The following is a 57,369-nucleotide window of genomic DNA, read 5'->3' on the forward strand; positions in this document are numbered from 1 at the left end:
GGCCAGCGTACCGGAGATCAGCACCCTGGCCGCCTTCACCCCGCTGGTGATGGTGATTCTGCTCAATGGCCTGCTGACCTACTGGATTCTGCCGAGTCTCGACTTCTCCGGGCTGCCGGAAGCGCGCTTCGGCACGCTCGACCCCAGCGCCATGCTCGGGCTGTGGGCGATCATCATCGCACTGCTGATCTCCTGCGCCTGGCTGGTCATCAGCCGCTGGCGCCACTGGGCGGATCTCAAGGGCACCATCAACAAGGGCTGCTTCGGCTCGATGCTGCCGGTGTTCAACACCGCTTCCGAGGTCGGCTACGGCGCGGTGATCGCCAGCCTCGCCGGCTTCGTCATCATCCGCGATGCGGTGCTGAGTCTGGCGCCGGGCAATCCGCTGATCTCCGAGGCGGTGTCGATGAACGTACTGGCGGCGGTCACCGGCTCCTCCTCCGGCGGCATGAGCATCGCCCTCAGCGTACTCGGCGACGACTATCTGCGCATGGCCAACGCCGCGGGGCTCAATCCAGAGCTGATGCACCGGGTCGCCACCATCGCCGCCGGCGGCATGGATACGCTGCCCCACTCCGGCGCGGTGATCACGCTGCTGGCGATCTGCGGCCTCACCCACCGCCAGGCCTACCCCAATATCGCCATGGTCACCATCGTGGTGCCGATGATCACGCTGGTCGCGGTGATCACCCTGGGCACCCTGTTCGGAAGTTTCTGAGCCGAGGAACGATGCCCACCCCAGCGCCCCGCTGACAGCGGGGCCCGACTACGACCGCCGCCACGCTACCGAATGGCGCCACGCTACCGAATGGCGGCTTGATGCTATGACAGGTTGACGTCCACCGGGTCTGTCGCCGAAAGGTTTTGCCTTGGGCTAGCGCAGGGCGCCCCCTATAATGGATCCAGCGTTGTCGGGGAACATCCGCTAACCCCTAGTTGAAAGCGACAAGGAAGGTGGAGATTTTCTCGGATCCCGAACGCGTTCTTCACACTCATTTTCGCGCACTCTCCATATATCGAGAGAGATCCATCAGCCGAAGACAACGGCATTAAAACCTATAGCCTCATAGCGCCTTGGAACACTCCATGAAAAGACCTTGGGCTCCTCTCGAGCAAAGCATGCTGTTCTCACTGCCGTTGGCTTTGACTGCCTGCCTTGCTTACGCCATAGGCTCTCATATCACTGGCTGGTTTCATGCGCCCTCGGCTGAGATTGGCGGTCTGTGGTCGGCTATTTCGGGCATCGTCGTGTTTCAGGCCAGCCCGAAAGAGTCCATATCCTCCGCCTCGCTGCGTGTCGTTGGCACTGCCATCGGCGCCATCTTCTGTGCCATATATCTGTACTTTTTCGACTTCACGCTCTATGGCTTTGGCCTGACCATTTTGCTCACGGCATGGGTCTGCCAAATGACAAACATTCCAGATCATGCCCGACTCGCCTGTATTACCGTTGCAGTCATCATGGTCACGGAGGCTGCCAACCCCAATCTTGATAGCACGTTGAACGCCTCGTTGAGATTTGGTGAATCCTGTATAGGCACGGCACTGGCCATTTTCTTCAGCTATCTAAGAGGCTTGGTAAAAGGTCATCCTGGTTAAAACCAGCCTCCTTCCAAAAGCCGGCTGACGCCTGGCGCTGAAAATCGTTATCCCACGTTCCACGAAGCTCAGAAATGCCTGCACCTTCGTGACACGTTGATGTCGCGACAGTAAAGGTAAGACGTCTCGAGAGAGCGGGACCGATGTCGGCACAGTCGCTGCAGGAGGCGTGGAGCGGCATTCGCCCCGTCGAGCTCGGGGGGCAGTCCTGAGAAGGTGCGACAGTCCTAGACCATGGTCGAGGGCCTCTGGCTCTACCCGCTAATTGACGTTAACGTCAACGTATAAAGTCGAGAACACCTGCGAGCCCCAGGCGCCCGCGCCCCCGCGTTCTCGCCCATCGACAGCGGAGGATCATCCGATGCACGCCCCCTACACCGAGCTCGATTTCGGCCTCGACGACGAACTGAACATGCTGCGCGAGCAGGTCAATGCCTTCGCCCGGGACGAGATCGCCCCGCGCGCGGCCCAGATCGACCACGACAACGCCTTCCCCGCGGACCTGTGGCAGAAGTTCGGCGACATGGGCCTGCTCGGTATCACCGTCAGCGAAGACGACGGCGGCAGCGGCATGGGCTACCTGGCCCACTGTATCGCCATGGAGGAGATCTCCCGAGCCAGCGCCTCGGTGGGGCTCTCCTACGGCGCCCATGCCAATCTCTGCGTCAACCAGATCAAGCTCAACGCCACGGCCGAGCAGAAGGCCAAGTACCTGCCCGGGCTGATCAGCGGCGAGCACGTCGGGGCGCTGGCGATGTCCGAGCCCGGCGCCGGCTCGGACGTGGTCTCGATGAGTCTGCGCGCCGACAGACACGGCGATCACTACGTGCTCAACGGCAACAAGATGTGGATCACCAACGGCCCCGACGCCGACGTACTGGTGGTCTACGCCAAGACCGACCCGGAGGCCGGCGCCAAGGGCATCACCGCCTTTCTGATCGAGAAGGGGTTCGCCGGTTTCTCCACCGCGCAGAAGCTCGACAAGCTGGGCATGCGCGGCTCCAACACCTGCGAGCTGGTATTCGAGGATTGCCAGGTACCGGCGGAGAACGTACTGGGTGAGGAGAATCGCGGCGTACGCGTGCTGATGAGCGGGCTCGACTACGAGCGCACGGTGCTCGCCGCCGGCCCGATCGGGATCATGCAGGCGTGTCTGGACGTGGTGGTGCCCTACGTCCATGAGCGCAAGCAGTTCGGTCAGGCAATCGGCGAGTTCCAGCTGATCCAGGGCAAGCTCGCCGACATGTACACCACGCTCAACGCCTGCCGCGCCTATCTCTACGCCGTGGCCGGCGCCTGCGACCGCGGCCGGACCAGCCGCAAGGATGCGGCCGGGGTGATCCTCTACTGCGCCGAGAAGGCGACCCAGATGGCGCTGGATGCCATCCAGCTGCTCGGCGGCAACGGCTATATCAACGAGTATCCCACCGGGCGGCTGCTACGCGACGCCAAGCTCTATGAGATCGGTGCCGGCACCAGCGAGATTCGGCGGATGTTGATTGGCCGGGAATTGTTCTCCGAATCGGCGTAGGAGGGTCGCATGGCCATACTGAGTAGCCAGATCAACCCCCGTGCCGAGGCCTTCCAGGCCAATGCCCAGGCGCTGCGGGCCGAGGTCGACAAACTCCACGCGCTGAGCGCCGAGATCGCCCGGGGCGGCGGCGACAAGGCGCGCGCCCGGCACGAGTCCCGCGGCAAGCTGTTCGTGCGCGAGCGTATCGACCAGTTGCTCGACGAGGGCGCGGCCTTTCTCGAGATCGGCGCGCTGGCGGCCCACGAGGTATACGACACCCCGGTGCCCGCCGCCGGCGTGGTCGCCGGCATCGGCCGGGTCAGCGGCGTGGAGTGCGTGATCGTCGCCAACGACGCTACGGTCAAGGGCGGCACCTACTTCCCGCTGACGGTGAAGAAGCACCTGCGCGCCCAGGAGATCGCCCGCAAGCACCGCCTGCCCTGCCTCTATCTGGTCGACTCCGGCGGCGCCTACCTGCCGGAGCAGGACGAGGTCTTCCCCGACCACGACGACTTCGGCCGCATCTTCTACAACCAGGCCACGCTCTCCGCCGCCGGCATCCCGCAGATCGCGGTGGTGATGGGCTCGTGCACCGCCGGCGGCGCCTACGTGCCGGCGATGGCGGATGAATCGATCATCGTGCGCAACCAGGGCACCATCTTTCTCGGCGGGCCGCCGCTGGTGAAGGCCGCCACCGGTGAGACCATCAGCGCCGAGGATCTCGGTGGCGCGGATGTGCACGCAAAGATCAGCGGCGTGGTCGACCACTATGCCGAGAACGACGCCCATGCGCTGCAGCTCGCCCGCCGCGCGGTCTCCCGGCTCAACTGGCGCAAGCGCGGCGAGCTGGCGCTGCGGGAATCCCGCCCGCCGCGGCTCGACCCTTCGGAGCTCTACGGCATCGTCGGCACCGACCTGCGCAAGCCGTATGACGTGCGCGAGGTGATCGGGCGGCTGGTGGACGACTCCGACTTCGACGAGTTCAAGCGCTACTACGGCGACACCCTGGTCACCGGCTTCGCCCACTGGTGCGGCCACCCGGTGGGTATCGTCGCCAACAACGGGGTGCTGTTCTCGGAGTCCGCGCAGAAGGGCGCGCACTTCATCGAACTCTGTGCCCAGCGCCAGATCCCGCTGATCTTTCTACAGAACATCACCGGCTTCATGGTCGGCTCGAAGTACGAGCAGGAGGGCATCGCCAAGCACGGCGCCAAGCTGGTCACCGCCGTGGCCTGCGCCAAGGTGCCCAAGTTCACCGTGCTGATCGGCGGCAGCTTCGGCGCCGGCAACTACGGCATGTGCGGCCGCGCCTATGACCCCAACCTGCTGTTCATGTGGCCCAACGCGCGCATCTCGGTGATGGGCGGCGAGCAGGCCGCCAACGTGCTGGCGCAGGTGAAACGCGAGCAGATGGAGCGCGACGGCAGCGACTGGCCAGAAGACGAGGAAGCCGCCTTCAAGGCGCCGATCCGCGAGCAGTACGAGCGTCAGGGGCACCCGTACTACGCCAGCGCCCGGCTGTGGGACGACGGCGTGATAGATCCATTGCAGACCCGGGATGTGATCGGCCTGGCGCTCTCCGCCGCATTGAACGCAGAGATCGAAGAGACGCGTTTCGGCGTCTTCAGGATGTAATCCTAAAGGGGCTGCGCTCGCTCATGCTTTGTTAAAAATCGGCTCAAAGTACTCATTTACACGCTCGTAAACTCCGTCTTTTCGCCGATTTTTGCCTCGCCTGAGCATCGCTCGCCACCTTTAGCGGATAGAGGGAAACGGCTAAATGAGCACCCATCACTGCCAACTGGATATCGATGCCCGCGGCGTCGCGCGGCTGACGCTGGACCGCCCGGCGGTGCACAACGCCTTCGACGATGCCTTGATCGCCACACTCAACGCCCATCTCGAACGCCTCCACGCCCTGGCTGCGAGCGGCGAGGTGCGGGTGGTGGTGCTCGGCTCCCAGGGCAAGCACTTCTCCGCCGGGGCGGATCTCGCCTGGATGAAGCGCATGGTCGACTACAGCGTCGACGACAATCTGGCCGACTCGCGCCAGCTCTCGCGCCTGATGCACGGGCTGGACACCCTACCCTGCCCCACGCTCTGCCGGGTGCAGGGTGCGGCCTACGGTGGCGCGGTGGGGCTGGCCGCCTGCTGCGATCTGGTGATCGCCTCAGATGCGGCGCGCTTCTGCCTCTCCGAGGTCAAGATCGGCCTCTCGCCGGCAGTGGTCGGGCCCTATGTCCAGCGCGCCATCGGCGCCCGCCAGATGCGCCGCTACGCGCTGACCGCCGAGGTGATCGACGCCGCCACCGCCCGCGAACTGGGGCTGGTACACCAGGTGGTGACTGGCGACGCGCTGGATGAAGAGATCGAACGCCAGATCGACACCCTGCTCGCCGCCTCTCCCCAGGCCCAGCGCGCCACCAAGGCGCTGCTCGCGCAGATCGCCCGCGAACCGGAGAGCGACGCCACCCGCGAGGCCGCGTGCCGCACCATCAGCGAGCTGCGGGTCAGCGCCGAAGGCCAGGAGGGGCTGGCCGCCTTCTTCGACAAACGCCCGCCCGCCTGGCTCGTGGCCAGCGGCGGCGACAAGGAGCCGCGCTCATGAGTCTCGCCACTGCGCCCCGCCCGCTGCGCGCCGTGCTGATCGCCAATCGCGGCGAGATCGCCTGCCGGGTGATCCGCACCGCGCGGCGCCTCGGCCTGCGTACCATCGCGGTCTATTCGGATGCCGACGCCCGCGCCCGCCACGTGCGCGAGGCCGACGAAGCGATCCGCCTCGGCCCGGCGACGGCCGGCGAGAGCTATCTCGCCATCGACAAGGTCATCCAGGCTGCCCAGCGCAGCGGCGCCGACGCCATTCACCCGGGCTACGGCTTTCTCTCCGAGAACGCCGAGTTCGTCGCCGCCTGCGACGACGCCGGGCTCGTCTTCATCGGCCCACCGGCCAGCGCCATCGCCGCCATGGGCGACAAGGCCGCGGCCAAGGCGCGCATGGCCCAGGCCGGCGTACCGCTGGTGCCCGGCTATCACGGCGAAGCGCAGGACGATGCCTTGCTGCGGGAAGAGGCCGGCAAGATCGGCTACCCGGTGCTGCTCAAGGCCAGCGCCGGGGGCGGCGGCAAGGGCATGCGGGTGGTCGAGTCCGAGCGTGAGTTCCAGGCGGCGCTCGACGGCTGCCGCCGCGAATCCCGCGCCGCCTTCGGCGATGAGCGCATGCTGATCGAGAAGTATCTGACCCAGCCGCGCCATGTCGAAGTGCAGGTGTTCTGCGACAGCCTCGGGGGCGGCGTCTACCTGTTCGAGCGCGACTGCAGCGTGCAGCGGCGCCATCAGAAGGTGCTCGAAGAGGCCCCCGCGCCGAACCTGCCCGAGGCGCTGCGCCGCGAGATGGGCGAGGCCGCCGTGCGCGCCGCCCAGGAGATCGGCTATGTCGGCGCCGGCACGGTGGAGTTCCTGCTGGATGCCGGCGCCGAAACCGCTCAGGAGAGCGGCTCGCCGTTCTTCTTCATGGAGATGAACACCCGGCTGCAGGTCGAGCACCCGGTGACCGAGATGATCAGCGGCGAGGATCTGGTCGAGTGGCAGCTACGGGTCGCCGCCGGCCTGGCGCTGCCCAAGGCGCAGAACGAACTGACGCTCACCGGCCACGCCATCGAATCGCGGCTCTACGCCGAAGACCCGGACAACGATTTCCTCCCCGCCACCGGCAAGCTCCTGCGCTTTGCGCTGCCGTTGGAGAGCGCCGATTCGCACGGACGCATCCGCCTGGATAGCGGCGTCGAGGCCGGCGACACGGTGACCATGCACTACGACCCGATGCTGGCCAAGCTGATCGTCCACGGCGAGGATCGCGGCCAGGCCCTGGCCGAAATGGCCCGCGCCCTGGCCGCGCTGGATATCAGCGGCGTGACCACCAATCGCCGCTTCCTGCAGAGGCTGGTGACCCACCCGGACTTCATCGCCGCCGAGCTGGATACCCGCTTCATCGAGCACCATCACGACGATCTGTTCGCCGCGCCCCACGCCACCGATGCCGATATCGCCCGCGCGGCCCTGGTGGCGATGGAGCATCTTGCTAAAGGAGCACCGCGCGCCGACGACCCCTGGCAGCGTCGCGACGGCTGGCGGCTCAACGCACCGCGCCGGCTACGTCTCGCCTTTCAGGAGACCGACGGCAGCGGCGCATACGAGGTGATCGCCACCCAGGCGCTGACTCAGGATCTGGCACAGGAGCCAGCACAGGCGACCTGGCAGCTTCAGGTGCAGCGCGACGGCGAGGAGACGAGCCGGTTCGCCGGGCAGTGTCAGCGCCTCGACAACGACACCCTGGCGCTCACCCTGGATGGCCATCGTCAGCGCCTCTTCGCCCGGCTCGACCCGGCAAGCGAAGGCGACGCCATCGTGCTCACCGCCGCAGGTCAAGAGTCGCGCCTGATCTGGCACCGCGCCGACCGCGCCGACCATCTGCCGCAAGAGGCCGAAGCCAAGCTGACCGCGCCGATGCACGGCACCGTGGTGGCGCTGCTGGTCGAACCCGGACAGACAGTGGAGAAAGGCACGCCGCTGGTGGTGGTGGAAGCGATGAAGATGGAGCACACCCTGAGCGCCCCCGCCGACGGCGCGGTGGAGGCCTTCCATGTCGCGGTGGGGGACGCCGTGGCGCAGGGGGATGAGCTGCTCGCTTTCGCCAACGCCGAGGCGATGACCAACGCCGGCACCGACACGCGCGGGGACAACTGAGATGGGGATGCCGAAACAGGTCAGCGTGGTGGAGGTCGGCCCGCGGGACGGACTACAGAACGAAGCCGAGCCCATCGCCACCGCCGCCAAGCTGGAACTGATCGAACGGCTCGGCGCGGCAGGGCTCAAGCGGATCGAAGCGGCGAGTTTCGTCTCGCCCAAATGGGTGCCGCAGATGGCGGATCACCGCGAGGTAATGACCGGCATTCGCCGCCGGCCGGAGGTGGTCTACTCCGCACTCACGCCCAATCTCAAAGGGCTGGAAGCCGCGCTGGAGTGCGGCGTCGAGGAGGTCGCCGTTTTCGCGGCGGCGAGCGAAGCGTTCTCCCACAAGAACATCAACTGCTCCATCGCCGATTCGCTGGCGCGCTTCGAACCGGTGATCGAACGCGCCCGGGAAGCCGGCGTGCGCGTGCGCGGCTATGTCTCCTGCGTGCTCGGCTGCCCCTACGAAGGCGAAGTCTCCCCCCAGCGGGTCGCCGAGGTCTCCCGGGCGCTTTATGAGATGGGCTGCTATGAAATCTCGCTGGGCGACACCATCGGCGTCGGCACACCGCTCGCGGCCAAGCGCCTGCTCGACGCCGTAGGCCGAGATATCCCCAGGGACAAGCTCGCCGCCCACTTCCACGACACCTACGGCCAGGCGCTGGCCAACCTCTACGCCGTGCTCGAAGAGGGCATCAGCGTGATCGACAGCGCCGTCGCCGGCCTCGGCGGCTGCCCCTACGCCAAAGGCGCAACAGGCAATGTGGCCACGGAAGACGTGATCTACCTGCTCAACGGCCTCGGCATCGACAGCGGCGTGGATCTGGATAACTTGGCAGAGACAGGGGTGTGGATAACACAGACGATCGGCAAGCCAAATCGGTCGAGGGTGGGGGTAGCGCTGGCGGCGCGCTAGTCATTCTCGGGTCGGCCAATCTAGGCCCCGCGACCTAGCTGGGATTGCAGCGCTAGAGACAACTCGACATAGGTTCGTGCCGCCTCTTTCGTCGGCTCCAGATCGCGGGCCACCTCGCGACGCAGACGCCGCAGCTCGTGATACAGCGTCACCTGTGGCTGATCGATCAGCCCTGCTCGCACCAGCAACTCCGGCAGCCGAGCCGCTGATACCTCGCCCGGGCCACTCCCGCCGCCTTCCCGTGACGACAGCGACGCGCGGGCCGCGCGCTCCAGTCGGGTCCATGCCTCCAGTATCGCCGTACGGGGATGGCGCTCGGCCAGCTCGGTAAGAAATGCCTCCTCCTCACCAGCACGCACACCGACGACGTCATCCCTGCCTGGGGATAGCGAGCGCAACTGTTCGAGGTCGTGCTCGAACTCAGCCTCGATGGGCCCAGCCCGCAGCTTCTTGATGAAGGACCCAAACTGCAGGATCTGGTCGCGGAAGAGAAGCGCGAGAATCAGGGCGAACACCGGCCAGGCCAGCGACCGAACGAGGCTCGAAATGAACGTCAGCCAATCCATCGTCAGTACTCGGTTGATCCCGCGTGCATGGTCGTGACTGCGCGAGCTGGCAGTCAGAGTTTCAGGTTGGTGCAGGGATGGAAAAATTGCGAGTCCTCTCAGAGGGTGTTTACAAATTCGGCGAGCGAAGGCAAGACAAGGCGAAATCGGCCGAAAAAGCGAAGTTTACACGGGGTAAATGAGCATTTTGAGGTCGATTTCAACGCCGTATTGTCGAGCGCAGACATTTTGTAAACACCCTCTCAGATGGGGCGGCTGATAAGAGCGCATACAGCGATGCGTAGAGGTAACCGCATAGCGCTAGCGCTTAGGAAGCATTGATCATGTCTCGGTGAAAGGCGTGATCCATTTGCTCCAACGACAGCATCAGGGCCAGATCAGGCCTTAGATTTCTCCGCTATCTACTGAGGGCCCAACGGCTCATAGGAGACCGTATAGTGCCGTTCAACGTTCACGGTTACCTCACCCCAGCGAGACACTGCGACTCTCTCCTGGTGCTGTTGGAACGCAGACTCGTCGACAAATTCTTCGTAAACGTCGAAGCGACATGGGTTATCCAGATTCTCGACCACCTCGAACGTTATGCATCCCGGTTCCTCCAACGTCAAACGCTTATGCGTTTCCAGCTCATACCGCACCAAGTCAAGCTCAGTTTCTGGAATCAAGATAAAGCCCTGTAGTATGACCTTCGGCATACCTATCCCCTTCACGCCTAATCGCTATACGAGATCAAGATAGAGACGCAACATATCCTTGTGCTGAATGCCATTCTCAACAATCGGCTCAGGATAATTGTTCAAGAAATGATCGACGACAACAGCGCGGACTCTAAACCCGTGCCTCTGATAATAACCGAGCTGATGGCCAAAGGTGCCCGTGCCTAGCTCCACCCGGCGTATGCGCTTATGGGACAGCGCATCCAGAGCGAATATGAGCAAGCGAGATCCGATGCCCCCCTGCTGAAAGCTAGGGGCTACCGAGATATTGAAAATTTCGGCCACACCATCCCCTATCGGCTTCGCAACGCAGGCACCAACAATGGCACCCTCCTCAGCCTTGGCAGCAAAGCACCAGGCGCCATCTAAGTACGAAAGGATGGTCGTCTCGCACGGGTCCGCCTTGAGCAGTAGCGAGACAGGGGCTGCTGTTGGAGAAACCTCCAGATACGAGAGGGTATCGGGTCTGTTCATAGCGCAAAGAGCCTATCGCAAGGCCTCAAGCAATCACCAGCAATGGCCACACATCAAACATTCACCGAATATTGCAGATCACGCGCTTCATCACCGGTCATGCCACGAAATCCCCAGCAGTGAGCGGGCTGCTCCTTGAGCGTGATCTCGACATCGGTGGGCGATATGCCGATCTCCGCTTCTATCTGTCGGAAAAGCGCCTTGATCAGTGCCTTCTGCGTCTCCTTAGAGCGCCCCTGCATCATGTTGATTTCGATGACCGTGTAAGCCGACGTTCTATCGTCAGGAAAGTAGAAATCCTCTGCCTCCAGCGGTACGAACCGATGGGCACGCTTGCCCGCCGGCATCCCGAGAACATCCTGCATGCAGCCATGAATGACATTCGAAAGCTGCGCCTTGATAGGCTTCAAGTACGCCTTGATGCCATAAACGACGATCATGCTAGTCTCCAAGGGTTTTGTGTTTAACAAATCGATTCAAAAAGATCTTAATTAGTAGAACCACTGAAAACTAGCGCCCGGCTCACGCACCAGTCTGGAGCTGCGAAGCGACGGAAAATCGGTCTCCGTGCAGCCGATTGTTATATCTATTGTTCTTCATGCCACCAATCCGGCTCAATATCGCCAAAATCAACATCTGAAGGATAGGAAAGAAGCTCAAAACTAGTTAGCTCTATATCCTCTTGGCACTCTTCAAAATCTCCTTCAAACGTAAGAAGGATCTCAGATACAAATTGTAAACCCGACGAAGCAGAAGCGTTACCGATAGGCACATAGTCTTTGTCTATAGAGTCTCGGACGGTAAGAGAGAATGACGTTGATACCGTGGCTGTGACCATGATCTTTGCTTCGACGATCAGTGTTCCGTTCTGACCCTGCACAGGTTGGAGAAGTGCATTCCCTTCTTCGTCGACCAAGAACTCAAATTCATCTAACACAACCTCGACGTAGTCTGGTTCGTAGAAAAACTGAGAAGAAGCATCTGGATATAGGTTTATCTCACCAACAGCATCAGAAACGTACTGACTTATCATTTCGTACAGAGCTGAAGGTTCTCCATATGGCAACGTTCCAGCAATATGAGTACAGAACTCAATAGCCGATGAATGTGGCTGAAAAGCAGCAATCGCCTCTGCGAGGTCTTCCACTACATCAATAAAATTTGATTCATCAGAAAAACGCTTCCAATCGCCATCTTTCGCAACGGCTAGAATTTTTGTTTTATACTCTTTCGCCCAAGATTCCAGCGACATTAGAGCTATAGCGTCAGGAAACTCATTCTTTTTGCTACCCACGGGAGCAAACGGTGCTTCAGCACCAAAGTATTTTTTAATGATTTTGTCTAGACCAACACGACCTGTGGCAGGGATTATCTCAGCACCAGTTTTCTCAATAAAGGAGGCCAGTCTCTTCTTAGCCACCTCTGCATCATCAATGGGTGGAACCAATGATTCGGTGGCAGTTCTTGCACTCTCTTCGGACACAGATAAGCTCAGAACGCTCTCACGTATTGCCTTAACTACTTGATCCCTTGAGTCTGAGGCTTTTCGTTTCAGATGAATATGAACTTCTCTCAATACAATTTCTGACAATACAAGGTGGGACGGCTTGCCATTAAACTGCTCAAGCGTCTTCAAAATCCCAGACTCCAACCTCAGTCCTTTTTGATCAAAAATTGATGTATCTATTGTGATAGCACCATAATCCATAATCCATTTCTCATCTATTTCGCTCCAATTAACATAACGCCACGCTCCGTGGCAAGTTTGGAGCGAAGCGGAAAATTGTCCGACAGCAGCGCCTTGTTAGGTTATTTTGGGTGGGTTAAATACATCTAAATGCTCTATCATTGTTACCTTCTTGGCTATTGCCTTACAGCCCACGAAAATTTTGTGTTCTTTACAGTCCTTAAACACATTACCACGATTATTTATAATCGACCGTGTTATTGGATCCTTGTATTTAGGCTTAATAGAAAGCAATTTCTCCAACCCATTACTTACAATAAAGTAACTAATCCACGATATGAGATATTTATTTCGCTCTTCTTCTTCGGAAAGAGTGGTCAGGTAACCTTCTAAATATTCTACGACAGCAGCTTGATCAATAACCCCGGAATCGCTTTTTAGCACCCCCTCTAGAATTGCTATTATTTTTGGGAATGCTTTAGTTCGTAGGCTTCCGAGCATGATCAACATGCTAACAACCTTTTGCAAATTAAAGTCGCCGACCTTTATTTTCAGTTTTCCGTCTTTATCGACGATATCAGCGAGAAAGCGCTCAATAACACCAGTTCCTGAGCATTCTTTATCAATTCGGATTGTCGCTAAATATAACTCCCGAAACTCTTTCCATGAGTATGATTTTTTCTTAATTGGGTGAACGGCATGATATTTAGACACCCATTCTCTAAACAACCCATCAGGGAGGGGAGAAATAGTCGTTTTTTCATCACTTAGCTCTAAACTATATTCCTTTAGCGAAGCCTGAAGAAATTTGACAACTCTCTTTGAGTCAGACTCGGACTTGGTTAGTATTCGATAATCATCTTTGAATCTAACAGCTTCGCACTCCACCCCGGAGTCCCGAACTAATTTGGTAAAATTAACATCGACGGCTGCCGCAATAATCTCTGCGATCACATCTGAGACGACCGGTCCAATTGGAACTCCATTAGTACAGCCATCGCTGGCATTTTGAAACAAGCGATCTAAGCGATTCCCGAGAAGCTTGTAGTTGTGCATGTTCTCGGGTTTTCGGATAAATTTCTTTCCGTGTATTGCCCAAGCAATACTGTGAGTGTAGATAGATGGGTAAAAGCTTTTTATGTCGGCCTTAACCATGTATCTATATTTATAAGCTTCAGAAGCAATATCATCATCAATCATTCCAATAAACTCATAAATGAGTCTACCGCTTCTAAGATAACCGACTCTTCCGGGATTTCGTGAATCTATTGGTATTGGAAATGTATAAGAAGTCACTTGGCTGTTTTTAGGAACCATCTTTTCTACAATCGTTAGCCAATTTTTAGAAATATGATAAGCAATATCGTTGTGAATTTCAGGATGAATTAAACCAAAGTTTCGATCAGTATATTCAGTTTTAGGAAAATGAATATTCAAGCACTCAGTCCTTGGCACTTTGTACTTCTTACCTCCACCTGTAACTTTGGTGTAAACCTTTGGTTTGGCTGGTCTCTTGTCTACGACAAAGCAAGGCGGAAGAACATAACTCTCAGGAAAATAGCCTCTCTCACATAACCAATGGTACACATCAGCTTTTTTAATGAACGAGCAAGCTGATTAGTCGCCTTTCTATGCTCTTTTATTGGATTGCTCAACTACAAGCTCCCTTGCTTATTTTTGGCTTTCACCTAACGCCAACCGCAGCGGCAGCCGGAACGGAGCGCCTTTTGTGCTAATGTTTGAGCCCCAGCGAGCAGCACAAAAGGTGCGGAATTTTGGCTGCCGGCTGCCGGTTTTAGTTAGGCGATTCTATTATGATACTCATGAATCCACTGTTTAATTATTGCTGGTGTAGCCAGTTCTCCAGAAACGTGAACTGACTTATCACCGAAGATTTCGGACCCTGCCGCACTCTCATAAATCATCCCCAAAATCCCATATTCCTCTTCGGTGCTCCAGAATATCGGGCCGCCACTGGGACCACTATAATCAAGGATATCCGGCAATTCATATAATTGACCAAACAAAGAGAAACGCTGAGCAGGTTGACCATTTGATAACTCAGCAATTATCTGAGCGTGAGACATAGATACACAATATCCACCACTGTCATCTTCATCCCTCCTATACTTCAATAGTGAAGGAAAACCTATAGCTATTGCATGCTTTAAATTCTCTGGCTGCAACGCAGGCGCAGTCTAAATCAATCGCTTCTTTTTCTATCGTCTCAAGAAATGCTGCATTCAGCTCTCTAATAGCAATATCTGGTTGTGGCTGACCGAAATCGGCTGATGGAATAAAGAATCTATCTTGCACGACATAAAAGCCGTTAAGCATTGTTCTCATGCTATGACTATATTCGCCATACTCTACTTCCTTTGCTCGGTATATTTCAATTATGTGCCAACAAGTAATTCCGTATGTTTTATCATTGCACTTTACGAATGTGATTGTTCCATTTGATGCAGCTTCAGTAGGTTTTGAGAAATCCAAACTCCCCCTGTCACTCTGTGTAAGATTCGGGGTAATAACTAAGCACAATGAAGCAAATCATTTTCCTTAAAAATCGCACGCAATAAAATTGCCTTCTATGCTTCCTCGTTCACCTAACGCTGAGGTAACCAGCGCCGGAGCGCCAGCGTAAGGAACCAAAGGCGGTACGTTTTTGACGTCCGGTTGACCGACTGGTTAGATTTCACTCTACCCCCCACGCTTCCTTTTCGCTGCCGGTCATAGATGAGCAAATCTGGCGGAAGGTATCGCTGAATTCAGAGCTGACGTTTCCATGGGCCCTATAGTTTGTCAGCAGATATCGTTTCACGGTATTCGGCCACCTACCTGCACTATGAGCATCATTAATGATGCCCTTCGCATCATGATAGCTAGTATCTTTCCGGACTTCGCTAAGTCTGCGTTCGAAATCTGCGAAGGTCCACTCATCAGATCGGGCCTCAAATTCATCCAGAAGTTTTTCTTTGTACTGCGCAATTGGCATGCTTGCCTCCTTATTCGTGAGTAAATCTAACGCCTGGGCTAAGCCGCCGGTACGAAGCGCAGCGCAGTACCGGTCGGTTTGAGCCCGTAGTTAAGCATCTTCCCACCGTATACGAAGAATCTCATCAATTCTCTCTTGATACTCCGGCTGGATATGAATGGGTATAATATCCACCCCTATCTCTTTTGCTATCGCGTATCGGTGATGGCCGCCATTAAAAATAACCTCACAATTTTCAAGCGGTTTGACCAGTGGAGGAGAAATCGGCCATCCCTCTGATAGATAAACTATTAGACGCGCTAGCTTATCTTTCGAACCAACTTCCCAGAGCTCTCCTTCGTCACGTCGACTATAGTGGCAAAGCTTTTTGTCAAGTTCTTGAAGAGTAATAAAGCCCAGCAAGAATCCGGCAGGGTAATACTCTGCAAATTTTTTTGGGCTCGCGCTATCTAATGAGTGACGTTGACTTTCCCGTGAAAGATCCCAATTGAATTTTATTGGCGGCCATTCCAACGAATGTGTGTCAATATACTTCTCTGACTCTCTTGATAGCTTTTGAAAAAGTAATCGCTGCGCACGATATTTTTCAAGCGTTTCACCTGCATTCTCGGCTAATATTTGATCAATGGCTTTACCTAGATCCATATCCTCGGACTTCACCTTGTGCTTAAGAGGTATTAAATAGCCCGATCGCTTTACCACTTGAACAAGCTCGCGCATTTAATACGCCTTATCTAGTCAACCTTTCGCATTTAACTTCTTGATTCCAAATAGCTTTCAGAAAAACTAGGCATGCTTTACAGAATTCACGTGCTCGCGCATTTTGCTCGGCCCAATACAACTGGGTATAGATACAGTCATTTAGCGGTGGATTGTCCGGTTGGCTTTTGCCGAAGGCCACCACGCTACCGCCAGCCATGGAGGATGACGATGGTTACCATCCTCCCAGCGCGGCTGTCCCCTGTAAGCTTGTGACTCTGTAAGCCATCTCTTGTGCTGTTATACGCACAGTAACCAAGCATCATATTAGAAACAACGCCACGAAAGCATTAGCCACTACCTGAAAAGGACTGCGCTCGCCCATGCAGCGTTAAAAATCGGCTGGAGCGCCAGCCCGGTCAAAAATGCTCATTTACACCCCCGCAAACTCCGCTTTTTCGCCGATTTTTGCCTTAGCTGCGCGCCCCGGCCTTGCCTTCGCTCGTCGACTTTTCAGACAGCGCCTAATCAATCGTGGCGTGAGAGGGAGGGGTGCTGGTGCGTTGGAAGCCGAAGATTATTTAGGCGACGGGGGCACTAGCCGCTGGGCATAACGAGAGCGGCCAGGTTCAAGAACGCTCGGATTCCTTCAACTCACCCAGTGCACTCTGGCACCGCGCTTCGACCTGATCGAGTTCGCGCTGCATGGCGCGGATGTCTTCCAGCTGGCGTTCGAGGTTGGCGCGCTTGTCGGCGAGGATTTCGAGCATGCGTTCGAGCTGGCGCACGCTGCCGTGATTGCGGTCGTCGTAGAGATCGAGCACTTCGCGTATCTCGATCAACGAGAAGCCGAGGCGCTTGCCACGCAGGGCGAGCTTGAGGCGCACACGGTCCTTGTCGCGGTAGACGCGGGTCTTGCCGCGGCGCTCGGGGGAGAGCAGGCCTTCCTGCTCGTAGAAGCGGATGGTGCGGGTGGTGACGTCGAACTGCTGCGCGAGCTCGCCAATGGCGTAGGTTGGGCCGGTCACGGGCGTTGCCTGTTGTTAACTTTTCTTCACCCTACCGGGATTTGACCTTTACGTGAAGATCAACCATGGCAGGGTGTGCTGCCGCTGTTTCTAGCGGGGCATGCCACTCAGAACAGGGATTCCTGCCGGTCACCGGCGAACTCGGCCAGCGGGGGTAGCGCAACCCGCTCGGCGAGCCGGCTGTAGCACCGGCGCGCCAGCTCCGGCGCCTGGCGATTATCCGGCGTATGCACAAAGAGAAAAGGGGTTTTCCCCTGTTTTATCCACAGGCTAAGCCGTTCTATCCACGGCGCAAAGCGCGCTGCGTTGATCGCTTCATCGAAGTGTCCGATGAAGCGCACGACAGGGTTGACCGCCGTGGAGAGCACGTGTAATGGGACTTTCGGCTTTTCGCCTTGAGCGGCTGCGAGCTTTTTGTCAAGCCCCGCGGGGGTGGCAAATAGCGCGCGAACGTCAAGCATCACGCGATCCACGCCTTGACTTATCAACAAGCGGTTGAGTGACTGCTCTGCCAACCCCTTGTGGAAAAATTCAAGCTCCCGCACTTCCACTGCGCAGGGCAGGCCCGGCGGCCAGCGCGAGAGTAGCTGCGCCAGCGCCGGCAGTTCGGCGTGGCCGAAATCCCGCGGCAGTTGAACCATCAGTGGGCCGAGCCGATCCGCCAGTGGGCCGAGGCCATCGACGAAGCGGGCGAAGTCGTCGTCGATCTCACGCAGACGCTTGGCGTGGGTGAGCTGGCCCGGCAGCTTGAAGCAGAAGCGAAAGGTCGATGGCGCCTGTGCGGCCCAGGCGGCGATGGTCTCCGCCTTGGGCAGGCCGCTGTAGAAGGTGGTGTTGCCCTCCACCGCGTTGAACACCCGAGCGTAGTCGGCCAGGCCAGCGTCACCGTGGGCCGGCAGCAGGCTGCCGCGCCAGTCGTTGTTGGCCCACATCGCCATGCCCAGGTAGAGCGGCGGCTGGGGTGTCTCTGTAAGCGTCATCGGTCAGCGCAGGCGCTCGGCGTGCAGGGTCACCGTCGGCGAGACGATATCGTGCTGGGCGCTGATCATCGCCAGTTCGCGGGTGCCGGCGCGGCGGGTGTGTTCGAACAGCATCTGCACCGAGGCGGCAGTCTGCTCCAGCGCCCGTGCCGGGCCTTCGTCGCCGAGCCCGGCCCGCAGGCTCTGGGCCAGGAACATGGCTGCGGTGAAGTCGCCGGCGCCGTTGGGCGGAATGGCGAAGTCGACCTTGGGCGTGGTAATGCGCCAGCTGCCGCTGGCGGCATCCACCAGCATGCCGATATGGCCGGCGTCGTCGTCCGCCACCTCGAGCGAGGTGACCAGCACCACCCGCGGGCCCTGGGCACGCAGCGCCGCGGTGGCGGCGAGGGCGTCTTCCAGGGTGTGGATCTCGCGCCCGGCGAGGAAGCCGAGTTCGAACTGGTTGGGGGTGACGATATCGGCGCGGCGGATGGCGTGGTCGCGCATCCATTCGGGAATTCCCTCACGCACGAAGAAGCCGCGGCCGACATCGCCCATCACCGGATCGCAGCAGTAGAGCGCCTCGGGGTTGGCCTGCTTGACCCGGTCGACGCTGTCGAGCACCGCGCGGCCGATACCTTCGTCGCCCATGTAGCCGGAGAGCACCGCGTCCACGCCGCCCAGGCCAACCAGCGACTCGACGCCGTCGAGCACATTCCGCAGATGGGCGGGCGAGAACACTTCGCCGGTGAAGGCGCCGTAACCGGTGTGGTTGGAGAACTGGACCGTGTTGATGGCGGTGACTTCCAGCCCCAGACGCTGCAGCGGGAAGACCGCGGCGCGGTTGCCGACATAGCCGTAGGCGACGTGGCTCTGGATGGAGATGACATGGGTCATGGGGCGTTCCTGCCGCGGGGAAAAAGCATAGTGTAATGCCGCAGCCGAACGAGGGGCAGGGCTAGGCCTGGCACGGCGGCGTCTCGACGCTGGCAGGCGGTGGCGATATGCTCGCGGGTTGGCGACTTAGGTGCTGTCTGAAAAGTCGACGAGCGAAGGCCAGGCAAGGCAAAAATCGGCGAAAACGCGGAGTTTACAGGGTGTAAATGAGCATTTTGAGCCGATTTTTAACGCCGCATGGGCGAGCGCAGTACTTTTCAGACAGCACCGAGGCCCCGCCGCGCCGCCACCTTACCGTGTTCAAGGATCGAAACCGCATGCTGTCAGCCGAGCGCGCCGCCGCTTCTTATTCCGTGTCGTCTTCCCCGGCGTCGTCTTCCCCCGCGCTGTCTTTTTCCGCGTCGTCTTGCCCGCTATCGACGTCTCTTCCGATGCCTCGCTCGCGCTACCGGCCAATGGCTGCGCTGCGCCGGCATTCGGCACTGCTGGGGAGCCTGCTGCTGGCGCTGGTGGTGGCGGGCTGCAGCAGCGCGCCGGTCACCAGCGTGGCGCCGAGTGGCGATGCCGATACCCGGATCGAGCGCCAGGATCGCGTCACCAGCTGGCAGCACCTTCCCGGCTGGAGTCAGGATCAGCCGATGGCGGCGTGGAGTGCCTTTCGCGAAAGCTGCACCCGGCTGGCGCGCAAGCCGCTGTGGCGCGGAGTGTGTGCCGATGCGAAATCGGTCGACCCGCTCAATGCCCAGGCGATCCAGCGCTTCTTCGAGACCCGCTTCACGCCCTACCGGGTGACCAACAGCGACGGCAGCTCGACCGGGCTGATCACCGGCTACTACGAGCCGATCCTGCGCGGCTCGCGGGTGCGCGGCGGCCCCTATCAGACGCCGCTCTACGAGTATCCGAAGTACTGGAAGAAGCACACCCACGTCGGCCCGACCCGCCGCGAGCTGATGCGCAGCGGCGATCTGAACGGCACCGAGCTGGTGTGGGTCGATGATCCGGTAGAGGCGGCTTATCTACAGATCCAGGGGTCGGGGCGCATCGAGATGACCGATGGCACCACCATGCGCGTGGCCTACGCCGGCACCAACAACCAGCCGTTTCGCTCTTTCGCCAAGCGGCTGATCGACCGCGGCGAGATCACGCCCGCCGAGGCCACGCTGCCCGGCGTGCGCGCCTGGGCCCGGCGCCACCCGAGCCAGGTGGAAGAGATGCTCAACGTCAATCCGCGCATGGTGTTCTTCCGCGAGCTGACCGGCGACCAGGCGCTCTCCGACAGCAGCGGCCCGGTGGGCGCGCTGGGGGTGCCGCTCACCTCGGAGCGCAGCATCGCGGTGGACCCCAGCGAGATCCCGCTCGGCGCACCGGTGTTTCTCTCCACCACCCAGCCGCTCTCCCAGCAGCCGCTGCAACGCCTGATGGTGGCGCAGGATACCGGCAGTGCGGTAAAGGGTGCGGTGCGCGCGGACTTCTACTGGGGCCACGGCGACGCCGCCGGCGAGGCTGCCAGCCGCATGAAGCAGCGTGGAGAGATGTGGGTGCTGATGCCCAAGTGAGCGGAAACACGCCCGGCCCTGCCGCCGATGCCGGGCGTCTCGCGACTCGGCACCGGCGGAGGTCAGGTCTCAGTGACCGGAGAACGCCTTGCGCACGCGCAGCGCGGCGATGATCTGGATCACTCCGTAGATCAGCGCGACGACGCCGATCCACAGCGCGGTGACCACCAGGCCGCTCAGCGGGCTGGCGATCAGCAGGATACCCAGCAAGAGCGCCAGCACCCCGCTGAGTACGGTCCAGCCCTCGCCGGGGGCGGTCCAGCCCTGGCCGGGCACCGGGCGGCGAATGCGCAGTGCGAGCAGCAGGCGGAACACCCCGGCGATCACCAGCCAGATGCCCACCAGCACCAGCAGGGCGCTGGCCATAGAGAGCGGGTCGAAGATCGCGAGCAGGCCGAACAGCACCGAGAACACGCCGTAACCGATCAGCCAGCCCTTGCCGGCCCCGCGATAGGCGGTGGTCGTGGTCACCAGCGTACTGATGCCCTCCGCCAGCGCCATGATGCCCATGATCCAGGTCAGCGCGGCGATCGCCCCCAGCGGCTTGAAGATCGCGATCGCGCCAAAGATCACGGCGACCACGCCGAACGCCATCAGGATCATCCAGCTGCGCCCGATCAGACTTCTCGTTGCCATCTTGCACTCCCCTCATGACCTCTGGGATATGTTATCCCTGTCTATGAACACTTGCTGATTGTCCGCCTGCCACCACGGCGCGCTTCGCCGTGATGACGAGTATCGCCGGCCAAACCTGCAGGCTGCGACCAAACTCGCAGGCCGACACTCAAAAGATAGTCCGATACGGGAGCCATCTCGATGATCGCCACGACTCACACCGCCGCGAACGCTTCCGCGCCACTCGCCGTGGTCACCGGCGCCACCGCCGGGCTGGGGCTGGAGACCGCCAAGGGCCTGGCGGCACAGGGCTATCGCGTGGTGATCGCCGCGCGCAGCGAAGAGCGCGGGCGCCTCGCCTGCCACGCCGTCCGCACGCATCATCCGGGGGCGAAGGTGCGCTTCGAAGCGCTCGATCTCGACTCGCTGGCCTCGGTACGCGCCTTCGCCGAGCTGCTGCGGGAGCAGGAGGGGTCACTGGCCCGCCTGATCAACAACGCCGGCCTGCTCGCACCGCCCCGCCGCGAGACCACCCGCGACGGCTTCGAGCGTCAGTTCGGGGTCAACTACCTGGGCCACTTCCTGCTCACCAGCCTGCTGCTGCCGCTGCTGCTCGCCGCTGGCCCGGCCACACCGGCCCGCGTGGTCCAGCTCTCCAGCCTGGCCCACCGCAGCGGCCGGATCGATTTCAACAATCTCGACGCCGCACACGACTACGACCCCTGGCGCACCTATCGCCAGTCCAAGCTGGCCATGCTGCTGTTCGCCCAGGCGCTGGCGCGGCGCAGCGAGGCCGAAGGCTGGCCGCTGGTGAGTGTCGCCGCGCATCCGGGGCTATCGCGTACCGCGCTGTTCGACAGCGGTGTGAAGAGCCGCCCGCTGCTGGGGCGCACCTTCAAGCTGCTGCTGCCGCTGATCAGCCAGTCCGCCGCCGACGGCGCCCGGCCCACCCTGCACGCCGCCCTCGCCGAGGAGGTTCACAACGGCGACTACTTCGGCCCCAACGGGCCCGGCGAGACCCGCGGTGCGCCCAAGCCCGCCCATCGCAGCGAGGCCGCCCGCGACCGCGCGGTGGAAGATCGGCTGTGGCAGGTCTCCTGTGAGCTGACCGGGGCGACCTGGGATTAGCGACCTGGGATTAGCGCAAGGGGGCGAGGGGCCAGCGCATGACGAAGCGGCTGCCGCCATGGGCAGAAGGCTGACAGTATGCCTGCCCGCCATGGGCCTCGGCGATGGCCTTGACCACCGCCAGCCCCAGGCCGCTGCCGCCGCTCTGACGCGAGCGCGAGGGGTCGACACGGCGAAAGGCCTCGAAGATCTCGGTGGCCAGGGCGCTGTCGATACCCGGGCCGTCGTCTTCCACGCTCAACTGACAGTCGTCATCGACCCGCGCCAGGCTCACCCGCAGGTTGCCCGGGTCGGCATGGCGTAGCGCGTTTTCCAGTAGCGCCATCAGCGCCTGGCGAATGCGTACGGCATCGCACTCCACCCGCAGGGCCGTGTCCAGCGTCTGGTGCAGCTGAAGGCCCTTGTCCGCCAGTGGCGTGGCGAAGGCCTGCAGTACGCTGTCCAGCTCCTCGGCCAGCCCCACCTCGATCCGCTGCACTTCCAGATGGCCGCTCTCCTTGAGGCTGACCACGCGCAGATCCTCGACCAGCCGGCCGAGGCCTTCCACCTGGCGCAGCAGCCCCTCGAACAGCTCGCTGCTGGGTGTGAACACCCCCTCGGCCAGCCCCTGCAGGCGGCCACGCAGCACGGTCAGCGGGGTGCGCAGTTCGTGGGCGACGGCCGCGTTCCAGAACTCGCGCTCCCGGGTCATGCCCTGCAGCCGCTCGGCCATGGCGTTGAAATCGCGCACCAGTTGGGCGGTCTCGCCGGTGGCCTGGTCATCCGGTGGGGCACGGGCGTCGAGCCTGCCCTGGGCCACTTCGCGCAGGCTGTGCGCCACCGAATTGAGCGGGGTGATCAGGCGCCGTGACAGGCGAATGGCAACGAACACCGCCAGGCTCAGCGCGGCGATGATGGTACAGACGATCCAGCCCAGCTCCATGCGTGAGGGCACCAGGGTGTCGGAGATGCTGCCCGGCAGGTAGGCCAGGGCGAAGGCGTAGAACACATAGGTGCCGATCACCGAGAGGCAGATGATGCCCAGCGCCATCACCGCCAGCGACTGGATGATCTGCCGGCGCAGCCCCGGTGTCGGCTTCATGGCGCCACGCCGAAGCGATAGCCGACACCCCAGACGCTGGCCGGCACGCCCTGGATGTCGAGGGCTTCGAGCTTCTTGCGCAGCTTGCTGACGTGGCTATCCACGGTGCGCTCCTGGGTATCGCCCTCGGGCAGGCAGCTCTCCAGCAGTTCGGCACGGCTGAAGGCCCGCTGGGGCGTGCGCATCAGGCAGGCCAGCAGCTTGAACTCGGTCAGGGTCAGCGCCAGCGGATGCGTCTGCCCGCCCTGGCTGACGCTGGCGCGGTGGCTCTCCAGATCGATCTCGAAGGCACCCACGCGCAGCACCTGTGCGGCGGCGGGCGCGCTCGCCCGCGTGCGCCGCAGCACCGCCTCCACCCGCGCCGCCACCTCGGCGGGGTTGAAGGGTTTGACCACGTAGTCGTCGGCGCCCAGGCGCAGGCCCATCAGCTTGTCGATGTCCTGATCGAGCGCGGTGAGCATGATCACCGGGGTGTCGCCACGGGCGCGAATCTCGCTCAGCACCTTCCAGCCATCGACGCGCGGCATCTGCACGTCGAGCAGGATCAGGTCCGGCTTGAGCGACTGGTGCAGGGTCAGGGCCTGCTGGCCGTCGCTGGCGTGTTGGGTGCGCAGGCCACTGCGCTGCAGGTAGGCGGCGAGAATCTCGGCGATCTCGGCTTCGTCTTCGGCGATCAGCACCAGCCCCTGGGCGGGTGCACCGGCTCGCGCTTGGGCGTCAGACATGGGCAGGCTCGATGACGGCGGCGCTCAATGTTAGCGCGCCCTCCATGCTTTCTCCATCGCCCCTCGACACCCTCTCGATAGCACTGCGTCAGACTGCCGCCACGCACCTCGACCGCCGCGGCGGACGGATCGAAGAGCGCGTTCACTGAGGTGGGATATGGCGAGGCGGGGAATGAACCGAAGAGATCGACAGCACTGCACCGGACAACCAGCAGCGTCTGCCACGCCTTGCCGGCATCACCGGCGGGGGCCGAGCCTCAGGCTGCGACTGTCGCGGGAGCTGGGATCGCGCGCGCTGAGGCTAGTCAGCGCCGGGCGGCTGGCGCTGGCTGGCATGGCCATGGCCGGGCTGGCCGGCTGCAACCCCCACGCCGACACCGCCGCGCCCCCCGCCGCGCCGATCCCGGTCTCGGTGATGCCGCTGAAAGCCCACGAACTGTGGGTGCATGAAACGCTGCCCGGGCGCGTGGCCGCCGTGCGCAGCGCGGAGGTGCGCGCCCAGGTCGGTGGTATCGTCAAGCAGCGCCTGTTCACCGAGGGCAGCGACGTCACCGCCGGCGCACGGCTGTTCCAGATCGATCCGGCGGCCTTCCAGGCCGAGGTCGACATCGCCTCGGCGGCCCTGCAACGGGCCGAGGCCACGCTGAAGCACGCGCGCCTGCAGGCCGAACGGCTCGGCTCCCTGCAACGCAGCGAGGCCGTCAGCCGCCAGCGCTACGACGATGCCGCGGCGCTACGCGATCAGGCCGCCGCCGACGTGGCCCAGGCCAGAGCGACCCTGGCACGGCGCAAGCTGGATCTGCACTTCGCCAGCGTCGAGGCGCCGATTGCCGGGCGTATCGATCAGGCGCTGGTCAGCGAGGGGGCGCTGGTGTCGCCCACCGATACCACGCCCCTGGCACGCATCCAGCAGATCGATCAGGTGTACGTCGACGTGCGCCAGTCCGCCTCGAAGCTGGAGACGCTGCGTCAACAGGTCGGCTCGGCGACCTCGGCGCTGGACGTGGAGATCCTCGGCAGTGACGGCAAGCCACTGGGCATGCGCGGGCGCATCCTGTTCTCCGGCATCGCCGTGGATGCCGGCACCGGTGACGTACTGCTGCGCGTGCTGGTGGACAACCCGCAGCGCCGCCTGCTGCCCGGCCTCTACGTGCAGGCGCGGATTCCGATTGCGCACTACTCCGCCGCGCTCAGCGTGCCGCAGCAGGCGGTGACCCGCACCGCAGGCCAGGCCAGCGTATGGGTGGTCGATGCCCAGGGGCAGGTGAAGCCGGTGCCCGTCGAGCTCGGTGAGCTGGTCGAGCGCCGCTACCGCGTGGTGTCCGGGCTCAGCGCCGGGCAGCGGGTGGTGATCGAAGGGATCGAGCGCCTGAGCCCTGACGCCCAGGTGGCCACGCGCCGCTGGCAGCCCGCCGCCAGCGGCGCAGCACTCAGCGCCGTCGCGCGCTGAGTCCGGAGACAATCTCATGCCGCAGTTCTTCATCAACCGCCCGGTATTCGCCTGGGTGATCGCCCTGTTCATCGTGCTGGTCGGCGTCATTGCCATCCCGCAGTTGCCCATCGCCCGCTACCCGTCAGTGGCACCGCCCTCGGTGACCCTCTACGCCACCTATCCGGGGGCCACCCCGCAGACCCTCAACGACTCGGTGGTGAGCCTGATCGAGCGCGAGCTTTCCGGGGTGAAGAACCTGCTCTACTTCGAATCCTCGGTGGACACCTCGGGCACCGCGCAGATCACCGCCACCTTCAAACCGGGCACCAACCCGGAGCTGGCCCAGGTGGACGTGCAGAACCGCATCAAGGCGGTGGAGCCGCGCCTGCCCCAGGCCGTGCGCCAGAACGGCCTGCAGGTGGAATCCGCTGCCTCGGGCTTTCTGATGATGGTGGGCATGACCTCCCCCACCGGGCAGTTCGATGAGATCGAGCTGAATGACTATTTCGCTCGCAACATCGTGCAGGAGCTGCGGCGTATCGAGGGTGTCGGGCGTATACAGATGTTCGGCGCCGAGCAGGCCATGCGGGTCTGGGTCGACCCGCACAAGCTCACCGCCTACGGCCTGACCATGAACGATCTGGCCCAGGCCATCGAACAGCAGAACGCGCAGATCGCCCCCGGCCGGGTCGGTGACGAGCCCACCGTGCCGGGCCAGCGCCTGACCGTACCACTGACCGTGCAGGGGCAACTGAGCACGCCGGAGGAGTTCGCCGCCATCGTGCTGCGTGCCGAGACCGACGGCGCCAAGGTGGTGCTCGGCGATGTGGCCCGGGTCGAGCTGGGCGCGCAGTCCTACGCCTTCTCCAACCGTGAAAATGGCGTGGCGGCGACCAGTGCCGCGATCCAGCTCTCGCCCGGGGCCAATGCCGTGCGTACCGCGTCAGCCGTGCGTGAGCGCCTGGCCGAGCTGGCGCCGAGCCTGCCGGCGGGAATGGCCTACTCGATCCCGTTCGACACCGCGCCCTTCGTCAAGGTCTCCATCGAGAAGGTGATCTACACCCTGTTCGAGGCCATGGCGCTGGTGTTCCTGGTGATGCTGCTGTTCCTGCAGAACCTGCGCTATACGCTGATCCCGGCCATCGTCGCGCCCATCGCACTGCTCGGCACCTTCGCGGTGATGCTGCTGGCCGGCTTCTCGATCAACACGCTGACCATGTTCGGCATGGTGCTGGCCATCGGCATCATCGTCGATGACGCCATCGTGGTGGTGGAGAACGTCGAGCGGTTGATGGCGACGCAAGGGCTGTCGCCGAAAGCGGCGACCCTGCAGGCGATGCGGGAGATCACCGGGGCGATCATCGGTATCACCCTGGTGCTCACCGCGGTGTTCATCCCCATGGCCTTCGGCAGCGGCTCGGTGGGGGTGATCTACCAGCAGTTCACCCTGTCGATGGCGGTGTCGATCCTGTTCTCGGCCTTCCTCGCCCTGAGCCTGACGCCGGCGCTGTGCGCCACGCTGCTGCGCCCGGTGAGCGCGGACCACCATGAAAAACGCGGCTTCTTCGGCGCCTTCAACCGCGGCTTCGAGCGCCTCACGGCGAGCTATGGGGCGCGGGTGGCGCGTCTGATCGGGCGCAGTGGGCGGATGATGGTGACGTTCGCCGTGCTCTGCGCGGTGCTGGTCTTCGCCGCCCGGCAGTTACCCTCCTCCTTCCTTCCGGAAGAGGACCAGGGCTACTTCATGACCTCCATCCAGTTGCCCACCGGCGCGACCAGCGAACGCACGATGGACGTGGTCAAGCGCTTCGAGGCCCACGTGGCCTCACGCCCGGCGCTGGACGCCAACCTGGTGGTGCTGGGCTTCAGCTTTGCCGGTTCCGGCCCCAACGCGGCCATGGCCTTCACCATGCTCAAGGACTGGGGCCAGCGCCACGGCGCCACCGCCGCCGAAGAAGCGGCGCTGGCGCAGCAGGCGATGGCGGACAACGTCGAAGGTACGGTGATGAGCCTGATGCCGCCGGCCATCGACGAGCTGGGCACCTCCTCGGGCTTCAGCCTGTTTCTGCAGGATCGCGCCAACCGTGGCGAGGACGCGCTGCTGGCGGCCCAGGCGCAACTGCTGGCACTGGCGGCGCAGAGCGATAAGGTCAGCGATGTCTATCCCGACGGCCTGCCGCCCGGCGAGAGCATTCGCCTGGAGATCGACCGTCAGAAGGCCGAGGCCATGGGGCTGTCCTTCGCGACGGTGAGCAGCACGCTGTCGGCGGCCATGGGCTCGCTGTACGTCAACGACTTCCCCAATGCCGGACGTATGCAGCAGGTCATCCTGCAGGCCGACGCCCCAGCGCGCATGCAACTGGACGACGTGCTCGGGCTGCGGGTGCGCAATGCCAGCGGCGGCATGGTGGCGCTGCGCGAGGTGGTGACGCCGGTGTGGAGCGAGTCGCCGCAGCAGATGATGCGTTTCCAGGGCTACCCCGCCGTGCGACTCGCCGGGGGGGCCGCAGCCGGGGTGTCCAGCGGCGCGGCGATGGCCGAGATGGAGCGCCTGGCGGCGCAGTTGCCGCAGGGTTTCGCCGTGGCCTGGACCGGGCAGTCGCTGCAGGAGCGCCAGTCGGCGGCGCAGGCGCCGCTGCTGATGCTGCTCTCGGCGCTGGTGGTGTTCCTGGTGCTGGCGGCGCTCTACGAGAGCTGGTCGATTCCGCTGTCGGTGATGCTGGTGGTGCCGCTGGGCCTGCTCGGCGCGGTGGCCGCGGTGATGCTGCGCGGCATGCCCAATGATGTGTTCTTCAAGGTAGGGATAGTCACCCTCATCGGCCTCTCGGCGAAGAACGCCATCCTCATCGTCGAGTTCGCCCGCCAGCTGCATGCCGAGGGGCGCACGCTGATCGATGCCGCGGTGACCGCGGCGCGCCTGCGCCTGCGGCCGATCCTGATGACCTCGCTGGCCTTCACCCTCGGCGTGGTGCCGCTGATGCTCGCCTCCGGCGCCAGCGCCGAGACCCAGCACGCCATCGGCACCGGGGTGTTTGGCGGCATGCTCAGTGGCACCCTGCTGGCAGTGTTTTTCGTGCCGGCCTTCTTCGTCTTCGTCATCGGCACCCAGGAGCGCTTGAGCGCCTGGCGTGAACGGCGTGACGAACGACGCAGCCGTAGACCCTGATAGAGCCCATACCGGACGAGCGCCATGTCACCGTTTCCCGCGATTCCGCGTCGCTGGCTGATCCTCCTGGCCGTGATGCTGGCCTTCCTGCCGGTGGTCATCGACATGACCATCCTGCATATCGCCGTGCCTTCGCTGACCCTGGCGCTGGATGCCTCTGCCACCCAGGTGCTGTGGATCATCGATATCTACCCGCTGCTGATGGCGGGCCTGCTGGTGCCCATGGGCACGCTCGCCGATCGCATCGGCCATCGGCGGGTCCTGCTGACGGGTCTGGGCATCTTCGGAACCGCGTCGCTGCTGGCCGCCTTCGCCCCGACACCCGCCACGCTGATCGCCACCCGCGCGCTGCTGGCCCTGGGCGGATCGATGATCATGCCCTGTGTGCTGGGTATCATTCGCCGCACCTTCGAAGATGAAGACGAACGCGCCCTGGCGCTGGGCCTGTGGGGAACCGTGGGCGCCGCCGGCGCGGCGCTGGGGCCCCTGATCGGCGGTGTGCTGCTGGAGCACTTCTGGTGGGGCTCGGCGTTTCTGATCAACGTGCCGATCATGCTATCGGTCCTGCCGCTGGTCTACGTGCTGCTGCCGCGCCGTGAGGCGACCACCCCTGGCACCTGGACACCGCTGCAGGCCCTGCTGTTGATCGCCGCGATCCTGGCACTGGTCTATGGCATCAAGGCCACCCTGGGCCAGACCCAGGCGTTGACCATCGCGCTGCCAGTGGCGCTATCGGGGCTCGGCCTGCTGGTGCTATTCGTGCGCCTGCAGCTGCGCACGACCCGGCCCATGCTCGATCTGACGCTGTTCTCGCGCCCGGCGATCCTGGCCGGCATCATCATGGCGACGCTGGCGAGCGGCGCCCTGGCGGGGGTCGAGCTGACCCTGGCCCAGGAGCTGCAATACGTGCTGGGCAAGACGCCGCTGGAGGCCGGTATCTTCATGCTGCCGATCATGGTCGCGGCCGCGCTCGGTGGCCCGGTCGCCGGTTATCTCTCCCAGCTATGCGGTCTGCGTACGGTCGCCGTTCTGTCCCTGGCGATTGCCGCTGCGGCCCTGGCCTGCCTGGCGTTTTCCGATTTCGCCCATCCGGGGCTGACGGTACCGCTGCTGCTGGCACTCCTCGGCCTGGCCCTCAGCATCGGCCTGACAGCCTCGTCCATCGCCATCATGAGTTCGGTCGCGCCCAGCCAGGGCGGTGCGGCGGGGTCGCTGGAGGCCACGGCCTACGAATTCGGCAGTGGCCTGGGCATCACCCTGTTCGGTGTCCTCCTCTCTGGCGTTTACCGCCATACCCTCCTGCAGGTGCCCGACCTTCCCCCGGCTCAGGCCGAGCGCGCCGCGCGCTCCATCGGTGACAGCTATGTGATCGCCCGGGACCTCGCCGCCCCCCAGGCCAAGGCACTGATCGAGGCCGCCAAGGCGGCGTTCTCGGCCAGCCACTCCCTCGTGTTGATGACCGCTGCCGCCCTGCTCGCGGCCCTGGCACTCCTGGTGTGCCATCTGTTGCGTGGCGCCTCGACGCCAACGGGGTGAGGGTCTGGGTTGACACCCTGAGCGCCCCGATCCGGTGCCTGGCCTGTGCTGAGTCAACGGCATCGGTGATGGGTATGGGCACAGGCCATTTCCACGGACCATTTCCACGGACCATTTCCACGGACCATCTTCACAGACCATTTCCACAGGTCATTTTTGTTATGTTATAACGTATATAGATTGGTCGACGAAGAGCCCCACCCATGCACGCGCCAGCCCCGATTCCCGAGGACTACACCGAATGGTGCCACTGCATCACCGTGGCCTGCGGCATCGCGCTGACGCCGCGCTATATCGCGACACGCCTGCAGGCGTTGAACGATCCGCGTGACTACCACACCCAGCGGCTGCTGGCGCACTACGGCCAGGACCACCATCGACGCCTCATCGCCTGGTTCGAGCGCGCTGCCCGCGAATCCACACGCCAGGGAGCGTGACGCCATGACCCAGACCCCGGACGCCGCCCCGGCGCTCATCTCCACGCCCTCGTCCACGCCGGAAGCGAAGACCAGCGTGGCCCAGTGCGAGGCCGGCGCCACCCGCACACTGCAGCGCTGGGCCGAGGCCATCTCCCGCGCCGACGCACCTGCGCTGCTGGCGCTCTATGCCGATGACGCCATCCTGGTACCGACCGTCTCCAACGCCATCCGAGGCACCCAGGCCGCCCGCGAGGACTACTTCCGCGACTTCCTCTCCCGCGAAGGGCTCGACTGCGAACTGGGCGAATACGCGCGCCGGGTCAGCCACAAGCTGGGCACCGTGGTGGTGGGCGGGCACTACTTCTTTCGCTACCGCGACGGGGGTGAGCGGATCACCATTCCGGCGCGGTTTCTGTTCACCTTCGAGGAGATCGAGGGCGAGTGGAAGATCACCTCGCATCACTCATCACAACTGGCGTGAGGCGACCTGAACGCTAGCCCGGTCTTGGTCACGCCCAAGCTTCATCCCTTCACCTTCACCCCATCCGTCATCAGGAGTCACCGTCGTCATGGTCTTATCGCACCGTTCTCGCCGTTCACGCTCGGCCGGTCACGCAGGACAGGTATTCCTGCGCCGGACCCTCACCCTGCTGGCGCTGGTCTGCCTGGGCGCCACCGCCCAGGCCCAGGCCGCCATTCACGCCGTCGCCGCGGAGAGTAGCTACGGCAGCATGATCGAGACGATCGGCGGCGATCACGTCGAGGTGGTCTCGCTGCTCGATAGCCCCGACGTCAATCCCCACGCGTTCCGCGCCGATCCGCAGATCGCGCGGCAGCTACAAGATGCCGATCTCGTCGTGCTCAATGGCCTGGGCTTCGATGGCTGGATGGAACCGCTGCTCGAGAGCACCCAGAGCGATAAGCGCCAGGTGATTCGTGCAAGCGAGGCAGGCAGCCATCTGGTGATGGCCGATCAGAATCCGCACCTCTTCTACTCGCCGCGGATCATGCTCGCCACCGCGAGCCGCGTCGCCTCGGCGCTCGAGACCCTCGACCCGCAGCACGCCGCGGATTACCGCGCCAATCTGGATGCCTTCAAGCAGACGCTGGCACCGGTCTACAGCGCCGTGCAGGATCTGATCGCGGATCATCCGAATCTCAGCGTGACCGCCACCGTGCCGGTCTACAGCTACATGATCGCGCTGCTCGGCTACGCCAACTGCTACCACGACATTCAGTTCGCTTCGATGGATAACCATCAGCCCAGTGCCCGTCAGGTCGCCACCTTCACCAAGGCGCTCGAGCAGCGCAGCGTCGATCTGCTGATCTATAACCAGCAGGTGCACAACCGGCTGACCGAGAGCCAGGTCGCGACGGCCAAGCAAGCCGGCATTCCCACCGTCGGTGTCAGCGCGATCCCGCTGCATGGCGAGGACTACGCCGCCTGGCAGGTGCGTCAGCTCGATGCCATCCATGCGGCGATGGACAAGGCCGAGGCTGACGCCAAGCGTGGCTGAGGCCGCCAGCGCTAGCCCAGCGACGATCGAAGCCCGCGGCCTGGCCGCGGGTAAAGGCGCGGCGCTGGCGTTCAAGCATGTCTCGTTCCAGATCGCGCCCGGCAGTTTCACGGCGCTGGTCGGCCCCAACGGGGCCGGCAAGACAACGCTGTTCGAAGCGATTCTGGGATTGATACCGCCGCGGCACGGCGAGATCCAGGTGCTGGGCGAGACACCCCGCCGGATGCGCCGCCAGGTCGCCTATGTGCCCCAGGCGTTGGCGCTCGCCCACGACGACGCCCTGATCGGCCGCGAGTTCGTCAGCGCTGCCTTCCAGGCGCACCGGCTGGGTCTGCCACTGCCCGATGCCCGCCGACGCGCCCGGGCGGCGGTGGAGGCCGCGCTCGAGACCGTGGGGGCGAGCGATCTCGCTTCGCGTCGGCTCTCGACGCTCTCCGGGGGCCAGCGTCAGCGCCTGCTCATCGCCCAGGCGCTGGTCAATCGCCCCCGCCTGGTGCTGCTCGACGAGCCGCTCTCGCAGCTCGATCCCGCCGCCCGCGACTGGATCGTCGCGGTGGCCGCCGATCTCACCCAGCGCGGTATCGCCGTGATCTTCAGTACCCACGATATCAATCCGGTGCTGCGTGTCTGCGATCGGGTGCTCTATCTCGCCCAGGGGCGCGGGCGCATCGGCAGCGTCGACGAGATCATCTGCGACGAGACGCTGAGCGAGCTCTATGTCACGCCCGTGCGGGTCATCCGCGACGGCGGGCGCCGCTTCGTCTTTGCTGATGCGCCAGTCTCCGACGTCGGCTGATGCCCTATCTCTAAGATCTGACCCACTCTCTCTACGCTCTACGGTCGACGCCTATGCCCGAATTTTTGCAATTCGCGTTCATGCGCAACGCCTTCGTGGCGACCACGCTGATTGCGCTGATGGGTTCACTGGTAGGCTATTTCGTGGTGCTGCGCCGTCAGGCCTTCGCCTCGCACGCACTGAGCAACATCGGCTTTGCCGGCGCCGCCGGGGCCTCGCTGGCCGGGGTCGACCCCATGCTGGGGCTTTTGCTCTTCGTCATGGGCGCGGCGCTGGTCATGGCCTGGACCGGGCGCGACCTGGGCGAGCGCGATGTCAGTGTCGGCATGATCCTGATGTTCTCGCTCGGGCTCGGCGCGCTCTTCGTCAATCTCTACAGCGCCAACGCCAATGCCGCGATCGGGATTCTCTTCGGCAGCGTCTTCGGTATCGATGCCGGGCAGATTCGCTGGATCGCGATCACCTCGGCGGGCGTGCTGATCGGCCTCGGCGCGATCTTTCGGCCGCTGCGCTTTGCCAGCCTCAACCCGCAGGCGGCACGCGCCCAGGGCATCCCGGTGGCGACCCTCGATACACTCTTTCTGCTGCTGGTGGGTGCCGCGGCGGCCATCGCGGTGCCGGTGATCGGCTCGCTGCTGAGCTTCGCCATCTTCGTCGGCCCTGCCGCTGCGGCCCAGGCCTGGTGCGGCCGTGTCGGTCTGGGGATGGGGCTCACCGCCCTGCTGGCACTGCTGGAATCGCTCGGCGGGCTGCTGCTCTCCTACTACGCCAACCTCCCTGCGTCCTCCTGCATCGCCGCGCTGAGTTTCGGGCTCTATGCGGTGAGCCGCCTGCCCATCCGCGCCCTGCGCGCTTGAGCCGAAGGTGTCAGAACGGGAGCGATAGCGTGAGCGAGCGCGACCGGGCAGCCATGAATACAGGCGCTACCCGGTCGCGTGAATCAGGCAGCGTCGGCGGCAGGGGCGCCGCCGACGCCGGTTCGCGGTGCGTCGTCAGCTCGCGGGGACGCGCGCCGCCTTGCGCTGCCGTGGCTCCGTCATCAACCCTCTGACGATCCCGTAGCAGGCGACCACCAGCACGATGGTGAAGGGTAGCCCTGTCGATACGGCCGCCGCCTGCAGTCCACCGAGCCCGCCGCCCAGCAGCAGGGCAATGGCGATGGCACCCTCGATCAGACACCAGAACACGCGCTGCGACGTCGGCGCATCGACCTTGCCGCCGGCCGTGATGGAGTCGATCACCAGCGAGCCGGAGTCCGAGGAGGTGACGAAGAACACGATCACCAGCACGATACCCAGCACCGAGGTGATGGTGGAGAGCGGGAGCTGGTCCAGCATCACGAACAGCTTGAGTTCGAGCGCCGCGTTCTGCACGCCCTGGAAGCCGTCGACCAGTTGCTGATGAATGGCGGTCTCGCCGAAGGCGGTCATCCACAGAATCGAGACCAGAGTCGGCACCAGCATCACCGAGATCAGGAACTCGCGCACGGTGCGGCCACGGCTGACACGCGCGATGAACATGCCGACGAACGGTGACCAGGAGATCCACCAGGCCCAGTAGACCGCCGTCCAGGCCTGACTGTAGCCTTCGTCCGCACGATCGAACGGCATCGACAGCGCCGGCATGTACTCGAGATAGGAGCCGATGTTGGTGAAGAAGTCGGTGGCGATCATCCGTGTCGGGCCGACGATCAAGACGAACAGCAGCAGCAGGAACGCCAGCCCCATGTTGATCATCGACAGCCGCTGCACGCCCTTGTCCAGCCCCGACAGCACCGAGATCAGGGCGATCCCGGTAATGGCGAAGATCAGCAGGGTCATGGTGGTGTTGGTATTGGGGATGCCGAATAGATAGTGAAGACCTGCCGATGCCTGCGCGGCCCCGAAGCCCAGCGAGGTCGCCAGCCCGAACAGCGTCGAGAACACCGCCAGGATGTCGATGCAGTGCCCCGGCCAACCCCAGATACGCTCACCCAGGATGGGATAGAAGACTGCACGCATGGTCAGCGGCAGCCCCTTGTTGAAGGAGAACAGCGCCAGCGCCAGGGCCACCAGGCTGTACGCCGCCCAGGGGTGCAAACCCCAGTGATAGATGGTCGCGGCCATGCCCAGTGACAGCGCGGCCGCCTCGTCGCCCTTCGCCCCACCGAGCGGCGCATAGGCACTGCCGTTCAGCGAACTGTCGAAGTGAGACATCGGCTCGGAGACGCCGTAGAACACCAGACCGATCCCCATGCCGGCAGCGAACAGCATCGCGAACCAGCCGAAGTAGCTGTAGTCGGGTTTGGCGTCAGGCCCCCCCAGACGAATCCGCCCCAGCGGCGAGAAGATCAGGCCGATACACACCAGCACGAAGATATCGGCGGCCAGCAGGAAGACCCAGGTCAGGTTGCCCGTAAGCCAGTCACGCACACCATTGAGTACCGGCTCGACCTCGTTCTGGAACGCCAGAACCAGGAATACGAAGGCCAGGATCACCAGCGACGAGACGGTGAACACCTTGCCATGCAGATCGACATTGATCCCGAAAGCTCGGGTCGAGACATTGTCCTGACCGATGACATAGTCGGTATTGATCAGCGTCGTCTCCCCATCGGGGCTGCGAATCCCCTCTCGGCTCCCCGGCTGCGCCGCGTCTTTAGGCTGCTTGGTCATGTCAGGCTCCTCCCGGAAGTGGTCAGCTCGGTGCCGTCGACCGCATCACGGCAACACCGATGGAGAGCCATCGACATTGCCTCTCGTCGCCGGAGAGAGGGGGTAGTCGCGTTGAAACAGCAAGCGTCGAGATCGACACGGTTCAGGCAGTCGGCACTGACGACAGCGATGTCGGGAGGCGCCGAAAAGGTGACAGCGTTCATAACGATCACTCCTGAGCAAAATCCATTGTTTAGTTATATCGTTTTGCTTCATTGACTCTTTTTATCGGTTTTTCAGCCAAGCCATCCGGTGATCTTGTCGATGCCTTGGCGCATGCGCACTGGGCGAAGCTCGCCGCGCCGATCGAGCGCCGGCGGATCAGGCATCGATCACCACCGCGCCACGGGGGTGAGAGCAGCACGCCAGCACATAGCCGGCCTCGATGTCTGCGTCGGTGATACCGCCGTTGTGCACCATATGCACATCTCCCGCCAGCTTCTTGACCTTGCACGAGCCGCAGACTCCGAAGGTGCAGCCCGAGGGAATCGACACACCCGCGGCTTTGGCCGCGCCGAGCAGAGTATCGGTCTCGCTGCAGCGGTGTGTCACCGCCGAGCGCGAGAACGCTATCTCGGCGCGGCTCTCTTCGTCGAGTACCACGCTGTCGGGCACGTCGCTGGTCTCGGGCAGCGGCGCGTCGAAGCTCTCCTGGTGGTAGTGGTTGTCGAGATCGAAGCCGAGCCCTACCAGCGCATCGCGCACCGCCTGCATGAACGGCTCGGGGCCGCAGCAGAAGACTTCGCGCTCGAGGTAGTCCGGCGCCATCAGCCCCAGCATGAGCTGGTTGAAGAACCCCTGATAGCCGGTCCAGGGGGCGTAGCGGTCGGTCTGCTCGACCACCCAGCGCAGCTCGATGCCGGTGACGCGCGAGGCGATGTGTTCGAGACGTTCGCGGAAGATGATCTCCGACGGACGCCGGGCACAGTTGACGAAGACGATGTCGGGATCGCGGCCCTGATCGTAGAGATAGGTGGTCATCGACATCATCGGCGTGATGCCCGAGCCGGCCGAGATGAACAGGTACTTCCTGGCCGGGGCGTCGCCCAGCGAGAAGCGGCCCGCCGGCCCGATCGCCTTCACGCGCATGCCCGGCTGCAGATGATCGAGCATCCAGCGCGTCCCTACCGAACCTCTCTGCGCCTTGACCGTGATGGTCAGCGACATCGGCCGCGAGGGCGACGAGGAGATGGTGTAGGTGCGATGAACGACGCCCTCGGCGGTCGGCAGCGCCAGGGTCAGGAACTGCCCTGGTAGATAGCGGAAGAGCCCGCCCGAGGGCGCCTGGAAGCAGAAGGTCGCCACATTGGGCGTTTCGGGCAGTACCGAGACGCACTCGAGTGTTTCGCTATCGTGCCAGAACGTCGGCGGCGTTCCGGAGGCGAGTGCAGTCATCTCAGACCTCCACCGCCCGCAGACGCGTGCCGCTCACCGGCGTGGCAAGCGCCTCGCAGTACCAATCGACGAACTGCTCCACCCCGTTTTCCTGGATCTGGGAGTAGGGTCCCGGCTCGTAGCCGAGCGAGAGGATGCCGAGCTGGTTGTTCTCGACCACCTGGCGATCCTCCTCATTGGTGTGCAGCCACACTTCGGTCAGACGATCGAGATCGTAATCGACCCCCTCCACGGCATCCTTGTGTACCAGCCAGGTGGTGGTGACTTCGGTCTCGGTCGCACTGATCGGATTGACGCGAAAGGTCAGCGAATGGTCCGGCAGGTAGTGCGACCACATCGACGGATAGTGGAATTTCAGCAGGGTACCCGGTTCGGCCAGCCCCACGCGCCCCAGCGGACGCTTCACCGCGGGTTTGCCATCCAGGGTGTAGCTGACCGCGCCCTCCTGCAGCGGCATCCGCGCCAGACGGTACTGACCGCTGTCGGCAATCTGGAACCGGGACGGTATACCCGCCGCCTCGCATCGCTCGAAGTGCTGGGCGAGGCGCTCCGGGGTGGAGCCGTCCGGCAGTACGCCGGCGACAGCCGGATCGGGGGAGAAGGAGCGGCACAGCGACGGGTGGTTGACGCCGCAGTGGTAGCACTCTCGGTTGTTCTCCCACACCAGTTTCCAGTTGCCCTTCTCGACGATGGTCGAGACATGCGCCACCTTGGCCTGATCGAGATCGTGGACCTGCAGATAGGGCGCTGCGAGCGCCGCGTAGGCCTCGAAGTCCGGCGCCTGCCGCGCCAGGCAGATGAACACCAGCCCGCACAGCTCGCGACAGTGGATCGGCTTGAGGGCGTGCGCCTCGGGGTCGAAGTCAGCCGGCATGTCGCGCGCCCAGAGCAGGCGGCCATCGAGCTCGTAGGTCCACTGATGGTAGGGGCAAACCAGCTTGGCCAGATGGCCGTCGCCGGGTTGGCACAGGACCGACCCGCGATGGCGGCAGGTGTTGTGAAAGGCGCGAATGACATTGTCCTGACCGCGCACGATCAGTACCCCGGCCCCGGCAAAGCGCAGGCTGACATAGCTGCCCGGCTTGGTCAGCTGGCACGCCGGCAGGGCGAAGAGCCACTGCCGCTGGAAGATACGCTCGAGATCGGCTTGAAAGATCTCGTCGTCAACATAGAAGGGCTGTTCGAGCGAGTGGCCGGCGCGTCGCCGAGCGAGCAGCTCGTCCAGTTCGGATGTCGATATTGGCATTGTGGAAGACCCTCGTGTTGGCTCCATCGAGCCCCTGGCTTAGGCTTGATGCAGGCGTTTTGAATCTCGAGCCGCGACTGCAGCAGCCACCCTGGCCGGCGGCGCCGGCGGTGCTTAGGAAACGCTGAATCAATCGCCGAACGAGATGAAGGGCAAGGCGCACGGAACGCAGAAGGCGAGACATAACATGGGGTTAGGCGAGCCTTCGAGTACCGCGCAACGCAGTCATTCGCTCGTGCAGGCATTTATGCAGTGGTTCCCTTACAGATCCTTGACCAGACGCAGTGCGTCATAAATCGCCGCATGGGTATTGCGATGCGAGATCGCATCGCCGATACGGAACAGCTGGAAGCCTCCGGCCGTGTCCGCCGGCTTCACGATCGGTTGCGGGTCACCCACGATCAGCTTGTCGTAGTCCACCGCGCCCTGATTGCTCGACAGCGGCTTGAGCGATTCGTAGAGATCGTCCATGGGCAGGGTGCCGAAGTTGGCTACCACCTGGTCGACGCGGCGCTCCTTGCCCACGCGGGTGTAATCGCTCTCCACCGAGGCCACCAGCTCGTCGCCTTCGCGGCGCAGCGCGACCAGGCGGAAGGTCGGCGTGAAGGTCGTATCGAGCACCTGCAGCGTGCGCATGTAGGGCACCAGGTTCATCGCCATCACCTCGGGTGCCAGCGCGCGGTCGGCGGTCATGTATTCGACCCGGGCCCCGCTCTTGGCGATGATCTCGGCGGCCTGCAGCGCGGTGTGATCACCGGCTTCGTCGTAGACCAGCACGTTGCGTCCCGGCTTGACGTGCCCCGAGAGAATGTCCCAGCCGGTCACTGCCAGTTCGTTGCCCTGGGTCAGCGCCTGCTCGTTGGGCAGCCCGCCGGTGGCGACGATGACCACGTCCGGCGACTCGGCGGCCACCTCGTCCTGCTCGGCGAAGACGTTGAAGTGGAAGGTGACCCCCAACGCCTGACAGCGTTCGTAGCGCCAGTCGATGATGCCCATCATCTCGCGCCGACGCTCGCTCTGGGCGGTGAGGCGAATCTGCCCACCCGGGGCGTCGGCGGCCTCGAACACCACCACCTCGTGGCCGCGCTCGGCGGCGACCCGGGCCGCTTCCATCCCCCCCGGGCCGGTCCCCACCACCACCACTTTGCGCCGCGTCACGGCCGGCGCAATGGTGTGCGGCATGCTCGTCTCGCGCCCGGTGGCCGGGTTGTGGATGCAGTAGGCGGCACCGCCCTGATAGATGCGGTCGAGACAGTAGTTGGCGCCGACACAGGGCCGGATCTCCTCCTCGCGCCCCTCGATCACCTTGCGCATCAGGTGCGGATCGGCCATGTGCGCGCGGGTCATGCCGATCATGTCGACCTTGCCCGAGGCGATGGCGTGACGCGCGGTGGCGACGTCCTGGATCTTGGCGCCGTGGAAGGTGGGGAAGTCGACCTCACGCTTGATGTCGCCGGCAAGGTCGAGATGCGGCGCGCTGGGCATGCCCTGGATGGGGATGACGTCAGTGAGGCCGGCATCGGTGTCGATGTGCCCCTTGACCACGTTGAGGAAGTCGATCAGTCCGCTGTTCTTGAGCCGGCGCGAGATCTCCATGCCGTCATTGACGTCGAGACCGCCGGGCAGACACTCGTCGCCGGTGTAGCGCACGCCCAGCAGGAAATCGTCGCCGACCCGGGCACGAATCGCCGAAAGCACCTCGAGGGTGAAGCGCAGGCGATTGTCCAGGCTGCCGCCGTAGGGGCCATCGAGTTCGTTGGTCAGGGGCGACCAGAACTGATCCATGAGATGGCCATAGGCCTGGATCTCGAGACCGTCGAGCCCGGCGACATACATGCGCTCGGCAGCATCGACATAGTCTTGGATCACACGCTCGATATCCCACGGCTCGGCCTTCTTGGGATAGGCCCGGTGGGCGACCTCGCGGTGATGGGAAGCCGATACCACCGGCAGCCAGTCGCCCTTGTCCCAGCGCGTACGCCGTCCCAGGTGGGTGAGCTGGATCATCACCGCCGTGCCGTGCTCGTGACAGGCATCGCTCAGCTCGCGCATCCACGGCACCACCTCGTCCTGGTAGGCGAGGATGTTGTTGAACACCGGCGGGCTATCGCGGGATACCGCCGCCGAGCCGGCGGTCATGGTCAGCGCCACACCGGCCTTGGCGCGCTCGACGTGGTAGGCGCGGTAGCGCGCCTTGGGCATACCGTCCTCGGGATAGGCGGGCTCGTGGGACGTCAGCATGACGCGGTTCTTGAGTGTCAGGTTCTTGATCGTCAGCGGCTGCAGCAGGGGATCGTTCTTCACGGTCAGGCACCCTTGTTGTTGTGGGGTTGACACCAAGCTAGCGCTCGCTGTACACCAGTGTCAACTGGGATGACACTGGTGTACACGAATATCGAAGTCTGATGTTCAAGAGAGGCCGAAAGCGGGGTGCACGCCCGGGCCAGGGTGCTCGTGGCGATCTAAAACACCGGCCTCCGGCCTGCTACGCTCAGCGTCCTGCCCATCGCCACCAAGGACTCATCGTGAAAGACGAACTCGCCAACAACCGTAAGGCCTGGGTCGATGCGGCCTACACGCTGCTGATCGGTGCCGGTGTCGGTGCGGTCAAGATCGTGCCGCTGGCCAAGCAGTTGAAGACCTCGCGAACCAGCTTCTACTGGCTGTTCAAGGATCGCGAGGAGATTCTGGAGGCGCTGCTGGCGCGCTGGGAGGCGCAGAACACGCAGGCCGTCATCACCCAGAGCGAGCGCTACGCGGCGACGATCGTCGAAGCCACGCTCAACGTCTTCGACTGCTGGTTCGACCCGGCGATCTTCGATTCCGAGTTCGAGTACGCCGTGCGCAGCTGGAGCCTGCAGGACCCGGCGGTGGCCACCCGCGTCCAGAGGGCCGACAGCGCACGCCTGGGCGCGCTGAAAGCGATGTTCGCGCGCTTCGGTTATCCCGAGCTGGAAGCCGATACCCGGGCGCGTACCGTCTATCTACTGCAGATCGGTTACATCTCCATGCACATCCAGGAGAGCAAGGACACGCGCATCACTCGGATCGCCGAGTACGTGCGCATCTTTACCGGTCAGCCCTGCACCGAGAGCGATATCGCGCGCTTCGCCGACCGTCATCGCGCGCGCTTTCGCACGTCGGCGACCCCAGCGGCGAAGAGCGCCACATGAGTTTCCCGAAGGTCGACCAGTTCGACACCCGGCGGGCCTTACCTTGGGACGCCGCACCTTAGGACATAGCCGCCGGTATCTGCTGATTCCCATCCCACTCGAGAGGTATACGCATGAAGGTCCTCGTCGGCGTCAAACGGGTCATCGATTACAACGTCAAGGTACGGGTGCGCCCGGATCAGAGCGATGTCGATCTGACCAACACCAAGATGGCCATGAATCCGTTCTGCGAGATCGCGGTGGAGGAGGCGCTGCGACTCAAGGAGCGTGGCGTGGCCAGCGAGATCGTGGCTGTCAGCATCGGCCCCAAGGCGGCTCAGGAGCAGCTGCGCACGGCGCTGGCGCTGGGCGCCGACCGCGCCATCCACATCGAGAGCGAGGAGAGACTGGATTCGCTCGAGGTCGCCCAGGTGCTGGCCCGAATCGTCGCCGAGGAGCAGCCGGGGCTGGTGATCCTGGGCAAGCAGGCGATCGACAGCGACAACAACCAGACCGGGCAGATGCTCGCCGCCCTCACCGGCATGGGCCAGGGCACCTTCGCCTCGCGCCTGGAAGTGACGGATGAGGAGGTCCAGGTAACGCGCGAGGTCGACGGCGGCCTGCGCACGCTGGCCTTGCGCCTGCCGGCGGTGATCACCACCGATCTGCGTCTCAACGAGCCGCGCCACGCGCGCCTGCCCGACATCATGAAAGCCAAGAAGAAGCCCATCGATAGCCGTGGGATCGATACCGTCGGCCTCGCCGCCAACGACTATCTGCGCCTCGAGCGAGTCGAGACCCCGGCGGCACGACAGGGGGGCAGCAAGGTCGCCTCGGTCGACGAGCTGGTCGACAAACTCAAACACGAAGCCAAAGTCCTGTGACAGGAGCCCCCATGAGCACACTGATCTTGGTAGAGCATCGGGATGGCGCCCTGGCCGCCTCCACCGCCCACGTCATCGCCGCGGCCCGCGCCCTGGGCGGAGAGGTCGACCTGCTGGTGGCTGGTGAAGGGGTCGACGCCGTGGCCGCTGCCGCCGCCCGTCTCGATGGCGTGCGTGCGGTCCTCACGGCGGATCATGCGGTCTATGCCCATCAACTGGCGGAGCCGATGGCAGCGCTGATCGTCGCCTGCGTGGACGACTACAGCCACCTGCTCGCAGCCGCCTCCAGCAGCGGCAAGGACATCCTGCCGCGGGTCGCCGCGCTCAAGGGCGTGCCGCAGATATCCGACATCATCGCCATCGAGGCGCCCGACACCTTCAAGCGACCCATCTATGCCGGTAGCGCCATCGCCACGCTGAGCAACCATGCCCCACTCAAGGTGGTGAGCGTGCGCACCAGCGCCTTCGATGCCGTGGCGGAAACCGGCAGCGCCGAGATCCGCGCGCTCGATATCGTGGTCGACAACACGCTGTCCACCTTCGTCGGCGACGAGCTCGCCACTAACAGCGGGCCGGAGCTCGGCAGCGCACGGGTGATCGTATCCGGCGGGCGCGGCCTCGGCAGTAGCGAGAACTTCCAGCTGCTCGACGGCGTCGCCGTCAAGCTCGGGGCGGCCATCGGTGCCTCGCGTGCCGCAGTGGACGCCGGCTACGCCTCCAACGACCTGCAGGTGGGCCAGACCGGCAAGGTGGTGGCGCCGGATCTCTATATCGCCGTGGGCATCAGCGGCGCGATCCAGCACCTCGCCGGGATGAAGGACTCCAAGGTGATCGTGGCGATCAACCAGGACGAAGAGGCACCGATCTTCGGCATCGCCGACTACGGGCTGGTGGGTGACCTGTTCGAGGTGATGCCGGCCCTCGAGAGCCGGTTGTAGCTCTTACTCATCCAGCCCTTACGCATCCAGTCCTTGCGCATCCGGCCCTTGCGCGTGCGGGCCTATCGCGGCCTCGGCGAGGCTCGCCTCGCACGGCCTGGCGAAAGCGCATGACCGGTAGTGACTCGTCGGGCAGAAACAGAAGGCCCACGTAGGCAACGACAACGCCCGACTCTGAAGAGCCGGGCGTCCCTGCGACCTTGGGCGGAGCAAAAGCGCCGTGATCAGGCGGGCTCGGGGGTTTTCTTGTTGTCGCCGAGGGTCACTCCGGGTAGATCGCCGGTCATCGTCTCCTGCGGCTGGTAGTGGATCACCGAGCGGATCGCCTCACCGCGGTGGAGCAGATCGAACGCCGTGTTGATGCGGTCGTGTGTCATGTTGTGGGTGATGTAGGGGTCGACGTCGAAGCGCCCCGAGAGCCACTCGTCGACCATGCCCGGCAGCTCCGAGCGCCCCAGCACGCCACCGAAGGCGCTACCGCGCCAGACCCGCCCGGTGACCAGCTGGAACGGCCGCGTGGCGATCTCCTCGCCGGCGCCGGCGACGCCGATGATGATGCTCTCGCCCCAGCCCTTGTGGCAGCACTCCAGTGCCGCGCGCATCAGGCGCACGTTGCCGACACACTCGAAGGAGAAGTCGACACCGCCATTGGTCATGTCGATGATCACTTCGTGCAGCGGCTCGGGGTGCTCGTTCGGATTCAGGCACTCGGTGGCGCCCAGCGACTCGGCCAGGGCGAACTTGGCCGGATTGACGTCGATCCCGATGATCCGCCCCGCGCCCTGCAACTTGGCACCCTGGATCACCGCCATGCCCACCGCGCCGAGGCCGAAGACAGCGACGGTATCCCCCGGCTGTACCTTGGCGGTGTTGCGCACCGCGCCGATACCGGTGGGCACCGCACAGCCCATCACGCACGCCTTGGACAGCGGCGCCTCGGGGTTAATCTTGGCCACCGCGATCTCCGGCAACACGGTGTACTCGCTGAAGGTGCTGGTGCCCATGTAGTGGCGCAGCATCTTGCCCTTGTAGGAGAAGCGGCTAGTACCGTCCGGCATCAACCCCTGCCCCTGGGTCTTGCGAATCGTCTGGCACAGGTTGGTCTTGCCGGACTGGATATAGGGGCAGTTGGGGTCTTCCGGGGTATAGAGAGGGATGATGTGATCGCCTGGCGCGACCGAGGTCACGCCCTTGCCGATCTCCTCGACGATACCCACGCCCTCGTGCCCCAGCACGCAGGGGAAGAGCCCTTCGGGATCGCGCCCCGAGAGCGTGAACATGTCGGTGTGGCAAAGGCTGGTGGTGACGATTCGGACCAGCACCTCGCCCGCCTTGGGCCCCTCGAGGTCGATCTCTTCGATCTCCAGTGGGCGATTCGGCTCCCAGGCAATGGCGGCGCGCGTTTTCATGAGGACCTCCGTCAACGGAAAAGTGAGGCAAGGTCGCAGTGACCCTGAGTCGTGACTGTGAATAGCGACGTTGAGTCGAGACTTGGCGTAGTGGCCTTGAAGGCATCACGCCGGCGGGCCGACACGCTACACTCGTGACGATACCGGCACGTTCAATTTAAGATACGTTATAACATAACATTTAGATCGCGCTATCGGTTTCCGACAGAAAGCTTTCCCTCGACGACATTCACTCCTTTTCTGGTCCGCCTGCCATGCCCAAGACTGAGACGACCCCGATCCCCGTCACCCTGCTGACCGGCTTTCTCGGCAGCGGCAAGACCACCCTGCTCAATCGTCTGGTCCGCCAGCCCGACATGAACCGCACCCTGGTGATCATCAACGAGTTCGGCGAGATCGGGCTCGATCACCGCCTGTTCAGCACCACCGACGAGACCGAGGTGGTGGCGCTGGAGAGCGGCTGCCTGTGCTGCACCATCCGCGGCGACCTCGCCCGCACGCTGCGCGATGCGCCCTGGCGCTATGCCCGGGAGGGTCGGCGCCAGTTCGACCGCGTGGTGATCGAAACCACCGGCCTGGCCGATCCGGCGCCGATCCTGCACACCCTGATGACCGAGCCCAGGCTAGTCGGCCAGTACCGGCTCGACGGCATCGTCACCACCGTCGATGCCGTCCACGGTAGCGCCACCCTCGACCACCACCCGGAAGCGCTCAAGCAGGCCGCGGTGGCCGACCGCCTGCTGCTGACCAAGGCCGACCTGGCGCCTCTAGAGGCGCTGGCAGCCCTCGCCCGGCGCCTGGCCGAGATCAACCCGGGGGCCGGCCAGCGCCAGGTGGTCCAGGGCGAGATCGAAGCCGTCGCCTTGACCGGGCTGGGGCTGATGGGGGAAGACGGTACCCGCCCCGATCTCGCCCGCTGGATCGACGCCTACGCCCAGCCACCGAGTCTGGCCGGGCTGGCCTTCAGTGCCGGCCCCACGGCTGCCGGGCCACTGCTCACGCCGGTGGGCAGCGACGCATCCGATCCCGCCCGGGACCCCAACCGCCACGACGACCGCATTCGCGCCCACTGCTTCACCCTGGACGCACCGATCGAACTCGGCCGCTTAGAGGCGTGGCTCGAGCTGATGACAGCGCTGATGGGCGAGAACATGCTGCGCATCAAGGGCATTCTCAACCTCGCCGGGCGCGAGCGCCCCACCGTGATTCACGGCGTGCAGCACATCTTTCACCCGCCGGTGGAGCTCGACGCCTGGCCCGATGACGACCGCCGCTCGCGACTGGTGTTCATCACCCGGGATATCCCGCGCGAATCGCTGGAGAGCGTGCTGGTGGCGGTGAGCTAGGCACTGCCTGACAGTCGACGCGCGCAGGTAGCCGTCAGACAGAACCCGAGAACGCCTCGTGGTACCGACCTCGTCTCGGTGCAGCGAGACGTTCCCGTCTCACGCCTGTCGACAGCCAAGATTCTGATAATGGTTAACCATTAGTCTCGATCAGGTCGTGCCCGGTTATTAAGATCATCTCCCGATACGCCCTTCCCGCGGCAAGCCGTGTGATTCCCGCCACCTCCATAAACTCTTGATAAAAAGAGCATATTTACTCTCAACGGCAAGATTTTCTGCTGTCTCTATCTTGGGTGAGTCGGGCGGCCAGCCCTGTGCGATTGCGCCCCTGCGACCAAAGTCGGTCTTCTTTTCACTGCAGGCCCTCATTACCGTGAATTGGTCAACCAATTTACGGAATCCATTCTATGCAGCCGGCTACCCACCGCGTGATCGCCCCCACCGATATCACCGCCCTTCGACGACACGCCTATCGAATCCGTCGCCATGCGCTACTCATGGGAGAAGTGCAGGGCCAGGGTTACGTGGGTCAGGCGCTGGGCATCGCCGACGTCCTCGCGGTCGCCTACTTCCGTGCCATGAATCTGCGCGCCGACGACCCCGAGTGGGAAGCGCGCGATCGCTTCCTGCTGTCGATCGGTCACTACGCCATCGCCCTCTATGCCGCGTTGATCGAGGCGGGCGTCATCAGCGAGAGCGAAATCGAGAACTACGGCAGCGACGACAGCATGCTGCCGATGTCCGGGATGGCGGCCTATACCCCCGGCATGGAGATTACCGGCGGCTCCCTGGGCCACGGGCTGGGGATCGGGGTCGGCATGGCGCTCGGCCTGAAGCGCAAGCAGAGCCATTCGCGCATCTTCAACCTGCTCTCCGATGGCGAGCTCAACGAGGGCTCGACCTGGGAGGCCGCGGCCTCGGCCGCCCACTGGAAGCTCGACAACCTGGTCGCCATCGTCGATGTCAACGATCAGCAGGCCGACGACAAGTCGTCGAGCGTACTCGGCTACGAACCCATCGCCGACAAGTGGCGCGCCTTCGGCTGGACCGCGCTACGGGTGAACGGCAACGACATCGCCGCGCTGGTCGAGGCCTTCGATAGCGCCCTGGAAAGCGCCGACGGCAAACCCTGCGTCATCATCTGCGACACCCTGATGGGACGCGGCGTGCCGCTGCTCGAAAACCGCGACAAGACCCACTTCATCCGCGTCGACGAAGACGAATGGCGCATTGCCCTGAAACAACTCGACGATACCTACGCCACGCCATCCGACGCCGCAGGGAGCGAGCACTCATGACTACCCAATCGCGACTCAAGACATCGGCGATGATCGCATCGCTGGCGGCAGAGGGTCAGCCGACCACCTCAGCGCCTTTCGGTCACGCCCTGGTCGAGGCGGCCGCGGCCGACGAGCGTATCGTCGGCATGACAGCGGATCTGGGCAAGTACACCGACCTGCATGTCTTTGCCCAGGCCTATCCCGAGCGCCACTACCAGATGGGGATGGCCGAGCAGTTGCTGATGAGTGCCGGGGCCGGCATGGCGCGGGAGGGTTTCATTCCGTTCGTGACCACTTATGGCGTCTTCGCGTCGCGCCGAGCCTACGACTTCATCTGCATGGCGATCACCGAAGAGAGACTCAACGTCAAGATCGTCTGCGCACTGCCGGGCCTCACCACCGGTTACGGGCCGAGCCACCAGGCGACCGAGGACATGGCGATCTTCCGCGGCATGCCGAACCTCACCATCGTCGACCCCTGTGACGCGGTGGATATCGAGCAGGCTACCCACGCCATGGTCGCCCATGATGGGCCGGTCTACCTGCGTCTGCTGCGTGGCAAGGTTCCCCGCGTGCTCGACCGGTTCCCGGACTACCACTTCGAGATCGGCAGGGCCCGCAGACTCATGGATGGCGAGGACGCCCTGATCATCTCCTCCGGACTGATGACCATGCGTGCCATCGAAGCCGCCGATCTCCTCGCCGAGCGCGACATGCACGTCGGTGTTCTGCACTCCCCTACTATCAAGCCGCTGGATGCGCAAACGATTCTCGAGGAGATCCAGCGTCATCCCCAGCGCCCCGTCTACGTGGCGGAAAATCACTCCGTCATCGGCGGGCTGGGCGAGAGCGTGGCCGCTCTCTTGATGAATGCCGGCGTACACCCGGAGTTCCACCAGATCGGGCTGCCGGATGCGTTTCTCGACGCCGGCGCACTGCCCACCCTGCATGACCGCTATGGCATCTCGACCCAGGCAGTGGTGAAGACCCTGGCGTCCCGCATCTCACTCACGCACGCCAGCTGAGCCGGCACGCGCCATAGCGAGGCCTTCACCACGTCCCGTCAGCAACCATGAGCGCAACGACAATGATTAAAGCGATTCTGAAAGCGATCCCGACATCGATCCTGCAAACCACGGCCCTGACTGCCGCTCTCGCCACCGCCATGCCGTCGATGGCGGCGCAAACCCTGCAACTGGCCCACAATGCCGCCGAAGGCAATCCCAAATGGGAAGCCTCCGAGCGCTTCGCCAAGCTCGTCGAGGAGGGCACCCACGGCGAGATCCACGTCGATGTGGGCGGCAACGCCCAGTATGGCGACGACATGGAAGCGCTGACCCTGATGCGCATGGGCAGCCTGGCGTTCAGCGCCAACAGCCAGGGCCCGGTAGCGAGCATCGTCCCGCAGTTCTCCGTGCTGGGGCTGCCGTTTCTGTTCGATTCGTTGCCCACCGCCTGGAAGGTGATGGATGGCGAGGTCGGCGACGAACTCAAGCAGTTGGCGCAGCAACATGGGCTGGTCCTGCTGGCGCTGTGGGACAACGGCATCCGTCACGTCAGCAACAATGTCCGGCCGATCGAGACGCCCGCTGATCTGAAAGGGCTGAAGATCCGTACGCCACCGGACGAGATGACCGTCGATATCTTCGATGCGCTGGGGGCGACGCCAACCCCGATGAACTTCTCCGAGCTCTACATCGCGCTACAGCAGGGAGTGGTGGATGGCCAGGAGAACCCGCTGATGAACATCTATTCGTCGAAGCTCTATGAAGTGCAGAAATATATCTCGCTCACCGGACACAAGTACGAGTCCACCCCGCTGCTGATGAGCAAGATCGTCTGGGACGGCCTCTCGCCCGAGCAGCAGCAGGTCATCCAGAACGCCGCCATCGAAGCCGGCAAATACAACCGCCAGGCCTCGCTTGCGGCCGACAAGGAACTCCGCGCGAAGATGGAGCAGGCGGGGGTGACATTCAACGAGGTGGATCAGGCACCGTTCATCGAGGCGACACACGGCGTCTACGACGCCTGGCGGCAGAAGTATCCGAAGATGGTCGACATGGTCGTCGAAGCCGCGAAAGCCGCGTCACAGTAAACGGGAGCGTTCGCCATGTCTGATGTCATCGCAGGAAGGCATGGCGAGCCGGGGCATCCCGGTTCGCCCCTGCTGCGCCTCAAAACCGCGATTCATCACCTGTTCAAGTGGCTCGGCATTCTCTCGCTGCTGGTGATGTTCGCCACGCTGCTGGCGGCCGTGTTCGTGCGCTACGTGTGGGAGACGAACCTCGACTGGACGTCGGAAGTGCCCAACATCCTGTTTCCGTGGCTCACCATGTGCGCCATCGTCGCGACCGCGGCCAAGAACGAGCATATCGGAATCGAGGCGGTGGTCGAACGGCTGCCGCCGCCGCTGCGACGCGTGATCGGTCTCGCGACCAATCTGCTCGCGGTCGTCGCCTTCGCACTCATCGCCTGGCACGGGCTGGATGTGGTCGCGATCGCGGGCAGCCAACGCCTGCCCATTACCGGCGTCGCCATGTCGTGGTCCTACTGGTCGGTCGTCGTCGGCTTCGCCGGCCTGGCGCTCGTATCCCTGATCAACGTGCTCGTCGCGCTCGACCGCCGGGTACCGATCGCCGAGTCGCTGGCGACCCACGGGGAGGAAGCCTCATGACGGTCAACATGTTGATCTCCTTCGTTCTGCTCATGCTGATGGCGATGCCGGTGGGCTACTCACTGGTGATCAGCGGCTGGACGGCGCTGTCGGTATTCGGCTCGATGCCCTCGAGCATGGTGGTGATGAAGATATTCCAGCCGACCCAGAGCTTTCCGCTGCTGGCGATCCCGTTCTTCGTGCTCTCCGGCAGCCTGATGATGTCCGGCAAGCTGGGGCAGCGCCTGGTGGCACTCGCTTCGATGCTGGTCGGCAAGTACCCCGGCGGGCTCGGCCAGGTCAATGTGGTCGGCTCGACGATCTTCGGCGGTGTGTCCGGCTCTGCCGTCGCCGAGGCGTCGGCGCTGGGCTCGATGCTCATCCCGTGGCAGAAGAGAGAGGGCTACCCTGGCGCCTTCGGCGCTGCGGTCACCGCCTCGTCGTCGGTCATCGCTGGCCTGATGCCGCCATCGATTCCGCTGATCCTGTTCGCCACGGTCTCCAACGTCTCCATCGCGTCGCTGTTCATTGCCGGCGTGCTGCCGGCGCTGATGCTGGCGATAGGGATGATGACCGCCTGCTACGTGACCGGAAGACGCCGCAACTTTCCCCGACTCACGTTGAAGTACACCGCACAGGAGGTCAGAAGCACCCTGATCACCGCGCTGCCCGCCCTGCTGATGCCGGTGATCATTCTGGTGCTGCTGCGCACTGGTATCGCCACGCCCACTGAGGTCAGCATCATCGCCGTGGCCTACGCGCTGGTCGTCAGCGCCCTGATCTATCGCGACCTGACCCTCGCCCGCGTGGTCGGCGCGCTCTCGGGCACGGTGGTGACGACCGGCATGGTCATGCTGATCATCGCTGCCGCCAACATCATCGCTTATATCCTGACCAGCGGTGGTGTGCCCCAGGCGGTCGCCCAGTGGGCGGTGGGCACCCTCGGCAATCCGATTCTGGTCATTCTGGCGATCAACCTCCTACTGCTGTTCATCGGCATGTTCCTCGATCTGCCGGCCGCCATCCTGCTGCTGGGGCCGACCCTGGTCTCGATCGCCAACGCCATCGGCATGGATCTGGTCCAGCTCGGCATCATCATGTGCGTGAACCTCAGCATCGGGCTGTTCACTCCCCCCATCGGCACCACCCTGTTCGTCGCCTCGGCCATTGCCCGGGAGCGCATCGGCGCCGTCGTGCGCGAACTCATCCCGTTCTATCTCGTCGCGATCGCCGTGCTGCTGCTCATCTCGTACGTGCCCGCACTGATCCTTTACTGAGGAACCAAGATGAAAAGAGTCGCTGTTGCAGGATTGGGCGCCATGGGCTGGCCCATGGCCGAGAACCTCGTCCAGGCCGGGCTGGACGTTGTCGGTCTGGACGCACTGAGCGAGCGCGCCGACGCCTTTCACCGCCAAACGCCCGGCAGAGACGGCGGTATCGACAGCGTCGAGGCGCTGGTGATCATGGTCGTCAACACCGAGCAGATTCGCTCGCTGCTGTTCTCGGATGCCCTCGTCGCTGGCGGGCTGGTGTCCCAACTGCCCGCGGACACCTGCATCGTGCAGATGTCCACCGTCGCGCCAGCCGATGCCGCAGCGCTGGCCGCCGAGGTCGCGGCAGCGCGGACGGATCTTCACTATGTGGATGCCCCGGTATCGGGCGGCGTCGTCGGGGCAAAAGCCGGCACGCTCAGCATCATGGCCGCCGGCGATGCGCCATCACTCGCGCGCTGTCGTGTGCTGTTCGACATCCTCGGCCAGGCGATCTTCGAGGTCGGCGATCGCCCCGGGCAGGGCGCAGCCATGAAGGCCGTCAACCAGCTACTGTGCGGGGTGCATATCGCGGCGGCGGCGGAAGCGCTGGCGCTGGCCGAGAAGAGCGGCATCGATCGGCAGATCGCCCTCGAACTGGTTCAGGGGTCGGCGGCGTCGAGCTGGATGCTGCGCGATCGCGGCCCGCGAATGGTCGAGCCGCCGGGAGACGTCACCAGCGCCATCGATATTTTCTGCAAGGACCTGGGCATCGTCTGCGATGCCGCAGGTTCATCGCGGGCGTACATCCCCCTCGCCCATAGCGCGCATCAGCTCTTCGTCGCCACGGCCGAGGGGGGCGAAGGCCGCCTGGACGACAGCCAGTTGATTCGCACCTATCGCCGGCTCAACGGCTGCGATCCCGAGGGAGGCAGCCAGGCATGAGACCGCTCTCGTTTTCCGTCAGCACGGCGGCCTACGACGGTTACGGCTTCGACCGCATTCTGGCTTCCCTGGCCCGCTGCGGCGTGCGAGACGTCGAGTTCGCCTTCATCGACGGCTACGTGGAGGCGTTCACCGATGCCGACCTGACCCTGACGCTCGCCGACGACCTGTGTCGCGAGATGCGCGCTTTCGATCAGTGTTGCCGCTACTTCTCCGGTCATATCGACCTCGGCCTCGACAACGCCCCGGAGCGACTCGAAGCGCGCTGCCGATTCGCCGCGGCACTCGGCGCCGAGTGCGTCATCACCAATGCCGCGACCCTCGGCAACCGGGCACGATTTCTCGCCCACGCAAAACGGCTCAGCCGTATCGCACGCCACCATGGCGTTCGCATCCTGCTCGAGAACCCCGGCAACGGCGAATCGAACATGCTCGATCACGCCGGCGATATCCCGGCGCTGATGGCGATGCTCGATGACGATACCTTCGGCATCAACTACGACTGCGGCAACCTGCTCTCTCACCAGCCCGAGCGCCACCCCGAGTCGGACATCGAGCAAGCCCTGCCGCTAACGGATCACTTCCATATCAAACCCTGTCGTCGCAGGGCTTCCGGGTACGACTTCACCGAACTCGGCGACAGCGATATCGACGAGGCCCGCGTGCTACGCGCCCTCATGGCCGCCGAGCGGCCTTTCTCGCTGGAACTTCCCTTCCGGCTCCATCGAGACCGCCAGGCGCAACCCTGGCGGGACAGGAGTCCACTGCCTCTCGATCTGATCGAGGAAAAACTCGGCCGTTCCCTCGAATGGCTCGACAACCTTCAATGATGCCTGGAGATACCCTCATGCTTCTCGACAACAAGATCTGCCTCGTCACCGGCGCCGCCGGTGCCCGTGGCATCGGCTTGAAAACCGCTCGGCTGTTCCACGACCACGGGGCGAACATCGTCATCTCCGATATCGACGAATCGGCCTGCGAAGCGGTACGGCAGGCGTTCGACCCCGAGCGCTGTCTCGTGGTGGTGGCCAATGTCACCCGCCGCGACGAATGCCGCGAGGTGGTGGCGCGCGCGCTCGAACGATTCGGCAAGATCGATGTGCTCATCAACAATGCCGGTATTACCCAGCCGGTGAAGTTCGAGGAGATCGATCCCGAGGGCTACGACCGCATCCTCGACGTCAATCTGCGCGGTATGCTTTACATGTCCCAGGCCGTGGTACCGCACATGAAAGCAGCGGGCGGCGGCTCGATCGCCAACACCTCCTCGGTTTCCGCCCAACGCGGCGGCGGCATTTTCGGCGGACCCCACTACAGCGCCGCCAAGGCCGGCATGCTGGGTCTGGGCAAGGCGATGGCCCGCGAGCTGGGACCCTTCGGTATTCGCGTCAATTCGGTGACGCCCGGGCTGATCGATACCGACATCACCGCCGGCAAGTTGACCGAGGAGATGAAGGCCCCGATCCTCGAGGGGATTCCGCTCAAACGACTCGGCCTGCCCGACGATGTCGCCAATGCCTTTCTCTTCCTGGCCAGCGAGCTGTCGAGCTACATCACCGGTGCCACGATCGACGTGAACGGCGGTATGCACATTCATTGACATGCTAAGCTGCCGCCGACCTCTTTCGACCGACGGCAGCGATTGGAACGCCCATGAGCGAGATTGACTCCGGCCTGCTGGCCAAATTGCACGACTTCGTTTCGGTATCGGAACTATCCCGCGATGGGCGCCTGAAACTGCCACCGGAAAGAACGCTGTGCGAGCGATTCTCGATGCATCGCTCATCGGTCAGGAATCTGCTGTCGGTGCTCCAGAGCCTGGGATTCATCGAACGCCGGCAGGGTTCGGGCACCTTTCTGAGAATGCCCGAACCCGTCTTCATCCAGCTCTACTTCGAACTGGCCCTGAAGTTGAACTACATCTCTGTCGATCACATGGAAATGGCGCGGGAAATGTTCGAGCGCGAGATCGTCCAGGCCGCGACGACGCATCACAACGCCCAGGAGCTGGAAAAACTGGAACGGCTCTGCGAGCGTATCGTCACTACCACGGATATCAACGACGGTCTCCAGGCCGACTACGAGTTCCATGAACAGCTGGCGATCATGGCCGGCAATCCCGCCATTCTGATCATTTTCCAGGGACTCTCGTCGGTGCTCAAGAAAGTGCTCCACCACCGCCGTGTACTGGCGCGCCAATCCCCTCAGTCGCAGAAGAAGACCAACGAAACCCATATCGCCATCGTCGCGGCGATCAAGGCGAGAGATCCCGATCTGGCCCGTCAGGCCATGTTCGACCACTTCGAAACCTGGAACCAGCAGACGATGCGATCCTATGCGGGTAGCTGAGCCCCACCTGCCAGAGCGCGATATGCCGGCAGGCAGCGACAAGACGCCAGCCACGACAAAGGGTGATCCCCCTCACTCCTGACTGACACGCCTGTTTTCCCAATCTTCACGTTGCGTCGCACTCTTCACATCGCACCACACTGTCATTGGCAACAGTAGTCGCGTGACTCTGCATGCCGACTCACCCCACTCCGCTTCCCATCGATTTTCATGGTTCGATCACTCCGCGGTATTCAACCCAATAGCCACAGCCACTCAAGACATTGGCCACTCAAGACATTGGCCGCTTAAGACATTGACCGAACCCAGTTCCGGCAAGTCTGCGAAACGGTTTGATCATCCAGCTCGACATCGCCACTTCCTCGGCGGTAGAGATCACCATGAACGATTGTCAGTGGCAGTCACGTAAAAACGCCCCGCGTCACNNGGTGACGCGGGGCGTCGAGTCCGGCGAGGATCGGGGTTGCCGCAGTTATTCAGGCCAGCGCTGGCGCTACTCCCCGCGAACGCGAACGCCACCGCGGCAGCGACCCGGCACTGGAGAGCGAGACCGCCAGGATCGACATCAGTACCAGCGCCAGCGCGGGCACCAGCACCGCCCAGGGCGCGCGTTCGATATAGGGCAGACTCTCGGCCAGCAGCAGCCCCCACTCCGGCGCCGGTGGCCGTGGCCCCAGCCCGAGAAAGCCCAGCGCCGCCAGCGCCAGCGCGGTGCCCGGCAGACGCAGCATGGCGTGGCGAAACACCGGGCCGACCACCGCCGGCAGCAGATAGCGGGTGAGCAACCGCAGCCGCCCCACGCCGAGTATCGGGGTGATGCGCACGTGCGGCTGGCCCAGCGTCTCGGCCACCAGCGCCGCGGTGTGGGCCGCCAGCGGCGCCCAACTGACCAGGGTGACCGCGATCACCGCACCACTGGCGCTCGGCCCCATCAGGCCGGCGACGATCAGCCCGGCGATCACCGGCGGGGTGGCATTGGTGATCTCGATCGGCCCCGCGGCGAGGCGCGGCATCAGCCCGATCGTCATCCCGAGCAGAAAGCTGATGCCCACCGCCAGCAGCGCCATTCCCATGGTCGAGAGCGCGCCCTGGCTCACCCGCGCCAGGATATCGCGACCGATACCGTCGGCCCCCAGCGGCAGTGCCAGGCTCGGCGGTTGCAGCCGCAGGTAGGCCGAACTCAGCGGATCGCGCCCCAGCCCTGCGATGATGATCAGTGCGAGCGCCGCTGCCGCGAGGGCAGGTATCAGCCAGCGCCAGCGCCCGGGATGCGCTGGCGCCATCGCCACCGGCACCGCGCCGGCACGCAGCGTGCGCCCCAGCAGCAGTGCCCGGCACAGGTTGGCGCTACCACCGAGCACGATGGCAATGACGATCAGTATGAGAATACCGGTCTGCAGCGCGGGTAGATCCTGCGCCGAGGCCGCACCCAGGGTGGCCCGCCCGATCCCGGGAATGGAGAACACCTGCTCCACCGCGATCGCACCACCGGTCAGCCCCACCATGACCAGACCCACCTGCGGCAGCAGGCTGGGCAAGGTGCGCTGGATCGCCGCCAGGGCGATACGCCGGCGCGCAAAGCCAGCCACGTGCCAGGTCACCACCCAGCGCTCGGAGAACGCCGCCGTCAGCGCATCGCTGAACAGACGCCCGAGCAGACCACCGCCCGGTAGGCCGAGGGCCACCGCCGGCAGGATCAGATGGCGCCAGTCACCCCAGCCATAGGGCGGCAACCAGCGCAGCCAGGCAGCGAATACCACCAGCAAGAGCGCCGCGAGCAGAAACTCCGGCAGCGCGGTGAGCGCCGCCCCCAGCGCGCCGGAGGTGGGTACCGCCTCACCGACTAGCCCGCGCTTGAGCGTCGGCAGGCAGATCGACAGGGCGATCACCAGCGCCACCCCCAGCGCAGCCGCCATTAGCGTCAGCGAGACCTGCGCTGCCTGCAGCATGCCCGGTAGCACCGGGGTGCCGGAGATCCAGGAGACACCGGCATCGCCGTGCGCAAGCCCGCTCAGCCAGTGCCCCAGTTTCTCGTACGGCCCCATGGCGAGGCCGAGCTGGGTACGGATGGCGTCCAGCGCCTCGACGCTAGGATTCTGCTCACCGGCCCGGGCACGCAGGATGCTGAGTGCCGGATCGCGCCCGGAGAGCCACGGCAGCAGCCCCACCAGCACCACCACGCCGGCCAGCGTCACCAGCCGCGATAGTGTCGGCAACAGACGCTGCCACGCACCCCAGCGCCACGCTACCCCGGCAGATCGTGGGATCACGCTCAGCGGCTGACTAGTGGGCATCGGCTGCCTGAACGAAGTGGGTGTGCTCGTTGATCAGCTCGCGCTCGCGCGGATCACGCACGGCATCGACCACACGGACGGACTCGCCCTGGATCACCCGCTCGTGGAGCATGGGAATCGCAGCATCTGCTTTCAGGATCTCGGCTTCGGCAGCGATGATCGCCTGGCGACGCTCGGGGCCCGGCGGCAGATCGCCGGCCTTGGCCAGCGCCGCATCGATCTTGGGGTCGCACAGCTGGGCGATGTTGAACGAGCCCGCGCAGGAGAAGTCGCTGAACATGTAGGCGACCGGATCGCCGGAGTCGAGCAGGGTCGCCCGCGACAGGATGAAGGCGTCGAACTTGCCCGCCAGCATGTCGGATTCGATGTGCGCGTACTGGCGCACCTCCTGCTGGGCATCGAAGCCCGCCGCCTCGAGCTGCTGTTCGAGCAGCACCGCCACTTCCGGCAGCTCGGCACGATCGGTGAAGGTGCCCAGCGTGATGCGGGTCCCGTCCGGCTCGGCGGCCGCGGTGCGCTGGGTCAGCGGCTGGCGCAGCTCGCTCGCCCAGGCCAGTGCCGGGCCCAGCAGCCCTTCGGCGACGTCAGCGCGACCTTCGTAGACGGTGCGCACGATGGCACCACGATCCAGTGCCTCGCGCGCCGCCGCACGCAGGGCCGGATCCTGGAACGGCCCGGAGACGGTATTGAGATAGAGGGTGTTGGTGCGCGGCATCGGCACTTCATGTATCAGCGACGGATCGATCAGCGCCACCTGCGAGACCGGCACCGCCTCGACCACATCCGC

Annotated in this window: 53 protein-coding genes (2 of these 53 cut by a window edge); 30 read left to right on the plus strand and 23 right to left on the minus strand. The window is 63.7% G+C overall.

Features of this window, described 5'->3' with window-relative positions; translation table 11 throughout:
- The 7 genes from DOM66_RS07645 to DOM66_RS07675 form a co-directional block, all read left to right on the plus strand.
- On the plus strand, window positions 1-718 hold the 3' portion of the coding sequence (locus DOM66_RS07645) for a GntP family permease (protein ID WP_110689753.1). The gene continues 680 nt to the left of window position 1, outside the view; only the last 718 of its 1,398 coding nucleotides appear in the window; its start codon lies beyond the left edge, outside the window; it ends in the stop codon at window positions 716-718.
- A 401-nt stretch (window positions 719-1,119) separates the two neighbouring features.
- Window positions 1,120-1,599: an FUSC family protein gene (locus tag DOM66_RS07650; RefSeq protein WP_157959014.1), complete on the plus strand. Its 480-nt coding sequence runs from the start codon at window positions 1,120-1,122 to the stop codon at window positions 1,597-1,599.
- Window positions 1,600-1,960: 361 nt separating this feature from the next.
- Window positions 1,961-3,130, plus strand: coding sequence for an isovaleryl-CoA dehydrogenase (locus DOM66_RS07655; RefSeq protein ID WP_110689755.1), 1,170 nt, complete (start codon window positions 1,961-1,963; stop codon window positions 3,128-3,130).
- Between the two features lie 9 nt (window positions 3,131-3,139).
- Window positions 3,140-4,747 (plus strand): carboxyl transferase domain-containing protein, encoded by a 1,608-nt coding sequence (locus DOM66_RS07660; protein ID WP_110689756.1) that lies wholly within the window; start codon window positions 3,140-3,142, stop codon window positions 4,745-4,747.
- Window positions 4,748-4,892: 145 nt separating this feature from the next.
- Window positions 4,893-5,720, plus strand: a complete 828-nt coding sequence (locus DOM66_RS07665) for an enoyl-CoA hydratase-related protein (protein WP_110689757.1) — start codon at window positions 4,893-4,895, stop codon at window positions 5,718-5,720.
- Window positions 5,717-7,855, plus strand: coding sequence for an acetyl/propionyl/methylcrotonyl-CoA carboxylase subunit alpha (locus tag DOM66_RS07670; protein WP_110689758.1), 2,139 nt, complete (start codon window positions 5,717-5,719; stop codon window positions 7,853-7,855). The genes DOM66_RS07665 and DOM66_RS07670 overlap by 4 nt, the downstream gene beginning before the upstream one ends.
- A 1-nt stretch (window position 7,856) precedes the next feature.
- Window positions 7,857-8,756: a hydroxymethylglutaryl-CoA lyase gene (locus DOM66_RS07675; protein ID WP_110689759.1), complete on the plus strand. Its 900-nt coding sequence runs from the start codon at window positions 7,857-7,859 to the stop codon at window positions 8,754-8,756.
- Between the two features lie 20 nt (window positions 8,757-8,776).
- Here the strand turns inward: DOM66_RS07675 and DOM66_RS07680 are convergent, their stop codons facing one another.
- From DOM66_RS07680 to pdxY, 13 genes are all read right to left on the minus strand, one after another.
- Window positions 8,777-9,322 (minus strand): hypothetical protein, encoded by a 546-nt coding sequence (locus DOM66_RS07680; RefSeq protein ID WP_110689760.1) that lies wholly within the window; start codon window positions 9,320-9,322, stop codon window positions 8,777-8,779.
- Window positions 9,323-9,723: 401 nt separating this feature from the next.
- Window positions 9,724-10,017, minus strand: coding sequence for a putative quinol monooxygenase (locus DOM66_RS07690; RefSeq protein ID WP_110689761.1), 294 nt, complete (start codon window positions 10,015-10,017; stop codon window positions 9,724-9,726).
- A gap of 24 nt (window positions 10,018-10,041) precedes the next feature.
- Window positions 10,042-10,512 (minus strand): GNAT family N-acetyltransferase, encoded by a 471-nt coding sequence (locus DOM66_RS07695; protein ID WP_110689762.1) that lies wholly within the window; start codon window positions 10,510-10,512, stop codon window positions 10,042-10,044.
- Window positions 10,513-10,565: 53 nt separating this feature from the next.
- On the minus strand, window positions 10,566-10,952 hold the full coding sequence (locus DOM66_RS07700; RefSeq protein WP_110689763.1) for a tautomerase family protein: 387 nt from the start codon (window positions 10,950-10,952) through the stop codon (window positions 10,566-10,568).
- A gap of 146 nt (window positions 10,953-11,098) precedes the next feature.
- Window positions 11,099-12,220, minus strand: coding sequence for a PIN domain-containing protein (locus DOM66_RS19525; protein WP_157959015.1), 1,122 nt, complete (start codon window positions 12,218-12,220; stop codon window positions 11,099-11,101).
- 96 nt (window positions 12,221-12,316) lie between these two features.
- Window positions 12,317-13,636 (minus strand): RNA-directed DNA polymerase, encoded by a 1,320-nt coding sequence (locus DOM66_RS07705; protein WP_223161923.1) that lies wholly within the window; start codon window positions 13,634-13,636, stop codon window positions 12,317-12,319.
- A gap of 362 nt (window positions 13,637-13,998) precedes the next feature.
- Complete coding sequence (locus DOM66_RS19530; protein ID WP_157959016.1) at window positions 13,999-14,286, minus strand: hypothetical protein; 288 nt, start codon at window positions 14,284-14,286, stop codon at window positions 13,999-14,001.
- A 37-nt stretch (window positions 14,287-14,323) separates the two neighbouring features.
- Window positions 14,324-14,545 (minus strand): hypothetical protein, encoded by a 222-nt coding sequence (locus DOM66_RS19535; RefSeq protein WP_157959017.1) that lies wholly within the window; start codon window positions 14,543-14,545, stop codon window positions 14,324-14,326.
- A gap of 349 nt (window positions 14,546-14,894) precedes the next feature.
- Window positions 14,895-15,194, minus strand: a complete 300-nt coding sequence (locus DOM66_RS07710; RefSeq protein ID WP_110689764.1) for a hypothetical protein — start codon at window positions 15,192-15,194, stop codon at window positions 14,895-14,897.
- Between the two features lie 90 nt (window positions 15,195-15,284).
- The gene (locus DOM66_RS07715) at window positions 15,285-15,914 is read right to left on the minus strand and encodes a transcriptional regulator (protein WP_188115154.1); all 630 of its coding nucleotides are present in this window, start codon (window positions 15,912-15,914) and stop codon (window positions 15,285-15,287) included.
- Between the two features lie 608 nt (window positions 15,915-16,522).
- Entirely contained in the window at window positions 16,523-16,921 is a 399-nt protein-coding gene (locus DOM66_RS07720) for a MerR family transcriptional regulator (RefSeq protein WP_110689765.1), read from the minus strand.
- Window positions 16,922-17,028: 107 nt separating this feature from the next.
- Complete coding sequence (locus DOM66_RS07725) at window positions 17,029-17,901, minus strand: DUF72 domain-containing protein (RefSeq protein WP_110689766.1); 873 nt, start codon at window positions 17,899-17,901, stop codon at window positions 17,029-17,031.
- 3 nt (window positions 17,902-17,904) lie between these two features.
- Window positions 17,905-18,777: a pyridoxal kinase PdxY gene (pdxY, locus tag DOM66_RS07730; RefSeq protein WP_110689767.1), complete on the minus strand. Its 873-nt coding sequence runs from the start codon at window positions 18,775-18,777 to the stop codon at window positions 17,905-17,907.
- Between the two features lie 431 nt (window positions 18,778-19,208).
- On the opposite strand from pdxY, the gene mltA reads away from it, so the two are divergent.
- Window positions 19,209-20,333, plus strand: coding sequence for a murein transglycosylase A (gene mltA, locus DOM66_RS07735; protein WP_110689768.1), 1,125 nt, complete (start codon window positions 19,209-19,211; stop codon window positions 20,331-20,333).
- A 69-nt stretch (window positions 20,334-20,402) separates the two neighbouring features.
- Here mltA and DOM66_RS07740 read toward each other — a convergent pair whose 3' ends face one another.
- Window positions 20,403-20,969: an HdeD family acid-resistance protein gene (locus DOM66_RS07740; RefSeq protein WP_110673779.1), complete on the minus strand. Its 567-nt coding sequence runs from the start codon at window positions 20,967-20,969 to the stop codon at window positions 20,403-20,405.
- Window positions 20,970-21,149: 180 nt separating this feature from the next.
- Between DOM66_RS07740 and DOM66_RS07745 the strand changes: the two genes are divergently transcribed.
- On the plus strand, window positions 21,150-22,076 hold the full coding sequence (locus tag DOM66_RS07745) for an oxidoreductase (RefSeq protein WP_110689769.1): 927 nt from the start codon (window positions 21,150-21,152) through the stop codon (window positions 22,074-22,076).
- 10 nt (window positions 22,077-22,086) lie between these two features.
- Here the strand turns inward: DOM66_RS07745 and DOM66_RS07750 are convergent, their stop codons facing one another.
- Together DOM66_RS07750 and DOM66_RS07755 are read right to left on the minus strand one after the other, a co-directional pair.
- The gene (locus tag DOM66_RS07750) at window positions 22,087-23,157 is read right to left on the minus strand and encodes an ATP-binding protein (protein ID WP_110689770.1); all 1,071 of its coding nucleotides are present in this window, start codon (window positions 23,155-23,157) and stop codon (window positions 22,087-22,089) included.
- Window positions 23,154-23,882: a response regulator gene (locus DOM66_RS07755; RefSeq protein ID WP_110689771.1), complete on the minus strand. Its 729-nt coding sequence runs from the start codon at window positions 23,880-23,882 to the stop codon at window positions 23,154-23,156. Before DOM66_RS07755 ends, DOM66_RS07750 begins: the two co-directional genes overlap by 4 nt.
- Before the next feature lie 334 nt (window positions 23,883-24,216).
- On the opposite strand from DOM66_RS07755, the gene DOM66_RS07760 reads away from it, so the two are divergent.
- The 8 genes from DOM66_RS07760 to DOM66_RS07795 all read left to right on the plus strand — a co-directional run bounded on the left by DOM66_RS07760 (window position 24,217) and on the right by DOM66_RS07795 (window position 33,605).
- Entirely contained in the window at window positions 24,217-25,332 is a 1,116-nt protein-coding gene (locus DOM66_RS07760; protein ID WP_110689772.1) for an efflux RND transporter periplasmic adaptor subunit, read from the plus strand.
- A 16-nt stretch (window positions 25,333-25,348) separates the two neighbouring features.
- On the plus strand, window positions 25,349-28,480 hold the full coding sequence (locus DOM66_RS07765; RefSeq protein ID WP_110689773.1) for a multidrug efflux RND transporter permease subunit: 3,132 nt from the start codon (window positions 25,349-25,351) through the stop codon (window positions 28,478-28,480).
- A 24-nt stretch (window positions 28,481-28,504) separates the two neighbouring features.
- The gene (locus DOM66_RS07770) at window positions 28,505-30,016 is read left to right on the plus strand and encodes an MFS transporter (protein ID WP_110689774.1); all 1,512 of its coding nucleotides are present in this window, start codon (window positions 28,505-28,507) and stop codon (window positions 30,014-30,016) included.
- 203 nt (window positions 30,017-30,219) lie between these two features.
- The gene (locus DOM66_RS07775) at window positions 30,220-30,453 is read left to right on the plus strand and encodes a hypothetical protein (protein WP_110689775.1); all 234 of its coding nucleotides are present in this window, start codon (window positions 30,220-30,222) and stop codon (window positions 30,451-30,453) included.
- A gap of 4 nt (window positions 30,454-30,457) precedes the next feature.
- Entirely contained in the window at window positions 30,458-30,916 is a 459-nt protein-coding gene (locus DOM66_RS07780) for a nuclear transport factor 2 family protein (RefSeq protein WP_110689776.1), read from the plus strand.
- Between the two features lie 88 nt (window positions 30,917-31,004).
- Window positions 31,005-31,952 carry a metal ABC transporter solute-binding protein, Zn/Mn family gene (locus DOM66_RS07785; RefSeq protein WP_110689777.1) on the plus strand — a complete coding sequence of 316 codons (948 nt, stop codon included), beginning with the start codon at window positions 31,005-31,007 and terminating at the stop codon, window positions 31,950-31,952.
- Window positions 31,945-32,748: a metal ABC transporter ATP-binding protein gene (locus DOM66_RS07790; RefSeq protein ID WP_157959018.1), complete on the plus strand. Its 804-nt coding sequence runs from the start codon at window positions 31,945-31,947 to the stop codon at window positions 32,746-32,748. Before DOM66_RS07785 ends, DOM66_RS07790 begins: the two co-directional genes overlap by 8 nt.
- A gap of 53 nt (window positions 32,749-32,801) precedes the next feature.
- Entirely contained in the window at window positions 32,802-33,605 is an 804-nt protein-coding gene (locus tag DOM66_RS07795) for a metal ABC transporter permease (RefSeq protein ID WP_110689779.1), read from the plus strand.
- A 135-nt stretch (window positions 33,606-33,740) separates the two neighbouring features.
- Here DOM66_RS07795 and DOM66_RS07800 read toward each other — a convergent pair whose 3' ends face one another.
- From DOM66_RS07800 to DOM66_RS07815, 4 genes are all read right to left on the minus strand, one after another.
- Window positions 33,741-35,402 (minus strand): BCCT family transporter, encoded by a 1,662-nt coding sequence (locus tag DOM66_RS07800; RefSeq protein ID WP_110689780.1) that lies wholly within the window; start codon window positions 35,400-35,402, stop codon window positions 33,741-33,743.
- A 360-nt stretch (window positions 35,403-35,762) separates the two neighbouring features.
- Window positions 35,763-36,836 carry a hybrid-cluster NAD(P)-dependent oxidoreductase gene (locus DOM66_RS07805; protein WP_110689781.1) on the minus strand — a complete coding sequence of 358 codons (1,074 nt, stop codon included), beginning with the start codon at window positions 36,834-36,836 and terminating at the stop codon, window positions 35,763-35,765.
- 1 nt (window position 36,837) lies between these two features.
- Window positions 36,838-38,082: an aromatic ring-hydroxylating oxygenase subunit alpha gene (locus tag DOM66_RS07810; RefSeq protein ID WP_110689782.1), complete on the minus strand. Its 1,245-nt coding sequence runs from the start codon at window positions 38,080-38,082 to the stop codon at window positions 36,838-36,840.
- A 261-nt stretch (window positions 38,083-38,343) separates the two neighbouring features.
- Window positions 38,344-40,386, minus strand: coding sequence for an NADH:flavin oxidoreductase (locus DOM66_RS07815; RefSeq protein WP_110689783.1), 2,043 nt, complete (start codon window positions 40,384-40,386; stop codon window positions 38,344-38,346).
- A 221-nt stretch (window positions 40,387-40,607) separates the two neighbouring features.
- Between DOM66_RS07815 and DOM66_RS07820 the strand changes: the two genes are divergently transcribed.
- The 3 genes from DOM66_RS07820 (at window position 40,608) to DOM66_RS07830 (ending at window position 43,056) form a co-directional block, all read left to right on the plus strand.
- Window positions 40,608-41,255 carry a TetR/AcrR family transcriptional regulator gene (locus DOM66_RS07820; protein ID WP_198651690.1) on the plus strand — a complete coding sequence of 216 codons (648 nt, stop codon included), beginning with the start codon at window positions 40,608-40,610 and terminating at the stop codon, window positions 41,253-41,255.
- Between the two features lie 113 nt (window positions 41,256-41,368).
- Complete coding sequence (locus DOM66_RS07825) at window positions 41,369-42,118, plus strand: electron transfer flavoprotein subunit beta/FixA family protein (protein ID WP_110673762.1); 750 nt, start codon at window positions 41,369-41,371, stop codon at window positions 42,116-42,118.
- Window positions 42,119-42,129: 11 nt separating this feature from the next.
- Entirely contained in the window at window positions 42,130-43,056 is a 927-nt protein-coding gene (locus tag DOM66_RS07830) for an electron transfer flavoprotein subunit alpha/FixB family protein (RefSeq protein ID WP_110689785.1), read from the plus strand.
- Window positions 43,057-43,280: 224 nt separating this feature from the next.
- Here DOM66_RS07830 and DOM66_RS07835 read toward each other — a convergent pair whose 3' ends face one another.
- Complete coding sequence (locus tag DOM66_RS07835) at window positions 43,281-44,465, minus strand: S-(hydroxymethyl)glutathione dehydrogenase/class III alcohol dehydrogenase (RefSeq protein WP_110689786.1); 1,185 nt, start codon at window positions 44,463-44,465, stop codon at window positions 43,281-43,283.
- 254 nt (window positions 44,466-44,719) lie between these two features.
- Here DOM66_RS07835 and DOM66_RS07840 point away from each other — a divergent pair, with 254 nt between their 5' ends.
- The 10 genes from DOM66_RS07840 (at window position 44,720) to DOM66_RS07885 (ending at window position 54,288) form a co-directional block, all read left to right on the plus strand.
- Window positions 44,720-45,811, plus strand: coding sequence for a CobW family GTP-binding protein (locus DOM66_RS07840; RefSeq protein WP_110689787.1), 1,092 nt, complete (start codon window positions 44,720-44,722; stop codon window positions 45,809-45,811).
- A gap of 407 nt (window positions 45,812-46,218) precedes the next feature.
- A complete protein-coding gene (locus DOM66_RS07845) occupies window positions 46,219-47,109 on the plus strand; it encodes a transketolase (RefSeq protein ID WP_110689788.1) in 891 nt (296 codons plus the stop codon).
- Entirely contained in the window at window positions 47,106-48,116 is a 1,011-nt protein-coding gene (locus DOM66_RS07850; RefSeq protein WP_110689789.1) for a transketolase family protein, read from the plus strand. Before DOM66_RS07845 ends, DOM66_RS07850 begins: the two co-directional genes overlap by 4 nt.
- Before the next feature lie 62 nt (window positions 48,117-48,178).
- On the plus strand, window positions 48,179-49,186 hold the full coding sequence (locus DOM66_RS07855; RefSeq protein ID WP_110689790.1) for a TRAP transporter substrate-binding protein: 1,008 nt from the start codon (window positions 48,179-48,181) through the stop codon (window positions 49,184-49,186).
- A 15-nt stretch (window positions 49,187-49,201) separates the two neighbouring features.
- Window positions 49,202-49,765, plus strand: coding sequence for a TRAP transporter small permease (locus DOM66_RS07860; RefSeq protein ID WP_110689791.1), 564 nt, complete (start codon window positions 49,202-49,204; stop codon window positions 49,763-49,765).
- The gene (locus DOM66_RS07865) at window positions 49,762-51,021 is read left to right on the plus strand and encodes a TRAP transporter large permease (protein ID WP_110689792.1); all 1,260 of its coding nucleotides are present in this window, start codon (window positions 49,762-49,764) and stop codon (window positions 51,019-51,021) included. The genes DOM66_RS07860 and DOM66_RS07865 overlap by 4 nt, the downstream gene beginning before the upstream one ends.
- Before the next feature lie 9 nt (window positions 51,022-51,030).
- Window positions 51,031-51,939: an NAD(P)-dependent oxidoreductase gene (locus DOM66_RS07870; RefSeq protein WP_110689793.1), complete on the plus strand. Its 909-nt coding sequence runs from the start codon at window positions 51,031-51,033 to the stop codon at window positions 51,937-51,939.
- Window positions 51,936-52,769, plus strand: a complete 834-nt coding sequence (locus DOM66_RS07875; RefSeq protein ID WP_110689794.1) for a sugar phosphate isomerase/epimerase family protein — start codon at window positions 51,936-51,938, stop codon at window positions 52,767-52,769. The genes DOM66_RS07870 and DOM66_RS07875 overlap by 4 nt, the downstream gene beginning before the upstream one ends.
- 17 nt (window positions 52,770-52,786) lie before the next feature.
- Window positions 52,787-53,539: an SDR family NAD(P)-dependent oxidoreductase gene (locus DOM66_RS07880; protein WP_110689795.1), complete on the plus strand. Its 753-nt coding sequence runs from the start codon at window positions 52,787-52,789 to the stop codon at window positions 53,537-53,539.
- A 53-nt stretch (window positions 53,540-53,592) separates the two neighbouring features.
- Window positions 53,593-54,288, plus strand: coding sequence for a FadR/GntR family transcriptional regulator (locus DOM66_RS07885; RefSeq protein ID WP_110689796.1), 696 nt, complete (start codon window positions 53,593-53,595; stop codon window positions 54,286-54,288).
- 476 nt (window positions 54,289-54,764) lie between these two features.
- Here the strand turns inward: DOM66_RS07885 and DOM66_RS07890 are convergent, their stop codons facing one another.
- Together DOM66_RS07890 and DOM66_RS07895 are read right to left on the minus strand one after the other, a co-directional pair.
- Complete coding sequence (locus DOM66_RS07890) at window positions 54,765-56,582, minus strand: ABC transporter permease subunit (RefSeq protein ID WP_110689797.1); 1,818 nt, start codon at window positions 56,580-56,582, stop codon at window positions 54,765-54,767.
- On the minus strand, window positions 56,572-57,369 hold the final stretch of the coding sequence (locus DOM66_RS07895; protein ID WP_245392390.1) for an ABC transporter substrate-binding protein. Its footprint extends 843 nt past the window's final position; only the last 798 of its 1,641 coding nucleotides appear in the window; the start codon falls outside the window, past its right edge; its stop codon occupies window positions 56,572-56,574. The genes DOM66_RS07890 and DOM66_RS07895 overlap by 11 nt, the downstream gene beginning before the upstream one ends.

Source organism: Salinicola endophyticus, assembly GCF_003206575.1.
GTDB classification, from domain to species: domain Bacteria; phylum Pseudomonadota; class Gammaproteobacteria; order Pseudomonadales; family Halomonadaceae; genus Salinicola; species Salinicola endophyticus.

Coding starts and splice junctions, on each gene's coding strand:
- DOM66_RS07650 (WP_157959014.1), top strand. CDS start 1,120: ATGCTGTTCTCACTGCCGTTGGCTTTGACTGCCTGCCTTGCTTACGCC.
- DOM66_RS07655 (WP_110689755.1), top strand. CDS start 1,961: ATGCACGCCCCCTACACCGAGCTCGATTTCGGCCTCGACGACGAACTG.
- DOM66_RS07660 (WP_110689756.1), top strand. CDS start 3,140: ATGGCCATACTGAGTAGCCAGATCAACCCCCGTGCCGAGGCCTTCCAG.
- DOM66_RS07665 (WP_110689757.1), top strand. CDS start 4,893: ATGAGCACCCATCACTGCCAACTGGATATCGATGCCCGCGGCGTCGCG.
- DOM66_RS07670 (WP_110689758.1), top strand. CDS start 5,717: ATGAGTCTCGCCACTGCGCCCCGCCCGCTGCGCGCCGTGCTGATCGCC.
- DOM66_RS07675 (WP_110689759.1), top strand. CDS start 7,857: ATGGGGATGCCGAAACAGGTCAGCGTGGTGGAGGTCGGCCCGCGGGAC.
- DOM66_RS07680 (WP_110689760.1), bottom strand. CDS start 9,322: ATGGATTGGCTGACGTTCATTTCGAGCCTCGTTCGGTCGCTGGCCTGG.
- DOM66_RS07690 (WP_110689761.1), bottom strand. CDS start 10,017: ATGCCGAAGGTCATACTACAGGGCTTTATCTTGATTCCAGAAACTGAG.
- DOM66_RS07695 (WP_110689762.1), bottom strand. CDS start 10,512: ATGAACAGACCCGATACCCTCTCGTATCTGGAGGTTTCTCCAACAGCA.
- DOM66_RS07700 (WP_110689763.1), bottom strand. CDS start 10,952: ATGATCGTCGTTTATGGCATCAAGGCGTACTTGAAGCCTATCAAGGCG.
- DOM66_RS19525 (WP_157959015.1), bottom strand. CDS start 12,220: ATGGATTATGGTGCTATCACAATAGATACATCAATTTTTGATCAAAAA.
- DOM66_RS19530 (WP_157959016.1), bottom strand. CDS start 14,286: ATGTCTCACGCTCAGATAATTGCTGAGTTATCAAATGGTCAACCTGCT.
- DOM66_RS19535 (WP_157959017.1), bottom strand. CDS start 14,545: ATGAGAACAATGCTTAACGGCTTTTATGTCGTGCAAGATAGATTCTTT.
- DOM66_RS07710 (WP_110689764.1), bottom strand. CDS start 15,194: ATGCCAATTGCGCAGTACAAAGAAAAACTTCTGGATGAATTTGAGGCC.
- DOM66_RS07715 (WP_188115154.1), bottom strand. CDS start 15,914: ATGCGCGAGCTTGTTCAAGTGGTAAAGCGATCGGGCTATTTAATACCT.
- DOM66_RS07725 (WP_110689766.1), bottom strand. CDS start 17,901: ATGACGCTTACAGAGACACCCCAGCCGCCGCTCTACCTGGGCATGGCG.
- pdxY (WP_110689767.1), bottom strand. CDS start 18,777: ATGACCCATGTCATCTCCATCCAGAGCCACGTCGCCTACGGCTATGTC.
- mltA (WP_110689768.1), top strand. CDS start 19,209: ATGCCTCGCTCGCGCTACCGGCCAATGGCTGCGCTGCGCCGGCATTCG.
- DOM66_RS07740 (WP_110673779.1), bottom strand. CDS start 20,969: ATGGCAACGAGAAGTCTGATCGGGCGCAGCTGGATGATCCTGATGGCG.
- DOM66_RS07745 (WP_110689769.1), top strand. CDS start 21,150: ATGATCGCCACGACTCACACCGCCGCGAACGCTTCCGCGCCACTCGCC.
- DOM66_RS07750 (WP_110689770.1), bottom strand. CDS start 23,157: ATGAAGCCGACACCGGGGCTGCGCCGGCAGATCATCCAGTCGCTGGCG.
- DOM66_RS07755 (WP_110689771.1), bottom strand. CDS start 23,882: ATGTCTGACGCCCAAGCGCGAGCCGGTGCACCCGCCCAGGGGCTGGTG.
- DOM66_RS07760 (WP_110689772.1), top strand. CDS start 24,217: ATGGCCATGGCCGGGCTGGCCGGCTGCAACCCCCACGCCGACACCGCC.
- DOM66_RS07765 (WP_110689773.1), top strand. CDS start 25,349: ATGCCGCAGTTCTTCATCAACCGCCCGGTATTCGCCTGGGTGATCGCC.
- DOM66_RS07770 (WP_110689774.1), top strand. CDS start 28,505: ATGTCACCGTTTCCCGCGATTCCGCGTCGCTGGCTGATCCTCCTGGCC.
- DOM66_RS07775 (WP_110689775.1), top strand. CDS start 30,220: ATGCACGCGCCAGCCCCGATTCCCGAGGACTACACCGAATGGTGCCAC.
- DOM66_RS07780 (WP_110689776.1), top strand. CDS start 30,458: ATGACCCAGACCCCGGACGCCGCCCCGGCGCTCATCTCCACGCCCTCG.
- DOM66_RS07785 (WP_110689777.1), top strand. CDS start 31,005: ATGGTCTTATCGCACCGTTCTCGCCGTTCACGCTCGGCCGGTCACGCA.
- DOM66_RS07795 (WP_110689779.1), top strand. CDS start 32,802: ATGCCCGAATTTTTGCAATTCGCGTTCATGCGCAACGCCTTCGTGGCG.
- DOM66_RS07800 (WP_110689780.1), bottom strand. CDS start 35,402: ATGACCAAGCAGCCTAAAGACGCGGCGCAGCCGGGGAGCCGAGAGGGG.
- DOM66_RS07805 (WP_110689781.1), bottom strand. CDS start 36,836: ATGACTGCACTCGCCTCCGGAACGCCGCCGACGTTCTGGCACGATAGC.
- DOM66_RS07810 (WP_110689782.1), bottom strand. CDS start 38,082: ATGCCAATATCGACATCCGAACTGGACGAGCTGCTCGCTCGGCGACGC.
- DOM66_RS07825 (WP_110673762.1), top strand. CDS start 41,369: ATGAAGGTCCTCGTCGGCGTCAAACGGGTCATCGATTACAACGTCAAG.
- DOM66_RS07830 (WP_110689785.1), top strand. CDS start 42,130: ATGAGCACACTGATCTTGGTAGAGCATCGGGATGGCGCCCTGGCCGCC.
- DOM66_RS07835 (WP_110689786.1), bottom strand. CDS start 44,465: ATGAAAACGCGCGCCGCCATTGCCTGGGAGCCGAATCGCCCACTGGAG.
- DOM66_RS07840 (WP_110689787.1), top strand. CDS start 44,720: ATGCCCAAGACTGAGACGACCCCGATCCCCGTCACCCTGCTGACCGGC.
- DOM66_RS07845 (WP_110689788.1), top strand. CDS start 46,219: ATGCAGCCGGCTACCCACCGCGTGATCGCCCCCACCGATATCACCGCC.
- DOM66_RS07850 (WP_110689789.1), top strand. CDS start 47,106: ATGACTACCCAATCGCGACTCAAGACATCGGCGATGATCGCATCGCTG.
- DOM66_RS07855 (WP_110689790.1), top strand. CDS start 48,179: ATGATTAAAGCGATTCTGAAAGCGATCCCGACATCGATCCTGCAAACC.
- DOM66_RS07860 (WP_110689791.1), top strand. CDS start 49,202: ATGTCTGATGTCATCGCAGGAAGGCATGGCGAGCCGGGGCATCCCGGT.
- DOM66_RS07865 (WP_110689792.1), top strand. CDS start 49,762: ATGACGGTCAACATGTTGATCTCCTTCGTTCTGCTCATGCTGATGGCG.
- DOM66_RS07870 (WP_110689793.1), top strand. CDS start 51,031: ATGAAAAGAGTCGCTGTTGCAGGATTGGGCGCCATGGGCTGGCCCATG.
- DOM66_RS07875 (WP_110689794.1), top strand. CDS start 51,936: ATGAGACCGCTCTCGTTTTCCGTCAGCACGGCGGCCTACGACGGTTAC.
- DOM66_RS07880 (WP_110689795.1), top strand. CDS start 52,787: ATGCTTCTCGACAACAAGATCTGCCTCGTCACCGGCGCCGCCGGTGCC.
- DOM66_RS07885 (WP_110689796.1), top strand. CDS start 53,593: ATGAGCGAGATTGACTCCGGCCTGCTGGCCAAATTGCACGACTTCGTT.
- DOM66_RS07890 (WP_110689797.1), bottom strand. CDS start 56,582: ATGCCCACTAGTCAGCCGCTGAGCGTGATCCCACGATCTGCCGGGGTA.